Source organism: Pigmentiphaga sp. GD03639, from assembly GCF_029845405.1.
In the GTDB taxonomy this organism is placed as follows: domain Bacteria; phylum Pseudomonadota; class Gammaproteobacteria; order Burkholderiales; family Burkholderiaceae_B; genus Pigmentiphaga; species Pigmentiphaga daeguensis.
On the sequence record NZ_JAOCLR010000022.1, the window covers coordinates 1 to 55,525 of the forward strand.

Consider the following 55,525-nt stretch of genomic DNA (forward strand, 5'->3'; position numbering starts at 1 on the left):
CGTAGTCTCGTCGATAGGCGTCGTGATCGGCGTGGCGCTGGTGGCGCTGACCGGCTGGACCCGCCTGGATTCCATCATCGCCGGCCTGGTGGCGCTGCACATCCTGTGGTCGGGGTGGCAGCTGATGCGCGACTCGGTGGGCGGCCTGATGGACGAAGCCCTGTCGCGCGAGATCGTCGACGACGTGCGGCAGATCATCCGCGACCACGGCACCGGGGCGCTGCAGGCCCACACCCTGCGCTCGCGCCGCTCGGGCCCCCGCGTCTTCATCGAATTCAATCTCGTCGTGCCCGGCGCGATGTCGGTGGGCGCCGCCCACGCGATCTGCGACCGGCTGGAAACCGCCATCCATGGCTACATCGAAGGCAGCTCCATCGTCATCCACATCGAGCCCGAACAACAGGCGGTCGCCTCGCCCGAGGTCCGCATCAGCTGAGCGCCACGCATCATGTTCACGTCCCCGCCCGACTCCCTCTCCCATCCGGCCATCATCGACGCCACCCGCGCGTGGCTGGAGAAGGCCGTCATCGGCCTGAATCTCTGTCCCTTCGCCAAGGCCGTCCATACCAAGGGCCAGATCCAGTACGTGGTCAGCGATGCGCGCGACCCCGACGCGTTGCTCGAGGAACTGGGCGCCTGCCTGCGCACGCTGGCGCAGAGCGACCCGGAACAGGTCGACACCCTGCTGCTGATCCACCCCTGGACGCTGGCCGATTTCTACGACTACAACGAGTTCCTGGACGAGGCCGACGCCGCCGTGGAAGCGCTGGGCCTGGAAGGCGAGATCCAGGTCGCCAGTTTCCATCCCGACTACCAGTTCGCGGGCACCGGCGCCGACGACATCGAGAACTACAGCAACCGCTCGCCCTACCCCACCCTGCACCTGCTGCGCGAGGCCAGCGTGGACAAGGCGGTGGAGGCGTTCCCGGAAGCCGAGAGCATCTACGAACGCAACATCGAGACGCTGCGCGAACTGGGCCACGAAGGCTGGAAGAAGCTGGGGCTGTAGGACGCCCGCGCGGGCTTCAGTCCTCGTTCACCCGCCCGCGCATGCGCTTGATCTCGCCATGCCGGACCTTGCGCTGCAGGCGGCGCTGCTGCGACCCCTTGGTCGGCCGCGTGGGCTTGCGCGGCTTGGGCGGTTCCGCCACCGAGGCCAGCAGGGCCGCCAGGCGCTCGAGCGCGTCGGCGCGGTTCTTTTCCTGGCTGCGATAGGCCTGCGCCTTGATCACCACCACGCCGGCGCTGGAGATGCGCCGGTCCGCCTTCTGTATCAGCGCCTCCTTCCACGCCCCGGGCAGCGACGAGGCGCCGAGATCGAAGCGCAGGTGAACCGCGCTCGACACCTTGTTGACGTTCTGTCCGCCCGCCCCCTGCGCGCGGATCATCGTGAAGACGATCTCGTCTTCATCGATGGCGACCCCGGGAGCCAGATGCAGGAGCGGCATGCGGGCCTCAGTGCGCGGCCGTATCCACGCGCATGCCCAGCCGCCGCAGCAACTCGCGGTCGGCCTCGGCCTGCGGGTTCTCGGTGACCAGCAGCTTGTCGCCGTAGAACATGGAATTGGCGCCGGCCAGGAAGCACAGGACCTGCAAGGCGTCGTCCATCTGCTCGCGCCCCGCCGACAGCCGGACCACGGCCTCGGGCATGGTGATGCGCGCCACCGCGATGGTGCGCACGAATTCGAACGGATCCACCGAGGCGTTGTCCGCCAGCGGCGTACCCTGCACGCGCACCAGGTTGTTGATGGGCACCGACTCCGGATAGGGATCCATGTTGGCCAGCTGGACGATCAGGCCCGCCCGCTCGCGGCGCGATTCGCCCAGGCCCACGATGCCGCCGCAGCAGACCTTGATCCCGGCGTCGCGCACGCGCCCCAGCGTATCCAGCCGGTCCTGGTAGGTACGCGTCGTGATGACGCGGCCGTAGAACTCGGGCGAGGTATCCAGGTTGTGGTTGTAGTAGTCGAGCCCGGCCTCGCGCAGCTGTTCGGCCTGGCCGTCGCGCAGCATGCCGAGCGTCACGCAGGTTTCCAGGCCCAGGTCCTTGACCGCCTTGACCATGTCGGCCACCGCGTCCACCTGGTGCGGCTTGGGGCTGCGCCAGGCCGCACCCATGCAGAACCGCGTCGCGCCGTTGTCCTTGGCGGCCCGGGCCGCCGCCAGCACCTCGGCCAGCGGCATCAGCTTCTCGGTCTCGACGCCCGTGTCGTAGCGCGAGGACTGCGGACAGTACGAGCAATCCTCGGGGCACCCGCCGGTCTTGATCGACAGCAGGGTCGACAACTGGATGGCGTTGGGATCGAAGAAGCGCCGGTGCGCCTGCTGCGCCTGATAGAGCAGATCGGCGAACGGCAGCTCGAACAGCGCCAGCACGGCATCGACGTTCCAGGATGCGCAATTGCGGCGAGATGTAACAGCGGCGGCCGCGGGCGCGACGGCGGGATCAGCTTGCATGGGAACTCCTTCACGGGGAATGGCGCGGCCCGCGGGCCGGCGCCAGTGCACATGGTAAGCAAGCCGGACGGCGGCATCAAATATTCAAAATCCGTTTTTTGCCTTAAAAATCGGCGAACTTGCCGCGTACACCCTGATTTTGAACGAAGTCGCGGCCAACATGACGCCTACGGCTGTTGCAACTTCGCAGGATTTTTCAGGTAGGGTTCGCGGGCGCCGCCGCGCAGTGGCCGCTCTCGCCCGCCGCTGCGCCGGTCGCCGCCGTTGACCGCCGGACTTGCATTTCTGCTCCAAGATTGTTTGAATGCCGGCTCTGTGCATAGGCAGAGGGCCATCCGGCCCGTCTGCCGATATTTTTTCAAGGAGTACGCATGCGCACCAAGAAGGAACTGATCGACGCTCTCGCCGAGCGCACCCAACAACCCAAGAATGTCTCCGAAGCCTTCATCGATGCGCTGGGCGATGCCCTGCGCGACACGCTGGCCAAGGGCGACGAGGTCGTGCTGCCTGGCGTCGGGAAGTTCTCGGTGAAAGAAAAAGCCGCCAAGACGGGCCGCAACCCCCGTACCGGCGAAGCGATCCAGATCGCTGCCCGCAAGGCCCCCGCTTTCAGCGCCGCCAAGGTCCTGAAAGACGCCGTCGACGCCAAGTAAGCGTCGCCGCCACGCGCGCCCCCGCCTACCGCGGCGGTGCGCGCCGAATCAGTCTGCCTTACACTGCAAGAATCCTTCGCTCCCGGAGTCATTCTTGTCTACCGACCAACCCGCCGAGCCCTTCAGCGGTCCCAGCACCACCTACCTGGTCTCGCAGGTACACCATCCCCTCCGCAACTTCAGCGACGCCCTGCTCAAGCCCTATGGCGTAACGGGCATCCAGTTCACCGTGCTGTCCGTGGTCGCGCACCGTGAAAAGCTGTCCTCCGCGGATCTGTCCAGGCGCTTCTACGTCACTCCCCAGTCGATGGGCCAATTGCTCTCGACCCTGGAAGAGCGCGGCCTGCTCGAGCGCAAGGAAGACGCCAGCAATCGGCGCATCCTGCGCATCACGCTTACCCCGGCCGGACGCGAAGTGGTCGAGGCCGGCACGCGCGAGCTGAACCGCTTCGAGCAGGAGGCCTTCTCCAGCCTCAGCCCCAAGGAGCTCAAGACCTTTCGCGGATTGTTGCGCACCGTCATCGACGATTTGCGCAGCCGGCATATCGGCGCCACATAGCGTGCATCGCGCTGATCGAAATTCCTTGTGATTCCATAATTATTATGTGATTCAGCTCACTCATCGCTTCACTTTATAGTCCCCCAACACGGACAATGAGGGGACATCGATGAACAAGCGGATCCTGCGCGCAATGCCGATGCGGCGTGCGTGCCTCGCCACCTTGGCAACACTGGCCCTGGCCGGCACCGCATCGGCCGTGGCAGCCGAATTTCCCGCCGGGCCTGTCACCATCGTCGTGCCTTTCCCGCCCGGAGGTCCCACCGATACCACCGCACGACTGGTAGGCAAGACGCTGTCGAAACAACTCGGCCAACCCGTGGTGATCGAGAATCGCGCCGGCGCGGGCGGCACGGTCGGCTCCGCCTCGGTCGCGCGCGCCAAGCCCGATGGCCACACCCTGCTGTGGGCCAGCACCAGCAGCCTGGGCGTGGCGCCAGGGCTGTACCGCAACCTGGCCTACTCGCCGATGGAATCCTTCGCGCACATCGGCCTGGTGGCGCGCAGCCCCATCCTGCTCGTGGTGCGCCATGCCTTTCCCGCCAATACCTTGCAGGAACTGGTCGCCTATGCCGCCAAGAACAAGGTGTCCTACGGTTCCGCCGGCAACGGTTCCATCAACCACCTGACCGGCGAATGGTTCAAGGAGGTGTCCGGCGCGAACATCCTGCACGTTCCCTACAAAGGCGGAGCGCCGGCGCTGGCGGACATGATCGGCGGCCAGATCGACATGACGCTGGAGACCATCACCGTCGTGCGGCCCTACCTGGAAAGCGGCCGGGCCAAGGTACTTGCCACCGGCGGCGCCACGCGCTCGGCCGACATGCCGCAGGTGCCCACCGTGCGCGAAGTCTTCGGCGGCGATTTCGAATCGTATTCCTGGACCGGCCTGGTGGCGCCTGCCGGCACCCCGGCCGCCGTCGTTCAAAAGCTCAATGCCGCGCTGCGCGCGGCCCAGGACGATCCCGAGCTGATGAGCCAGATGAAGGCCGGCGGCCAGGACGTCATCAAAACCACGCCGGACGAATTCCGCAGCTTCCTGGCGAGCGACACCAAGCGCTGGGCCGAATTGATCAAACGCACCAACACCACACTGGACTGACTCATGCGCATCATCATCGCCGGCGGCGGCCTGGGCGGACTGACCGCCGGCCTCGCCCTGCTCCAACAAGGTTTCCAGGTCCGCATCCTGGAACAAGCCCCGCAATTGAAGGAAGTCGGCGCGGGCATACAACTCGGGCCCAACGCCGTGCACGTGCTGTACGCGCTGGGCCTGGAAGGCGACTTGAGAGAACAGGCCTGCGAGCCGGAAGGCAAGATCGTGCGGCTGTGGAACACCGGCCAGACCTGGAACCTGTTCAACCTGGGCGACGTATCGCGGGAACTCTACGGCTATCCGTACCTGACCGTGCATCGCGCCGACCTGCACCAGGCCATCGCCGCCGGCGTGCGGCGCGCCGATCCCGACGCCCTGGTGCTGGGCGCCAAGTTCGAGCGCTTCGAGCAGAACGGCGACGGCGTGACCGCCTACACGGCCGACGGCCGAAGCTTCCAGGGCGACGTGCTGGTCGGCGCGGACGGCGTGCATTCGCTGGTACGCGGCCAGTTGTTCGGCGCCGACCGGCCCGATTTCTCCGGCCTGGTCGCCTGGCGCGGCGTGATCGAGGCCGACAAGCTGCCCGAGCGCCTGAGCCGCCCGGTGGGCGTGAATTGGGTCGGCCCCGGCGCCCACGTCATCCACTATCCGCTGCACGGCTACAAGCTGGTGAACTTCGTCGCGGCCGTGGAACGCAGCGATTGGCAGGTCGAGTCCTGGACCGAGCGCGGCACCACCGAAGAATGCCTGAACGATTTGCGCGGTTGGAACGAGGACGTGCATACCCTGGTGCGCGCCATCGACGTTCCCTACAAATGGGCGCTGATGGTTCGGGACCCCATGCCCCGCTGGAGCGAAGGCCGGGCCACCCTGCTGGGCGACGCCTGCCATCCCATGCTGCCTTTCCTCGCGCAAGGCGCGGGCATGGCCCTGGAAGACGGCTACATCCTGGCGCGCGCATTGCGCCAGTACGCGGACCCGGCGCAGGCGCTGCAACGCTACGAGCAGGCACGCAAGGATCGCACCGCCAATGTCATCCTGGGCGCCAATGCCAACGCCAAGCGATTCCACAACCGGGAACTGGCCCACGCCGAGGGCGCGGCCGCCTACGTGAACCGCGAATGGCAGGAAGACCGGGTGAAGGAACGCTACGAGTGGCTCTTCACCTACGACGTCGAAACCGTGCCCATCTGATCGGCCGCGCCTTCCCCTACGTGCGGGTCGCCATCACGGCCTTGAAGACCTCGGTGAATTCAGTCAAGGTATCGGGCCGGGGCGCCCCCGCCCGCATCACGTAGCAGAAATCGAAAGTCACCGCCGGACTGATCACCCGGTGCTCCACGGCGTAGCGTGCGCACGCGCTTTGCGAAAACTCCGGAATGATGGCGATGCCGAAGCCCTGCTCTGCCAGCCCCAGCGCCGTATCCAGGTGCTGTACGGCGATGCGGCGGCCGATGTTGATCTGGTGCTTGAACAGGGCCTCTTCCGCCAATTGATGAATGGGGCTGTCTTCCGTCAGCGCCACATAGGGCTGATCGCGCAGGATCTCCCAGGTCGTGTCCTTGCGCCCCTTCGCCGACGGAACCGGCGCATAGCTTCCCGGCGCATAAACCGCCAGCAGCCCCGATGGCGCCAGCGCCTTGCGCACCAGCCCCGACACCTTGGAAAAAAACGCGCCGAACGCCGCATCGGCCTCGCCCGTCTCGACCAGTTGCTGGATTTCGAGGGGGCTGCCGGCGATGATCTCGACCTCGACCTGCGGGTGGTCCGCCAGGAACCGCCGCATGGTCTCCGGCACGACATTGGCCGCCATCAAGGGCGTGAATGCCAGACGCAAGGCGGCGCCTTCCTGGCGCCCCATGTCGCGCAGGCGGGCCGCCGCGGCGCTGAGTTCACGCTCGACCAACTCCGCCGCGGGCAGAAAGACACGGCCGGCCTCGGTCAACACCACCGCGCGGGTGGTACGTTCGAACAACCGGGTATTGAGCTGGGATTCGAGTTCGCGAATGGTCGCGCTCAGCCCCGCCTGGCTAAGATGCAGACGCTGGGCGGTACGGGTGAAATTACCCGATGCCGCCACCCCCAGAAAAGCCCGCAATTGGCGCAAAGAAATATTCATGCGCCAATTATTTCAGTTTTCCCCCCACCGTGCGTCCCCCCAAGACCCAGGATGCGGTGGATCCGGCTCCGCCGGTCCACCCGCATCGCCCTCTTAAGGGGGCGCCCGAAGGGCGTAGGGGGTGGGCTTCCCTTCCGGTCCACCCGCATCGCCCCCCGGGACCCGGCGCCGGGCCGCCCCAAGGCGGGTCCCGGCCCCCTTGGGGGGCTGCCGCGTAGCGGCTGGGGGCCCACCATTCTGGGCGCGCGTCAGCGCGTAGGGGGGGTCTTAATCCAGCTTCAACCCCGTCCGGCGCACGATATCGCCCCACTTCGAGATATCGGTAGCGATGATCTTGCGGAACTCTTCGGGCGAGGTCGGCGCGGGATCGGCGCCGGCCGCGCGCACGCGTTCGATCACGCCGGGGTCGCTCAGCGCCGCCCGGATCGCCGCGTTCAGGCGCTTGACGACGGGTTCGGGCGTGCCGGCGGGCACGGCGATCCCGAACCAGCCCATGGCCTCGTAGCCCTTCATGCCCGACTCGTCCAGCGTCGGCACGTCGGGCAGCGAGCTCGACCGTTCGCGCGTCGTCACGGCGAAGGCCTTCATGCGCCCTTCCTTGATATATGCCATGGCGCTGGGCGTATCGCTCATCGCCAGCGGAATCTGCCCGGCCAGCGCATCGGTGGTGGCCGGGCCCGTGCCCTTGTAGGGCACCAGGACGGTCTTCACGTCTCCAATCTGATTGAAAAGCTCGCTGGCCAGGTGCATGACCGTGCCCAGGCCGCCATGGCCGATCGACAGCTTGCCCGGCTCTGCCTTGGCCGCGGCAAGCAGGGCCTTGACGTCCTTGTACGGCGAGTTCGCCGGTCCCACCAAGACAAAGGGCGAGCTCGCAACCATGCTGACCGGGATGAGGTCCTTGACGGGATCGAAAGGCATCGTCCGATACAACACGCTGTTGATGCCCAGCGCGCCTGCCCCGCTGAATACCATCGTGTAGCCATCGGGCGCCGATCGAACCACCGATTCGACGCCGATGTTGCCGCCTGCCCCGCCCTTGTTCTCGACCACCACCTGCTGGCCCAGCTGCTTGGACATGACGGGTGCCATGACGCGGGCGATGAGGTCCGTGCTGCCGCCCGGCGGGAACGATACCACCAGCCTCAGCGGACGATTGGGAAAATCCCCTTGCGCCTGCGCCGCCGGCAAGGCCAGCACGGTCGCGGTCGCCAGGGCCGTCATGATCATCTTCTTCATTGCAGTCTCCTTTCTCATAGCCATATGGGTCCTGCCGCTCGGTGGCGGCCTTTCTTATTTTTGAACGCGATCAAATTTGATCATGTTTCATTTCCAGCGACCGCACCATCAGGGCATTCACCGTATCCGCGGCCTCGTAGGCCGCCCAGTGGCCCGCCCGGGGAATCATGTCGAAGACAGCCTGCGGCAACGCCTCGCGCAGGGCGCGGCCTTGCGCGGGCGCATCGCCGCCGCCGTAGACATCGCGTTCGCCGGCAATGCCGTGCACCGGACAACGCAGGCCCAGGAAAGCCTCCAGTTCGCGGCTGGCCAGCAGCGGCCGGGTGTCCAGCCGGCAACGCTCCAGGTTGTCGGCATGCAGCCGGACGGCCTGGTCATCGACCAGGGCGGCGTCGCCGAACATGGAAACTTCAAGGTTGTGCCGGTGGATACGGGCCGCCTCGGCCGGATCGGCTATGCCGCGCCAACGCAGCAATTCCGGCGGCCGCGGCACCGTGCGCGTGAAAGCTCCGCGCAACAACAGTATCTGGCGGACGCGCAGTGGCTGTTGCCGCGCCATGCTCTCCCCCAGGACCGAGCCCAGGGAAAATCCGACGAGCGCCACGTTTGCATCGGGACCCGCGATCTGATCGATGCCGCGCCACAACAGACTGGCGAAAGCGGCGCACGACACGTCGCCCGCCGGCAGGTCGGAATCGCCATGGCCGGGCAGATCGGGCACGAGCACCGTGAAGCGTTCGGCCAGAGCGGCGATGTTGCGCACCCAATGCGTCCACGAACCGCTGTTGCCGTGCAGGAGGACGACCAGCGGGCCGGCGCCCCATTGCCGCCAGACTACGGCCCGGCCATCGTCAACCGTGGTGTGGATCCGGGCGGATTGCCCCAGCGCGTCGACCATTTCGTACACCCTTGTCTCTCTCGCGTCCGGTGACATCCGGCGCTTATGATAATAACACCTTATATAAAGATTCTTTACTTATCAAGAGAATCTTGCATCATCGCGCGGGAGGCCTGCCGAGTTCTTCTAGAATAGGCGGCCCGGCCCCGCCGCCCCTCATTCCTTCGCGTCCTGCTCTTTCATGAAGAATCCATCCGCTTCGTCGTCCCCGAACCAGGAACTGGGCTTGCGCGAGCGCGCCAAACTCGACAAGCTGCGGCGCATCAAGCACGCAGCGCGCGACATCTTCCTGGAAAAAGGCTACGACGCGGCGACCACGCGCGAGATCGCGCAGCGCGCCGAAGTGGCCATCGGAACCATCTTCGTCTACGCCGAGGACAAGCTCGATCTGTTGATGATGATCGTCAACAACGACCTGGATGCCGTGAACGACAAAGGCGCCAGGGTGCTACAGCGGGACGGCCCGTTGATCGAATTGCTCATGGCTTTCTTTGAGCTGCGGTACCGCTACTGGGCCAGGCATCCGCAGATCTCGCGGCCGGCCGTGCAGGCCACCTCGGACTTCCTGGCTCGCAGCAGCGACCGTGGCGAGGAAACGCGCCGTTTCTACGCCCGCCGCGCCAACATTTACGCCATGCTGGCCGACGTGGTGCGGCGCAAACAGGAGCAGGGGCAAATAGGCAGCAACGCGGCCCCCGAGCTCATCGCCTCGTTGTTCGTCACCATCTATCTGGCCGAAGTGCGGCGCTGGCTCAGCCAGCCCACGCCGCGCCCCGGCGTCGGCCTGGCCTCGCTGCGCGCGCTGCTGCGCCTGGCTATCGAGGGGCTGGCGCCCATGGACGCCGAACGGCAGGCGCTGGCATCCACCGACTGAGCGGCGACGCCATGCGGCGCGGCCCGCCGTGCGGGCTACGCCCCTCCCAACAGGTCGCGCGAATCGAGCAAGGCGTAGACGATCCCGGGCGTGCGTTCGAAGCAGCGGCGGATCGCGGCGGGAATGGCCTCACGCGTCTTGCGGCACAAGCCCCGCTGTTCCGCCAGTTCGATGGCGATACCGCGCACCGTACGGACTTCGTTGGCGCTGGGCTCGATATGCAGCACGATACCCAGTTGCGCATGCATGCGCGCCTGCATCGCCATCAGGTCCTCCAGGGAGGCCAGGGCCTCGAGGCGAGCCACCAGCCGCTTCTCTTCTTCCTTGGTCAAAAGAAGAATGCGCCTATCGCCCTGCGGGTCGGCCAGCAAATGGTCGCGTTCGCAGATACAGGCGCCGGGCGGGCATTCCTTGCGGATGGGAAACGAGGCGTTCATGCCTCGGGATTTTAGCCCCTACCCAGCAAAGGCATGGACAGCGGAAACATCGTGCCTTCGTAAAAATTCACTTCGGGCGGCAGGCTGGCCATCAGCAGCACGACGCGGGCCACGTCCTCGGCCTTCATCAACTCGCCGGGTTCGAACTTGCGGCCGGACTTGGCGGCCAGCGCCGACTCGGTCACGCCGGGATGCAGCACGCTGACCGCGATGCCGTGCGCCCGTCCGTCCAGCGCCAGCGCATGGGTCATGCCGGACAAGCCGTGCTTGGTCGTCGTGTACGGCACCGAGTCCGGCCTCGGCACCTTGGCCGCCACGCTGCCAATGTTGATGATGCGTCCCTGGCGCCGCGGCTTCATGACCCGAAAGGCCTCGCGGCTGCAAAGGAAAGCACCGGTCAGGTTCACATCGAGGACGCTGCGCCAGGTGTCCAGGCTCATGTCCTCGATAGGCTGACTGGTGGTGACGCCGGCGTTGTTGACCAGCACGTCCACGCGGCCATGGGCGGCAAGCGCCGCGCCGAACAATCGCGCCACGTCTTCCTCACGGCCGACATCGGTGACGCAGGCGAGCGCCTCGCCGCCCGCCTCGCGTACCATCCGTGCCGTCTCGTCCAAGGCATCCCGGCTGCGGGCGGCCAGCACCACGCGCGCGCCGGCCTGGCCGAACGCCACCGCCACGGCCCGGCCTATGCCGGAACTGGCGCCGGTCACGATCGCGACGCGATCCTCAAGACTTCGCATGTTTGCCCCGTCCGTTGCCCGTCATTCGACGGTCATGCCCGCGGCGCGGATAATGCGCCCCCACTTCTCGGTATCGACCGCCACCACCCGCGCGAGATCGTCCGGCCCTCCACTCAGGGGTTCGGCGCCGATGCCACGCAGAAAGCGGGCCATCTCGGGGCTGCCGGTGACCTTGAGCAACGCGGCGCTCAGCGTCTTGCGCACGGACTCGGGCGGATTGGCGGGCAGAAAGATGCCGAACCATCCCCCCAGGTCGTAGCCTTGCACCCCGGCTTCGGCCATGGTGGGCACATCGGGCAACGACGTGGGCCGCTTGCTGCCCGTCACCGCCAGCGCCTTCACGCGGCCCCCCTTGAGCTGGGGAATGGCCAGCGTCGCGTCGGCAAACAGGAAACTCACCCGCCCCCCGATCAGGTCGGTCATGGCCGGCGGCACGCCCTTGTAAGGCACGTTGACGGCATCGACGCCGGCCAGTGTCTTGTAGAGTTCTCCCGCCACCTGTCCCGTGGCGTTGCCGCTGCCCCACGAATACTTGCCGGGCTGATCCTTGAGCATCTTGGTCAACTGCGCGACGTTGTCGACCTTGGTGTGTTCGGGCGCCACCAGCAGGACGAACCCCAGGCTGGCCACCGTGCCCACCGGCGCGAAATCCTTGATGGGATCGAAGGGCAGCTTCTTGAACAAGTGGACGTTGGCCGCATGGGTGGAGTTCGGCGTGAACAGGATGGTGTAGCCGTCGGCAGGCGCCTTGGCCACGAAGTCGGCGGCCAGGTTGCCGAGCGCGCCGGCCTTGTTTTCCACCACCACCGGCTGGCCGAGCTCCTTTTCCAATCCCGCAGCCACCTGGCGCGCCACATTGTCGATGCCGCTGCCGGCGGGATATCCCAGCAACATGCGTACGGGCCGCACGGGGTAGTCGGCGGCCAGGGCCGGCGCGCCGGCCATCAGGGTGATCGCGGCAAACGCGGCAAGGCACTTCTTCATCGATGTCGTCTCCTCTCGAAAGCGTGTCGTCACGCCGGGCGCTCGAACTTGGCCGATAGCGCGGTGCCGGACAGGTGCCCGGCGAGGCTGCTGGAGGTGCCTACCGGCAGTCCCGGCGCCAGCTCCATGAATTGCTTGACCGCGCGCACCGTGACCGGGCTGCACTCCAGGATCGTGGCCGCGATGCGGTCGGCCCGCGACCGCAGCTCGGCGCGCGGGACGACCTCGCTGGCCAAACCGGCCTGCCAGGCCTCGCGGGCGCCCACCAGGTCCCGCGTCAGCACCATGCGCGCGATCGTCTTCATCGGCACCCGGCCGATCAGCGCCGACATCACCAGGGCAGGAGGAATGTCGCGCTCCATCTCGGGAATCTGGAAGCTCGCGTCTTCCGCGGCCAGCGTGATGTCGCACACGCCCGCCAGGGCGCAGCCGACGCCATAGGCCTTGCCATGCACGACGGACAGCACCGGCACCGGCGCCGTCTTGAGCGCGTCGTACAGCGCGAGCGCCGGCATCGCCACATTGCGCCGCAGAGCCTCGCCGGTCGGCGTCGAGCCCGGCCTGGGCATGGGCGAGACCCGCCCGGCGCAGAAATCCTCGCCCTCGCCCGACAGGCGGATCAAACGGACCTGCTCGTCCAGGTTGGAGACGGCATCGATGATCAGCCGGCCCATCTCTGCGCTCATGAGATTGCCGTTCTCGGGGGTGTTCAACACGATATCCAGCAGGCCCGAATGGCTGCGTACCGATACCGGCTCGCTCATGGCTGTACTCCTTGTGCGCGTTGTATGGCCGACCAGATCGCGGCGGGCGTGGCCGGCATGGGCAGTTCCTCGCGCGTGATGCCGCGCAGCGCATCGGCCAGCGCGTTGAAAATGGCGGCCGTGGCAGGCGTGATGCCGCTCTCTCCGCCGCCTTTCACCCCCAGCGCGTTGCCGTGGGTGCGGTCTTCGGTCAGCTCCACGTCGAAGCGCCGCGGAATCGCCCCCGCGCGCGCCACGCCGTAGTCCATGTACGAACCGCTGAAGATCTGTCCGCTTTCCGGATCGACATGGTAGTCCTCGAAAAAGGCCTGCCCTATGCCTTGCGCCAGGCCGCCATGCACCTGGCCTTCGACGATGAGCGGATTGATCGGGCGTCCGACGTCGTCGATGGACGTATAGCGCACGATCTCCACGTCGCCGGTCTCGGGATCGATCTCCAGTTCGCACACCGCCGTGCCCGTGGAATGGGCGGCGATGCGGCCGTTGAACTCGGCCTCGGCGAAAAAACGGCGCTCTTCCGGATTGCCGGGCATGCCTTCGCGCCCGATATGGGCCGCGATCTCGCCCAGGCCAGCCACATGCTGCCCGGCCTGGTCGCGCACCCGGCCGTCCTCGTAGCACAGGTCCTGCACCTGGAGGCCCCACATCGATGCCGCGGCCGACAGCGCCGTGGACCGCAGGCGCTCGCCGGCCTGCACCAGCAGGTGGCCCACCAGGCGCATGGAACGGTCCGAATGCGAACCGCCGCCCACCTTGACGAAGCGTGAATCGCCGGTGCGCATGGTCACGGCCTCGAACGGCACGCCCAGCTCGTCGGCCAGCACCTGGACGAAGCTGGTCTCGTGTCCTTGCCCCGTGCTTTGCGTGCCGACCACGAAGTCGACACTGCCGTCGGTGCCTATGGTGATCTCGATGCGCTCGCGCGGCGCGCCCACCGGCGACTCCACATAATTGGCCAGCCCCGTGCCCAGCAATTTGCCGCGCGCGCGCGCATCGCGCTTGCGCTGCTCCGCCTCGCTCCACTGCGATACCACCAGGGCCCGCTCCATGTTGGCGGCGAAGCTGCCGCTGTCGTAGGTCAGCCCCATGGGACTGCGATACGGCATCTGCGCCGGCTGGATGAGATTGCGCCGGCGCAGTTCGATGCGGTCCATGCCCATCTCGTCGGCGGCGATATCCAGCATGCGTTCCATCACATGCGTGGCTTCCGGACGGCCCGCGCCCCGATAAGGACCGGTTGGCGGCGTGTTCGTGAGCACCGCGGACAGCAGCGCCGTGGCCGCGGGCACGTGGTAGACCGTGGTCATGATGCGCGAGCCGTTGGCCAGCGGCACATACGACACGGTATGGGCGCCGATATTGCCGATGATCTCGTTGTCTATGCCCAGGATGCGTCCTTGCGCATCGAATGCGATGGCCGCCCGTATGATCTGGTCGCGCCCCTGGTAGTCGGACAGGAAGGCCTCGTTGCGGTCACTGGTCCATTTCACCGGCTGCCCGACGCGGCGCGCGGCCCACAGCACCGCAAGCTGATCGGGATTCACGCAACTGCGCGGACCGAAGCCGCCGCCCACGTCAGGCGACACCACCCGCAATTTCGCCGGGGATATCCCCAATGCATCGGCGATGCACATCTGCTGGCGCGTCACGCCCTGGCTACCCGAGATCAGCAGGTATTCGCCGGAACTGGCGTCGAAGCTGCCCAGCGCCGAGCGCGGCTCCATCTGGCAATTGACGACGCGGCTGTTGCGAAATTCCCGGCGCACGACGCAATGGGCGCGGGCAAAGGCTTCGCGCACCGCGGCTTCATCGCCCACCCGGGCCTGGAAGCACAGATTGCGCGGAGCGCCGTCCCACAATTGCGGCGCCCCGTCTTCCATTGCCTGCACCGCGTCCACCACGGCGGGCAAGGGCTCATAGTCGATCTGCACCATTTCGCAGGCATCGCGCGCCTCGCGCATGCTGCGGGCCACCACCAGCACCACCGGCTCGCCGACGTGGCGCACGCGATCCACCACCAAGGGCAGATGCCGCTGATTGAAAATGCTGCCGGTCAGCGAATGCTGGAAGGCGCGCTCCTTGAAGGCAATGGCATCGGCGGGATTGGGAATGTGGTCCATGCCGCGCAGGCCGTCATCCAGGTAATCCTGGCCGCGCAGCACGGCGATCACCCCGGGCGCCTGCGCCGCCGCCTCGATGTCGATGCCGCGGATGATGGCATGGGCATGCGTGGACCGCACGAATGCGCCGTAGGCCTGGCCGGGCAGATTCACGTCGTCGGTATAGCGGCCCTGGCCCCGCACCAGCCGCTGGTCTTCGGCGCGCGGGCGCGGCTGGCCGACCAATCGGCTATCCATGCTGCCTCCCGACCGGCTTGCCCGCTTCGGCACGGGCACGAGCCGCGTGCTTGACCGCCTCGATGATGTTGACGTAGCCGGTGCAGCGGCAGATGTTTCCTTCCAGGGCGCGATGGATGCGCTCGTCGTCCAGCGAGCCGTCGGTATCCAGGTAGTAGTCGATCGCCATCATCATGCCCGGCGTACAGAAACCGCATTGCAGGCCATGGCAGGCGACGAAGGCCGCCGGCACCTCGCCCAGCTGCTGCGGCGTCGACAATCCCTCCACGGTCAGCACCTCGCCGCCGCTGGCCTGCGCGGCCAGCACCGTGCACGACTTGACCGCGGCGCCGTCGAGCTTGACCGTGCATGCGCCGCACTGGCTGGTGTCGCAGCCGACGTGGGTGCCGGTCAGGCCCAGCTCGCCGCGCAGCAGTTCCACCAGCAGGGTCCGGTCATCCACCTCGCGGCTCGTCGCCACGCCATTGACGCGCAGTTCCACACGACTCATGGCGCGACCTTCTCTTCCACCTTGGCGCTGAAGCGTTCGAAGAACTCGGCCGCCATCTTGTTGGCGACCGAGCCCACCAGCCGCGCGCCTATCTGCGCGAGCTTGCCGCCGACCTGGGCCTGCGCCACGTAGGTCAGCACCGTGCCCTCCCCGTCTTCGGCCAGCTCGACATCGGCCACCATTTTCCCGAAGCCGGCGATGCCGCCGTCGCCCTGGCCGACGATGCGATAGCCCTGCTGCGGGCGCTTGTCCGCGATGCTCAGGGTCCCCTTGAAGCGCGCCTTCACCGGGCCGATGGCGGCCACCACCACGGCGGCGTACTCGTCCTGCGCCGCTCCGGCGGTGAACGATTCGCAGCCGGGCACGCATGCCTGCAGGATTTCCGGGGTGTTCAGGTATTCCCATACCCGTTCGCGGGGCGCCCGCAACGTATGCGATCCTTTCAGTTCCATGACTTCTCCACCTTGCTCGGCCTCGCTCCGGGCCGTCCGCGATTCAAGATAATTGCGCCCAGGCGCGCCGCGCCATCACCCGCACCAGGTTGGCGCGATAGGCGGCGCTGCCCGCGCGGTCGTCGTTCAGTTCATCGGCATCCAGGGAAACCGTGGCCAGCGCCCCGGCGTCGCCGCCGGTCAGCGCCGCCTCCGCCTCGTGCCAGCGGAAAACACAGGGCCCGGCCCCGGTCACCGCCACCCGCACGCCCTGCGCGGTATCGGCGATGAACACGCCCGTTACCGCGTAGCCCGTGGCCCTGTGGCGATACTTGGCATAGGCGCTGCGGCGAGGAATGGGAAACTCGAAGCCCACGATGATCTCGCCCGGGACCAGCGCGGTCTCGAACATGCCGGTAAAGAAATCGTCGGCGGCGATGCGCCGGCCGCTGCTGACCACGGTCGCCCCCAGCCCCAGCACGGCGGCCGGATAGTCGGCGGAGGGATCGTTGTTGGCCACCGATCCGCCCATGGTGCCGCGGTTGCGCACCTGCGGATCGGCGATCAGGCCGGCCAGGGCCGCCAGGCCCGGAATGGTCTCGCCCACCAGGGCCGATTCGGCCACGTGTACATGGCGCGTGGCGGCACCGATTTTCAGCATGTCGCCGTCGCGCGAGATGCCTTGCAGCTCCGGCAGGCGCGTCAGGTCAACCAGGTGCGAAGGCGCCGCCAGCCGCTGCTTGAGCGTGGGCACCAGGGTCATGCCGCCCGACAGGGGGCGGGCTTCGGGCTCGCGGGCCAGGCAGTCCAGCGCTTCCTGCAAGGTGGCCGGACGCACATAGCTCAGGGGGTACACATCGTCTCCGTCATTATCGTGGGCGGCCGCGACATGCCGCGCCGCCTGATCCCCGCTAACTGTAGAAGAAACACCGCAAAGGCTGAAACACGGGTTTGCGATGGCCTCACAAACATTTTCGATAAGTGTCGAAAATGGCGCTCAATCCTGGTAGCGCTTGAGCATCGTACGGGCGATGACCAGTTGCAGGACCTGGGAGGTGCCTTCGTAGATGCGCAGCGCCCGGGCATCGCGGTACAGGCGTTCGACGTGGTGATCGGCCACGTAGCCCGAGCCACCGTGGATCTGCAGGGCCCGGTCGGCGATGCGCGACAGCGCCTCCGAGCAGAAATACTTGGCGGCCGCCGCCTGGTTGCGCACGTCTTCTCCGCGCGCCAGGGCCTGGCCCGCCTGCATCACCAGCGCGTGTCCGGCCAGGTATTCGGTTTCGGAATCGGCCAGCATGGCTTGCACCAGCTGGAATTCGGAGATGGGCTGGCCGAACTGCTTGCGCTGCAGGGCGTAGCGCGCCGCCTCGTCGATCAGCCGGCGCGCCATGCCCAGCCCCGAGGCCGCCACGCTGATGCGGCCGTGATCCAGCACCTGCATGGCGGTCCTGAACCCCTGGCCCAGCGCGGGCTCCCCGCCTATCACGTTGGATACCGGCACCCGCACGTTCTCGAAGATCACGTCGCTGATGGGCGAGCCGCGCTGGCCCAGCTTCTTCTCGGACTTGCCTATGTGCAGCCCCGGCGTATCCCGATCGACCAGGATGGCGCTGATGCCGGCCGCGCCCGGACGGGACGGGTCGGTGCGCGCCATGACGGTGAAGACGTGGGCACGCGTGGCGTTGGTGATGAAACGCTTGGTGCCGTTGATGACCAGCATGTCGCCGTCGCGCTCGGCACGCGTCCTCAGGCTGGCCGCGTCCGAACCGGCGTCGGGTTCGGTCAGGCAGAATGCCGCGCGCAGCTCGCCGCTGGCCAGGCCCGGCAGATACTTCTGCTTCTGCTCCTCGGTACCGGCCAGCACCAGGCCCTTGCTGCCTATGCCCACGTTGGGCCAGAACACCAGCCGGAAGGCCGGCGAGGTATAGCTGAAGGCCATCTGCACCTGCAATTCCTGCATCAGGTCCAGTTCGCAGCCGCCGTAGGCCTCGGGAATCCCCAGGCCGAACAGGCCCATTTGCTTCATTTCCTCGATGACCTCGGGCGGCACTTCCTCCTTTTCCTCCACCTGCCGCTCCAGCGGCATCAGGCGTTGGCGGATGAAGCGCTCGACCGAGTCCATCAACTGAGGAAAGGTCTCGCTATCGAATGACGACATAAGATTGCTCTCCGTACAAGCGCGGCGCCCTCAGGACGCCGGCGCCGCGTCCATGACGAACAGCGCGTCCAGGGCCACGACGCCCTTGCCCGCGGGCAAGGCAATCAGCGGATTGATGTCGATCTCCGCGATCCCGGGATTGGCCAGCATCAGCGCGGACAGGCGCCGCACCACGGCCGCGACCGCCGCCACGTCCACCGGCGGCGCGCCGCGCAGGCCGGACAGTAGTTTGGCGCCCTTCAGGCGCTGCAGTTCACGCATGATCTGCGCCTCGGTCAGGTCGGGCGGCAAAAGGCGTACGTCGTGCAAGGCCTCGATCCATATCCCGCCCAGCCCCACCAGCGTCACCACGCCCCAATTGGGATCGCGGCGCCCGCCCACCACCAGTTCCAGGCCGGGGCTGGACATGGCCTCGACCAGCATGCCGTCCAGCGCGATATCGGGGCAGTGCCTGGCCACCGAGGATTGGATGCGCTGCCACGCATCGCCCAGCGCCGCGGCATCGCGCAGGTTGACCGCCACGCCGCCCACGTCGCTCTTGTGCATGAGCGTGTCGGCCTGGGCCTTGAGCACCACCGGATAGCCGATTTCGCGCGCCAGCGCCTCGGCTTCGGCCGGCGTGCGGGCCAGCCCGCCCCGTGGCGTGGAGATGCCCAGTTCGCGCAGCCATTGCTTGCCCTTGAACTCGGCCAGCGGCCCCGGCTGAAGATCGTCGCGGCGCAGGCCGGATTCCGCCCCGCTGCGTTCGGCCGCCTCGGCGTGCAGGCGTCCGTAGCGGTGCACGTGGGCCATGGCACGCATGGCGCGGTCGGGCGACCGCAGGAACGGCATGCCGCTCGCATGGACCCGCTCCAGGAATTCGCTGCCCAGCGGGCCGCTGTCGCCCATGATGACGAAGCACACCGGCTTGCGCGATGCCTGCATCACCGGCAACAGCGAATCCGCCTTGGCCACCTGCTGCGCGGGCGAGCCGCCCATCAGCGGCATGATCAGGCTCCCCACGCCGGGATCGTCCAGGATGGCCCGCGCCGACAGCCCGAAGATCTCAGGTTTCTGCATGCCGATCGCCGTCAGGTCCAGCGGATTGTCGGGCGCCATGAAGTCCGGCAGGATCTGCGACAAGGCCTGCATCGTGGCGGGCTGGAAATCGGCCAGTTGCAGGCCGATGTCTTCGCAGAAATCCAGCGCCAGTCCGCGCAGGGCGCCCGAGTTCGAGGCCACGGCGGCCCGGCCTTCGGTCACGGGCTGCGGGTAGCGCGCCAGGATGGCCGTCACATCGAACATTTCGTCCATGCTGTCGACCACCACCACGCCTTCGCGCTCGACCAGCGTGCGCATGACCTGGTGGTCGCCCGCCAATGCGCCCGTGTGCGACTTGGCCGCCTCGCGGGCGCGCTGGCTGCGGCCCGGGTGCATCAGCACGATGGGCTTGCCCAGCTCGCGCGCGCGGCTCGCCACGCGCAGGAATTCGGCGGGCTTGCGCAGCATTTCGACGAACACCGCAAAAGCGTCGACGTCGGGCGCATCGACCAGCGCGGACAGGAAATCCTCGGCGCCCAGCACCGCTTCGTTGCCGGTCGAGATCGAGAACGAAACCCCCAGCCCGCGCCCCAGGAAGGCCTGGCGCAGGTTGCCGCTCATCGCGCCGCTCTGGGCCACGATGCCTATGCGCGGACCGCTGCGGACCGGCGCCGGCTGCACCGGCTCGAAGGTCAGCGGGACGGCATCCGCGAAATTGATGAACCCCAGGCAGTTGGGCCCCAGCACCGCCACGCCATGGCGGTGCGCGATGGCGGCCATGGCCTCCTGCGCGGCCCGGCCTTCGTCGCCCATTTCGGCAAAACCCGAGGCGAACACCACCGCCGCGCCCACGCCCCGGCGCCCGCAGGCCGCGACGGAATCGGCCACCGCCACCTGCGGCACCACCAGCACGGCCACGTCCACGCCTTCCGGCAGTTCGTCGATGGACTTGAAACAGCGGATGCCGTTGACTTCGTCCCGGCTGCGGCTGACCAGATGCAGTTGCCCGGCATAGCCGAAGCGCTGCAGGTTGGCCAACAGCAGGCCGCTGACCGAACCCGGCTCGGGCGAAGCGCCGACCACGGCGATCGACTTGGGCCGCAGCAGGCGGTCCAGAGCGAATGAAGACATGCGATACCCCTTCGTGCCGTCTTAGCGCTGATACGCGCCGAGGCCGGGCTTGAACGACTTCTCGTCCAGGAATTGCTTCATGGCATTGTCGCGGCCGCGCTCGGGATCGTGGAAGGTGGACTGGTCGACCTTGGCCATCAGGTAATCGGTCGCCTGCTCCCAGCTCATTTCGGCCGCCATGCGATGGGCGATCTTGGCCGTGCGCAGCACGGTGGGGTTCTTTTCCATCAGGACCTTGGCCAGTTGACGGGTCCGCTCGCGCAGGCGCTCGCGCGGCACGGCCTCGTTGACCAGGCCTATGTCGGCGGCGCGGCGGCCGTCGAAGGTTTCGCCCGTCATCACGTAGTACATGGCTTCGCGTTCGCGCACCAGCGAGGCCACCGCGCGGCTGACCACGCCGGCGGGGATGATGCCCCAGTTGATTTCGGAGAGTCCGAACTGGGCTTCCTCGGCGGCGATCGCCAGGTCGCAGGACACCAGCGGCGTGAAGGCGCCGCCGAAGCACCAACCGTTGACCATGGCGATGGTGGGCTTGGCGTAGAAGCGCAGCTGGCGCCATTGCCACTGGGCGTTGGCGCGGTACAGCTTGATGCGTTCCTTGGGATCGTTGTCCGTGCCGCGGAAGTATTCGCGCAGATCCATGCCGGCCGAGAACGCGTCGCCCGCGCCGGTCAGCACCAGGACCTTGCAGCGGTCGTCCGCCTCGAGTTCCTCCAGCACCCGGACCATGTTGTAGACGATGCCCGGGTTGATGGCGTTGCGTTTCGTGGGCCGGTTCAAGGTGACCCATGCGATGCCGTCTTCGAAATCGACGAGTACGGGCGATTGGTCGTTGGACTGGACGGCGGTCTGGTTGGCGCTCATGGCTTGTCTCCTCGTGGATGCCGGATGAATTGCGTACGAGGCATTATATAAGATTACTTTATATAAGGAAACATTCTTTTATTTCATGAGGGCTCGGGGTTTTCCTTGATCGTCGATATTGTTTTTATCCATATAATTTTATCGACAAAAATTTTCATTGAGAGTTTTATCGATTTTTTTCCAGACCGCCTGAACGACAACGACAAGAGGCGCGTCCCGATCCCGTCGGGAATACCGCCATGGAGGAGGAACACATCATGAAGAACCCGGTTTTTCTGGCTGGGCTTTCCACAGCCTGCCTCGCAGCCCTGACCATCGCCGCGCCCGCCGCCGGCGGCGACACGTTTCCCGACCGTCCCATCAAGCTGATCCTGCCCTTTTCGCCCGGCGGCAACCCCGACACCGTGTCGCGCATCCTCGCCCAGGAAATGGGCAAGCGGCTCAAGCAGGCGGTCATCGTGGAGAACCGCGCGGGAGCCAACTCCATCATCGCGTCGGAGCTCGTGGCCAAGGCGCCGGCCGACGGCTATACCCTGCTCTACACGACCGGCTCGCACGTCATCAATCCCCTGCTGTACAAGTCCCTGCCCTACGACACCGCCAAGGATTTCGTCCCCGTCGTGCTGGTGGGATCGACGCGCGGCCAGGTACTCGTGGTCACGCCCTCCCTGCCGGTCAAGACCGTGCAGGACCTGGTCAAGCTCGCCAAGCCGGCCAACTCCAACATCCCCTACGGCTCGGCCGGCATCGGCAACACCATGCACCTGGTCGCCGAGTACTTCAACTACAAGGCGGGCACCCACCTGGTACACGTCCCCTACAAGGGCGCCGCCCCCGCCATGAATGCGGTCATGTCCGGCGAAGTGAAGTTGGCCTTCCTCAACCCGGTCTCGGCGATCGAACAGGTCAAGAGCGGAACGCTGCGCGCGATCGCCGTGACCGGCTCGACGCGTTTCCCGCAATTGCCCGACGTGCCGACGATGGAGGAAGCCGGCGTCGCCGGCTATGAAGTCCAGGGTGGCTGGCAGGGGGCGCTGGCCCCGGCGGGCACGCCGCCCGAGATCGTCGCCAAGCTGAACCGCGCCTTCAACGACGCGCTGGCCTCGCCCGCGATCAAGGAGCGCCTTGCCTCCATGGGGCTGGACGTGGCGGGCGGGTCGCCCCAGGACATGGCGAACTACCTCGCCAAGGAAACCGCGACCTACACCGACATCATGCAGGCCGCCAGGATCGAAAAACAATAGCCACGCAAGCGGAGACCCGATCGTGACCGAACCGAACACCCCAGCCCGGCATCGAGCCGCCCCCCATGCCCTCGTCTTCGAAAAAGACGTCGAGATCCCGATGGACGACGGCATCGTCCTGAAGGCGAACGTTTTCCGCCCCGCCGAACCGGGGCGCTACCCTGTCGTCATGGCCCAGGGGGTATACGGCAAGGACGTCCACTTCGCCGACGGCTTCAAGCCGCAATGGGAGAAACTGCAGCGCCTGCATCCCGGCCTGTGCCAGGACGGCTCCACTGGCCGCTACCTGCGCTGGGAAACCGTGGACCCCGAGCGGTGGGTGCCCGACGGCTACGTCGTCATCCACGTCGACGCGCGCGGCAGCGGCAAGTCGCCGGGCTACCTCGACCCCATGTCGCCGCGCGAAATCCAGGACTACCGCGACGCCATCGAGTGGGCCGGCACGCAATCCTGGAGCAACGGCAAGGTCGGCCTGATCGGCATCTCGTACTATGCCGCCACCCAATGGCGTGTCGCCGCGCTGCGTCCCAGGCACCTGGCCGCCATCGTGCCCTGGGAGGGCCGGTCCGACCACTACCGCGACTACGGCTACCATGGCGGCATCCGCAGCAACGGCTTCCTGAACTCATGGTGGCCCAAGCAGGTGCTGTCCAACCAGCATGGCAACGGCGATACCCCCTATCGCGACCGCGACGACGGCCAGCCCACGACCGGCCCCGCGCTGAGCGCAGCCCTGCTGGCCGCCAACCGCAGCGACTATCCCGCGGAAATGGCGCGGCACGGCTTGTGCGACGCCTGGCACAAGGAACGCACGCCCGACCTTTCCCGCATCACCGTCCCCGTCCTGTCCGCCGGCAACTGGGGAGGCCCCGGCAACCACCTGCGCGGCAACATCGAAGGCTACCTGCGTGCCGGCTCCACGCAGAAATGGCTGTCGATGCACATCGGCACCCACTACGAAAGCTTCTACCTGCCCCGCTACATCGCGCTGCAAAAACAATTCTTCGATCACTTCCTGAAAGGCCTGCCCAACGGCTGGGACCAGACCCCGCCCGTCCTGCTGTCCATCCGGACCGTAGAGGGCGAAATCCGCCGCGCCGAACACGAGTTTCCGCTCGCGCGCACCCGGTGGACCAGGTTCTACCTGCATCCGGGCAACGCGACCCTCGATACCGCCGCTCCCGCCCAAGCCGCCAGCGCCGGCTTTCAGGCCCAGCACGAGCACCTGGACTTCACCACCCCGCCCTTCGAAGCCACGACCGAGATCACCGGCTTCATCCCGCTGCGCATCTGGGTGTCCTCCTCCACCCGGGATGCCGACCTCTTCGCCGTCCTCCGGCTTTTCGATCCCGACGGCAAGGAAATCGTCTTCGACGGCGCCCACGAACCGACGCCGCTGACCCGGGGATGGCTGCGCGCCTCGCACCGCAAGGTCGACGAACAGATGTCCATGCCTTACCGGATCTTCCATGCGCACGACGAGGTCCAGAAGATCGAACCCGGTACCGCCTATCCCCTCGACCTCGAAATCTGGCCCACCTCCATCGTCATCCCGCGCGGCTACCGCCTGCGCCTGACGATACAAGGCAGGGATTTCGAATTCGAAGGCATCAAGGGCCGGCTCACCCATACCGACCCCGCGGATCGCGGCGGCGAGGATTTCCAGGGCCGTACCACCGTGTACAGCGGACCGGAACAGGCGTCCTATCTGACGCTGCCCATCATCCCCGCCAGCGACTGACAGGCTATCGTGCCGCTTCGGGGGCGAACACGCGCAACCGATGCCCGTCCGGATCCCGCGCGACGAAGGAGCGGCCGAACTCCAGGGTCGTGGGAGGCATGAGCAGCGAAATGCCGCGCGCCGTCCAGTCCGCGCAGCGCGCGTCGACCGCCTCGTAGCTGTCCATGCGCAAGACGAGTTCGCTGCCGCCGGCCGGCGCGCCGGCCGGCGGCTCGACGGTGTGCCGCGACCACAGGCCGAGCATCAGGCCGGTATCCAGCGCGAACAGCACGAAGGTGGGCGAGGATTCGATCGGGCGGGCGCCCAGCAGGTCCGCATAGAACCGGCCGCTGGCCTCGGGTTGGTCGACGTAGAGAATGACGAAGTTGGGATGGTCCATGAAGTCGCTCCTGGTTGGTAGACGTGTCCAGGATAGCGACCCATGCTGCCAATTTCTGGCAGCATCAAACTTCCTGTGGAGGAATGCCCTCTTTCTCGCGCCATGCCTTCAGCAAGGCCTGGCGCCGGCGCGGGTAGCGCTGGTCCGTGGCGGTCATGGCCTGGATGCGGTCGGTCCGGAAATGGCGGAAATCCTGGCGCAGTTCGCACCAGCCCAGCACCACGCGCGACTGCTCGAAGAACCCCAGGCCGAACGGCCAGATGAGGCGATGCGAGGCGGCGCCATCGCCGTCGCGGTAGACGATGTCGAGCTTGTGTTCGGCACGGATCGCACGGCGGATCTCGGACAGGTCCACCCGCTCCTGGGCGGACGCCGGCCCCACCAGCAGCGCGGACGTATCCAGGCCGTGGCGCAGCTCGTCGGGCAGGACGGCGGCGATCTTGGCCAGGGCATTGCGGGCCGCCCAGGCCAGCGGTCCGTCGGTGCGGCGGGCCACCCATCGCGACCCCAGCACCAGGGCCTCGATCTCTTCTTCCGAGAACATCATGGGAGGCAGCAGGAAACCCGGTTTCAGCACGTAGCCCAGGCCGGGCTCGCCCTCGATCTGGGCACCCTGGGCCTGCAGGCTGGCGATGTCGCGATAGAGCGTACGCAGGCTGACGCCCAGCTCCTCGGCCAGCAGCCGCCCGCTGACCGGCCGCCTGCGGCGCCGCAGGGCCTGGAGCAAGGCGAACAGGCGCTCGGACCGGGACACGGCGGCAGGCTCGCGGCCGCTATCCGGCCAGGGCCCGCAACGAAGCCGGCACGGGAAAATCCGCGGCCATGTCGCGGAAGGCCCGGTCGGCCCAGGCGGCCCCGACCTCGGTCCCATGGGTGGCCTTCCAGGCGGGACGGCGGTCCTTGTCGATCAGCAAGGCCCGGATGCCTTCCTGGAAGTCGCCGCGGGTACAGCACCACAGGGCGACCTGGTACTCCAGCTGGAAGACCTGGGCCAGCGACATATGGCGCGTGCGATGCTGCAGTTCCCAGGCCAGCCGCGCGGTGCTCGGCGCGCCCTTGGCCAGGGCATCGCGCGCCCCCTCCAGCCACGGGTCCCCGCCGTCGTATTGCAGGATGGCGCCGATGACGTCGTCCAGCGCCGGTGCCCGGCACAGCGCCGCCACGGCATCCAGATTGCGCCGCAACGGGCCTTCCGCCGGATCCGGGGCGGCGTGGCAGGCATCGAGCACGTCGTGCAGCAGGAGGTCGTCGGTGCGGCGATCGCCGGCCCAGGCCTGCCTGGCCAGCGCATCCAGCACCTGCTGCTTGCGGGCATGGGCGATGTGGTAGTCGGCCCAGCCGGCGAACAGCGCGTCGGCGGCTTGCAGCGTCGCGCCGGTCAGCCCCAGGAACAGGCCCGACTTGCCCGGCATGCGGTTCAGGGCCCAGGACATGCCCACGTCGGGAAACAGGCCGATGACGATCTCGGGCATGGCCAGGCGCGACGTTTCCGTGACGACGCGGTGGCTCGCGCCCATCAGCAGGCCCATGCCCCCGCCCATGACGATGCCGTTGCCCCAGCACAGCAGCGGCTTGGGATAGACATGGATCGCGTGGTTCAGGCCGTATTCGCGCTCGAAGAAACGGGCGATGCGGCGCGGCGGACCGTCGCCCCGGTGTTCGAGCATCTCGCGGTACACGCTTCGCAGGTCGCCGCCGGCGCATAGCGCGCGCCCTTCCCCTTCCAGCACCACGACCGCGATGGCCGGATCTGCGGCCCAGGCATCGAGCTGCGCCGCCAGGCTTTCGGCCATTTCCAGCGACAGGGCATTGAGCGTGGCCTGCGCATCGAGCGTGGCCACGCCCAGGCGCCGCCCTCCGCCGGCGGAGATTTCACGGAAGTGGACCGGAGGCGTGGCGCGGGCCTGCATGACGGACTCCTATTGGGCGCCGCCCGCGAACAGCGATCGCGGACGCCGGCGCAGCATCAGGGCGGCAATGCCTGCCACGGCCAGCACCGCGAACAGCAGCACGCTCCATATCTCGTATCGTACGCCCAGCAGGTCCACCGCCGCGTCGGCGCAGGTCGCATAGATGCCGAACACCGCGGGCAGCGCCCCATCCAGGCCCGAGCCCGTCATGAAGCGGTCGGCGAAGGTCTGGTCGCAGCTCATCAGCTGGGACGCCACGTTGTGCTGGTAGATGGCGGTGGCGACGCCGGCCAGCGCCAGCACCGCCACGATGCCGGCGCAGGCCTTCTGCGCCGCCGCCAGCCGGCGAAGAACCAGCCCCAGCACTGCGAATACCGCAATCGCGAGATAGATCAGGCGTTGCAGCACGCACCAGGCGCAGGGCTGCATGTCGAAGACGTGCTGCGACACCAGCGCGACCGCCACGGCTCCCAGGCTGGCGATGGCGGCGAATGCGAGCAGGCGATCAACGAGTACGGTTTTCATGGATAAAGGCCGCGAGGGCTCTCAGGTAGGTGGGTGCAGCGGGACCTGGCGCAGTACGCTCAGGAGCAGTTCGGAGGCCCCATCCCATACGATCTGGACCCCGAGGCAAAGCAGAATGAATGCTGACAAGCGCAGGAACACGACAGTTCCCGTATCGCCCAGCAGACGCAGCAACTGCTGGGCATAACGGAAACACAGCAGCACCGATGCCGCCACCAGCGACAGCCCCAGCACCGCGCCGGCGATGCGGGTGCCGCTGATGAACAGCGAGGCGTGATCGTGCAGGCTCGCCCCCACGGTGATGGCCGCGGCGATGGAGCCCGGACCGCAGGCGATGGGGAACGTCAGGGGATAGAAGGCCCGGCGGTTGGCCATTTCAACGGTGAAACCCTCGGCCAGGCGGGCCGAGCGCTCCGCGCCGCCATCGCTGGAGTTGAGCAGGCGCCAGGCGCTCGCGACCACCAGCAGCCCCCCGCCCACGCGGACGATGGCCAGCGAGATGCCGAAGAAATCGAGCACGATGGACCCGATCAGCATCGCCGCGAACAGCAGCAGGAGAACGTTGCGGGCGATGCGGGCCGCGAGCACCTCCCGCACGCCGGGGGAAGCGCCCTCGGTCAGGGACAGGAATATCGGTGCCGTCGCCGTGGGATTCAGGATGGGGAGCAGTGTCGCCAGGGAAAACAGGAAACTCTTGCCCAGCGCGAGTCCGTAGTCTTCGATCAACATGACCGAAGTGTAAGAGAAATGAAGTCAGGCCGCAGCCGTCCGCCTCGTTTCCGCTTCCAGGCGGCCCGCGGCCTGCTCGAGCAGTTCGGCGTAGATCTCGCCCACCATGATGAGCGCCGGACCCGTGCCCAGCTGCTGCGCGGCCTCGGGCAGGCGCCCCAGCGTGGTCGGCAGCACGCGCTGGGCCGGCAGGCTGGCATTCTCGACCAGCACCGCCGGACGTCCCGGCGGCATGCCGGTGGCCATCAGCCCCTGGGCGATCGCCTCGGCTTGGCGGCTGGCCATGTACAGCACCACGGTATCGGCGCCCCGGGCGGCGTCCGCCCAGGCGTGGGGACGCTCGCCGCTGCCCACGGCGGGCGTCAGGAACACGACGCTGCGGCTCAGGCCGCGGCGCGTCAGCGACAGGCCCAGCGCCGAACTGGCGCCGAAGGCCGCGCTGATGCCGGGCACCACCTCGACCTCGATGCCCGCCTTGGCCAGGGCGGCGATCTCCTCTTGCGCGCGCCCGAACAGCATGGGGTCGCCCCCCTTGAGCCGCACCACGCAGGCATGCCGGCGGGCGGCATCGACCAGTTGGCGGTTGATGAACTGCTGCACCGTGGACAACTGCCCGCAGCGCTTGCCCACGGCCACGAGTTGGGCCCGGGGGGCCAGCGCCAGCACCTCGCCGTCCACCAGCGCGTCATGGAAGACCACGTCGGCCTGCTGCAGCAACCGGGCCGCGCGCACGGTCAGCAAGTCCGCCGCGCCAGGGCCCGCGCCCACCAGATAGACTTTGCCCATGGATCAACCCTGCCGCGCGGCGGGAACCGGATAGCTTTGCTGGTAGGCGGCCGTGAAGGTGCCGAAAGCCCGCAGGGCCTGCTCGGGATCGTGGCCGGGCTTGATCGCGAAGCTGTCGAAACCTGAGCGGGCCTGGTAGTGGACGGTGTCTATCATCACGTCGCCCACGGCTCGCAGCTCCCCCTGCCAGCCCAGCCGCGTACGCAGCAGGTAGGCGATGGAATAGCCCCGGCCATCGGTGTAGATGGGAAAATCGACCGCGATCAGCGCCAGTCCGGTCGGGTCTATCCTGCCCTCCTCGGCCAGCTCGGCGGGATCGTCGGCGGGCCCCAGCAGCACCCCCACGGGCCGGCGGCGTCCGCGCAGCTCGGCGCGCGCCGACCGCCACACGGACAGCGGCACGAGCCAGTCCTCGTCATCGGCCGGCAGCGGCCGGGTCTCGGTGGGCTCGAAACGCTTCCAGGTGTCGACCTCCAGGTTGCGGTGCCGGATCAGCGTGGCGGCTTGCTGCGACTCAGACATGAGCGGCCTCCACCTGGGCCGCCTTGGCCTGCTGGCGCTCGGCGTAGACGCGGGTCTTGAAGGGATCGATGCCCACGCGCTCGACCACGTCGATGAAGCGCTCGGCGTCGCTGTCGCGCAGGTCGATGTAGGTCTCCACCAGCGTGGCGACCACGTCGGCCACTTCCTCGCGCGCGAACGACGGGCCGATGACGCGGCCGATCGCCGCGCCGGCGCCCCGCATGGATTCGATGTCCGGCAGCGGCTTGGCGGCCCCGCTCTGGCGGCCGCCCAGCGTGACCTGGTACCACTCCTCGCCGGCCTTGTCCACGCCCAGGATGCCGATGTGGCCCACGTGGTGATGCCCGCAGGAATTGATGCAGCCGGAGATGTTCAGGTCCAGTTCGCCGATCTCGTGCAGGTAGTCGAGGTCGTCGAAGCGGCGCTGGATCGCCTCGGCCACCGGTATCGACACCGCGTTGGCCAGCGCACAGAAGTCGCCGCCCGGGCAGGCGATGATGTTGGTCAGGAAACCGATGTTGGGCGTGGCCAGGCCCAGCTGGTCGAGCTCCTTCCACAGTTCGTAGAGCTGGCTTCGCGCCACGTCGGTGAACACCAGGTTCTGCTCGTGCGAGACGCGCATCTCGCCGAAGCTGTAGCGGTCGGCCAGGTCGGCCACCGCGTCCATCTGGTCGGCGGTGATGTCGCCCGGCGGCACGCCCGTGCGCTTGAGCGACAGCGTCACGGCGGCATAGCCGTGGACCTTGTGGTGATGGGTATTGCGCCGCAGCCAGCGCGCGAAGCGCGGGTCATTGCCGGCGTGCTGGGCCGACGTGTCCGGGCCCGGGTCGGCGGCATAAGGCGTCGCCGTGAAGCGCTCGGCGATGGCCTGGATCCGCTCGGCGGTGACCGTCTCCGGGCCGTCCTTCAGATGCTGCCATTCGCGTTCGACCTCTTCGGCGAACACCTGCGGCGTCAATTCCTTGACCAGGATCTTGATGCGCGCCTTGAACTTGTTGTCGCGCCGGCCATGCAGGTTGTAGACCCGCAGGATGGCCTGCAGATAGGTCAGAAGGTGCTGCCAGGGCACGTACGGGTTGATCAGTTGCCCCACCAGCGGCGTGCGCCCCAGGCCGCCGCCCGCCCAGACGCGAAAACCGATCTCGCCGTCCTGCTCGACCGCCTGCAGGCCGATGTCGTGCACGCCCACCGCGGCCCGGTCGGTGACCGCGCCGCTGACCGCGATCTTGAACTTGCGGGGCAGGAACGCGAACTCGGGATGGAAGGTGGACCACTGCCGAATCAGTTCGCACCAGACCAGGGGATTGACGATCTCGTCCGGCGCGACGCCGGCGAACTGGTCCGTGGTCGTGTTGCGGATGTCGTTGCCGCTGGTCTGGATCGAGTGCATCTGCACCTTGGCCAGTTCGGCCAGGATGTCGGGCACGTCTTCCAGCTTGGGCCAGTTGAACTGCATGTTCTGCCGGGTGCTGAAATGCCCGTAGCCGCGGTCCCACTTGCGCGCGATGTATGCCAGCGTGCGGAGCTGGCGCGAGGCCAGCATGCCGTAGGGCACGGCGATCCGCAGCATGGGCGCGTGGCGCTGGATATACAGGCCGTTCTGCAGGCGCAGCGTGCGAAAGTCGTCTTCGCTGAGTTGCCCGTTCAGGAAACGCCGCGTCTGGTCACGGAACTGGGCGACGCGTTGATCGACCAGCAACTGATCGACGGGTTGATACTGGTACATGCAGCAAGCCTCTAGATGTGGCCGATTGGCGATGGGCGGAGCGCGCCGACGCTTCGGGCCGGAGCGGGCATGCGTATCCCGCGCGGGCGCGCACCCAGGCTTGCAGCTTACAAAGACCGGCTTATGAATAAAACGACCGGTTCGTAATGTGCATATACAGAAAAAGATCTAAAAAAAAGCGGAGGCAAAAACCTCCGCTCATATCGGCCCAGGGCGCCGCGGATCCGGCTTTGCCGGTCCGCCAGCGCCGCCCCCTTCAGGGGGCGGGCGTAGGGGTGGGGTCACATTTCGTTCGCGGCGGAGCCCATGTTGACGCGCAGGCCGCCGGCCCCGCTTTCCTCGCCACGGCTCTTGCGCATGCGCTCGATGTGGTCCAGGTACTCCGGCGTCACGTCGCCCGTCACGTAATGCCCGTCGAAGCACGACGACTCGAACCGGGTCAGCGCCGGATTCATGTCGCTGACTGCCTGGCGCATGGCGGCCAGGTCCTGGTAGATCAGCGCGTCGGCGCCGATCACCCGGGCGATCTCCTCGTCGGAGCGGCCATGGGCGATCAGTTCGCTGCGGGTGGGCATGTCGATGCCGTACACGTTCGGGAAGCGCACCGGAGGCGCCGCCGACGCGAAGAACACCTTGTTGGCCCCCGCCGCGCGGGCCATCTCGACGATCTCGCCGCTGGTGGTGCCGCGGACGATGGAGTCGTCCACGATCAGCACGTTCTTGCCCTTGAACTCCTCGCTCATGGCGTTGAGCTTCTGGCGCACGGACTTCTTGCGCACCGCCTGGCCGGGCATGATGAAGGTACGGCCGACATAGCGGTTCTTGATGAACCCCTCGCGGTAGTCCAGGTTCAGCCGCGCGGCCAGCTGCATCGCCGCCGGCCGGGCCGAGTCGGGAATCGGCATCACCACGTCGACGTCGCCCAGGCGCAGGTTGCGGGCAACCTTGTCCGCCAGGTATTCGCCCATGCGCAGGCGCGCGCTGTACACCGACACGCCGTCCATCAGCGAATCGGGCCGCGCGAAATAGACGTATTCGAAGATGCAGGGGCTCAGTTGCGGGTTGTCCGCGCACTGGCGCGAGGTAAAGCGGCCGTTCAGGTCGATGAACACGGCTTCGCCGGGCGCCACGTCGCGCTCGAACTTGAAGCCCATGCCTTCGAGCGTGACCGACTCCGAGGCCACCATCCACTCGACGCCGCCCTCGGTCTCGACCTTGCCCAGGCACAGGGGCCGGATGCCGTAGGGGTCGCGGAAGGCCAGCATGCCGTAGCCGGCGATCTCGGCCACCACCGCATAGGCGCCGCGCACGCGCTTGTGCACCGCCGACACGGCCCGGAAGATGGCGTCCTCGTCCAGCGACACGCCGTTCGAGGCGCGCTGCAGCTCGTGCGCCAGCACATTGAGCAGCACTTCCGAATCGGAATTGGTGTTCATGTGGCGGCGGTCGACGCGGAACAGCTCCTCGCGCAGCGACTCCCAGTTGGTCAGGTTGCCGTTGTGGGCGAAGGTGATGCCGAACGGCGCGTTGACGTAGAACGGCTGGGCTTCTTCCGCGCTGGAGCTGGAACCGGCGGTCGGGTAGCGGACCTGGCCGATGCCCGAGTTTCCGGGCAGCGAACGCATGTTGCGCGTACGGAAGACGTCGCGGACCAGGCCATGCGCCTTGTACATATTGAAGGTATTGCCCTGGGACGTGGCGATGCCCGCCGCATCCTGACCGCGATGCTGCAGCAGCAGCAGACTGTCGTAGAGCAACTGATTAACCGGCGCGTGCGAGACGACACCGACGATTCCACACATGAGAGCCTCTTATCAGCAGCACAAACTTCTTAATAGCGGATCCAGTCCGCGAACTGTTCCGGCACATACGGCTTGACCGCCCGCACGCCCTCTTCCGCATAGGGAGACAGGACGGCTCCGGTCCACCACGGCTCCTTGGGCAAGGGCGTGAATCCCGCCGCCACCACCAGGACCATCACGATGACCACGCCGCGCACCAGGCCGAACACGGCACCCAGGCCGCGATCGGCCAGCGACAAGCCGGTGGCCTTGAGCAGCAGCCCCAGCGCCACGTTGACCAGGCCTACCGCCAGCAGCACGGCAATGAACACGCCCGCGTAGGCCACGATCGCGCGCAGGCCCGAATTCTCGATATACGCCGCCAGCCACTCGTAGGCCAGCGGTCCGTAGCGCACCGCCACCACGAATGCGGCGACATAGGCGATCAACGACAGGACTTCCTTCACCAGGCCGCGGAACAGGCCGATCACCACCGACGCGCCCAGGATCAGCAGGACGCCGTAGTCGAAACTGGTCACAGCGGCACGATGGAACTACTGAAACCGGCCGAGCTGACACGCGCCCGGGCGGCATCGGCCGCCTCGCGCGAGGCGAAGGGACCGACCCGGACGCGGAACACGTCGCCCTTGCCGGTCTTCACGCGCTCGGTGAAACTCTTGATGCCTGCGGCGCTGAGCCGGTCGCGCATGTCGTTGGCGCGCTCCTCGGTGGAAAACGCCGCGATCTGCACCGCGAAACTGCCCTTGCTGTCGGGCTTGGGCGCCGCCGGGGCGGACGTGCCGCCTTCCAGCAAGGCGCGGGCCCGGGCAGCCTCGGCGCGCGCGGCATCGGCGCGGGCCGTGTCGCTGGGCGCCGGCTTGGGCGGCGCGGGCTTGGGAGGTTCGGGCTGGGCCAGCGGCTTCGCCGGCTCGGGCTTGGGCGCCTCGGGCTTCGGAGGCTCCGGCTTGGGCGCGGGGGGCGCCGCGGGCTCCGGCTTGGGCTCCGGCTTGGGCTCCGGCTTGGGCTGCGGCGCGGGCGTCTCGGCCGGAGGCGGCGCGGCGGGCGCCTCGGGTGCCGGCGCCTTGGCCACCGGTTCGGGCGTGGCCAGGTTGCGGTCGGGAATCTGGATGGGGATGTCGTCCGGCAGCATGGGCGGCTCGGAATCGAGCACCATGGGCAGCACGACGACCGCCGCCAGGACCAGGGCGATGGCGCCTACCAGGCGGCGCCTGGCGCGGCGGCGCGCTTCCTGGGCGGGATCCTGCGAATCGGCCCCGGCTGCATAGCCGGCGCGGCTGGATTTGGCCGTGGTCGTGGCCGCCTTCTTCTTGCGCTCGAGCAATCCCATTGATACGTCCGGCTGAAACGGGCGGCAGGGTCTTGCGCCGCCCCCTGAGGGGGCTCCGGCTCAGACCGCGCGGGCGGGCCTGGCCGCACGCATCGACGCCAACACGCCTGCCACGGTAAGGAAAGATCCGAAGACCAGGATTCTATCACCCTCGCCCATCCTTTCCCGCGCCGCCGCATAGGCCGCGGCGGGGTCGGCGTAGGCCTGGATCGACGAGTCCTTGTCTTCCTTGACGCCTCGGGCCCGCAGGCGCGCGGCCAGTTCCTCGCCGCCCAGCCCGCGCGGCCCGGGCAGGCCGGCGCAATACCAATGGTCGACGCGGTCGCCCAGCTTGGCGATGACACCGTCGATGTCCTTGTCGCCCAGCATCCCGAACACCGCATAGGTGTACGGATAAAACCCCATGTTGTCGAGGTTGTCGGCCAGCACGGCGGCGGCGTGGGGGTTGTGCGCCACGTCCAGGATCACCGTGGGCTGCCCGGGCAGGATCTGGAAGCGGCCGGGCAATTGCACCTGCAACAGGCCCAGCCGCACCGCCTGCTGGGGCACCGGCAGCCGGTCGTGCAGGGCCTCGAGCGCGGCCAGCGCCGCCGAAGCGTTCAGCAACTGGTTGGCGCCGCGCAGCGCCGGATAGGCCAGCGCGTTGCGGCGCTGGTGGCGGCCGCCATAGTTCCATTGCTGCTTGTCGCCCGCGTAGTTGTAGTCGCGCCCGAAGCGCCAGAGGTCGGCGCCTATGCTCCCGGCGTAGTCCACCAGCGATTGCGGCGGCATGGGATCGGCGCAGATGGCGGGCTTGCCGGGGCGGTAGATGTGGGCTTTCTCCCAGCCGATCTTCTCGCGGTCGTCGCCCAGCCACTCGACATGGTCCAGGTCGACGCTCGTCACGATGGCGCAGTCCGCGTCGACGATGTTGACCGCGTCCAGGCGGCCGCCCAGCCCGACTTCCAGGATGACCGCGTCCAGCCCCGACTGCGCGAACAGACGCAGGATGGCGAGCGTGGTCAGTTCGAAATAAGTCAGCGACGTATCGCCACGGGCCGCGTCCACGGCGGCGAACTGCTCGGTCAGCGCGGCGTCGCTGGCGGGTTCGCCGTTCACGCGCGCCCGTTCGTTGAAATCCAGCAGGTGCGGCGAGGTGTAGAGCCCGACCTTGTACCCGGCGCTCAGCAGCATGGCCTCGAGCATGGCGCAGGTCGAGCCCTTGCCGTTGGTGCCCCCCACCACGATGGTGACCGCATCCAGGGCCAGCCCCAGGCGCCCGGCCACCTCGCGCACGCGGTCCAGGCCCATGTCTATCGGCCGGCTGTGGATGGATTCGAGATAGGCCAGCCACTGCGCCAGGGGGCTGTGGGCGTCGGGGCGTGAAGCGGAAGCGGAAGACGGCATGGATACGACCGGCAGGACAAGAGGATGACTGGGAAACACGCGCCGCGCCGATACGGACGCGGCGGCGGGAACGGCATGGCCCGGCGCTGCGGGCCACGGACAGAACGGAAATCTCAGCGGCGGTTCGGCCAGGCGGTCAGGATATCGTAGCCGTCGTCCGTCACGGCCACCATGTGCTCCCACTGCGCGGACCACGAACCGTCCACGGTCACCACGGTCCAGTCGTCGTCCAGCACCTGTACCTCGTGGCGCCCGGCGTTGAGCATGGGCTCGATGGTGAACACCATCCCCTTCTTCAGGCGCAGGCCGCTGTTCGGCCGGCCGTAGTGCAGTACCTGGGGCGCCTCGTGGTACTTGCGGCCGATGCCGTGCCCGCAGAAATCGCGCACCACCGAGAACCCGGCATCTTCGGCATAGGTCTGGATGGCCGCGCCCACGTCGCCCAGCGTCGCGCCCGGCCGCACCGCGGCGATGCCGCGCAGCATGCTTTCCAGCGTGACGTTGACCAGGCGCTCGGCCTCCGGCGACGGCGTGCCGGCGTAGAACATGCGGCTCGTGTCGCCGTGCCAGCCGTCCCGGATCACGGTGACGTCGATGTTGATGATGTCGCCGTCGCGCAGCACGTCCTCGGGCTTGGGTATGCCGTGGCAGACCACGCCGTTGATGGACGTGCACAGCGTCTTGGGAAAGCCGTGGTAGCCGACGTTGGCGGGAATGGCCTTCTGGACCTGGGTGATGTATTCGTAGCAGCGGCGGTCGAGTTCTTCGGTCGAGACGCCCGGCTGGACATACTCGCCTATCATCTCCAGGACCTCGGCCGCCATGCCGCCCGCCACGCGCATCGCTTCGATTTCCTGCGGGGACTTGAGGGTGATTGCCATGCGGGGAACTCCGTGTTTGCCCGATTTTACCGCCGGCCTTCGCCGGCCTCTTCCGCATCCCCGCCGCGCGCGGTGCGCGGGGCGCGAACCGGCGAGGCCTTGGCGGCCCAGCGGTCCAGCGTGCGCATCACCGCGCGCGGCCGGGCCAGCGGGTCGTGGAGGCCGCCATAGCGGGCCTGCATGTCCACCCGCGCGGCAGAGGCCGCGCTTCGCGCCTGCGCCGCATGCGCGGCCGCCCAGCGGCGATCCACGCCCAGGGCCAGCGCATGCGGCAGGTAACGTTCGTAGCGGGCGAGCGCGCTTTCCGCATCGGCCGGCGCAAGGACCGGCGGACGGGCGAGGAACCTGCGGAAGCCGTCTATCCGGGCCCGCAGGGCCCGCCCTTGCGCGGTATAGCCGCGCAGGCCGAGAAAGCCCGCGCACACCAGCACCAGCGAGGCCAGCGGCGCCAGCCCGATCAGCAGCAGCCTGGCCGACTCCACGTGCGTAGCCAGCACCGCGAGCCCGCCCGCCAGGCACAGCAGTCCCAGCACGCTCAGCACCGTGCGGCTCGCCAGGCTGGTCGCCCCGGCCCGCCACTGCGCATAGACCGCGAACCAGGCCGGCACCGCGGGCAGCGGCAGCAGGATGCCCCAGGCGGCCCACGACAGCGGATTGCCCTCGCGGACGATGGCGAGTCCGACCAGGGCCACCGTCATGGCGATCCAGAGATAGGCCCCCTTGCGCGCGCGATCGCCGTAGACCACGAACAGCGAGCGGGCATAGGCCTCGTCCAGCCATTCACGCTGGCCGCCTTGCGCTTCGTCGTAGCAGCGCCGGTACAGTCCGTCCAGGCGCAGCAGGGTGCGGCCGCCCGCGAAAAAACGGCCCAGCATGGCGTTGAGCAGCGGATCGTGGCGCGCATCGCTGCCGGTCTGGTTGGGAAGGCGCTCGAGATAGCGTCCGTCCGCCCGCTCCAGCACCTGCACCGAACGGCGGGCCAGCAATTCCATCATGCCGGACAGGAAGGCCCAGCGGTCATAGCCCTTGCGGTATACGTAGCGCAGCGCGGGCGCGGACAGGCCTTCCGGCGGATCGGCCTGCGGCGTCCTGTCATGCCGCCCCAGCCGCCACGCCTGCGTGGCGGCGGCCAGGTAATAAAGCAGCAGCAGCGCGAGCCCGACGCCGGCGACCCAGAACTCGGCGTGGTCCTGCACACCGTACCACCAGGCCTTGAGCGGCCCGGGCCGCCGCACCTCGCCCGCCGGCCAACCGAGTTCGACCGTCATGTTCTGGCCTGGCTCCAGCACGCGCGTGGAGACGAACACCACGCGTCCGGCCTCCTTTTCCTGCACCCGCCCCGGCGCGCCGGCGCCGCCGGCCACCGCGGCCTGCCGGACCGGTTCGTCCGACGGCAGCACGACCCGCACACGCACCCGGTCGATGGGCAGGGACCAATCCGTGCCCGTCACGTCCCAGGCCAGCCTGTCCTCGGCGCCGGCCGCCTGCAACTGCCGCGTGACGCGATACACCAGGGTGTACTGGTATTCGCCGGGACGGAACACCACGTCCGGACGGCCGGTGGAGATCCGCACGCCGTCCCGCAGGCGCGACGAAACGAACGGTTCGGCCCGGCCGTCGCGCCGCACCGAGACGACGTCCAGACCGGCGGCCGCGCGGCTGCCATCGGCGCGCCGGTACAAGCGCGCGAAATCCCGCTGCAATCCGTACTTGATCTGCTTGCCTTCGGAGCGTACGCGCAGGTTCTCGGTCACCAGGAGGTCACCGCTGCGCTCGACCTTGATGTCGCTGAAGAATTCGAGGATGCGTTCGTCCGCGCGCGCCGGCCCGGCCAGGACGAACAGCCAGCACAGGGCCAGCAGACAGGATCTCATGCCCGGCCTCGTCACCGGGCGGATCGAGGAAGCGGCCCTCGCGGCGCGGATCCGCGAGCCGGCCCGGCGGCGGCCATTACGGGGAAAGTGACGACGTGGGCCGCCTTGGCCCGGGGATGCGATCCGCTCTCAGACATGACACCAGCCTTGTTTTGGCAGGACTGTACCATCGACCGCGCGCCCGGGCGCTCGCGCCCGTCTCAAGTTGTTTCCTCGTCACAGCGGCGCCTGCGTGCGTGCCCTTTCCTGGCCAGGCGCAGGTGTTTTTCCCATTGACATCCGGTTGCCGCGTCTCTAGAATTTTTTGAACTTATCGTTCATTTTTGTACAACCCAGCACGGCACAGGAGAAGTTCCATGGCATCGCCCCTCATCGGTATCAGCGGCGCAGGCATAGGCGGGCTGGCAGCGGCGATCGCCCTGCGCAAGCTCGGCCTGGAATCGGTGGTTTTCGAGCAGGCCCCCAGGTTCGCGCGCGTCGGCGCCGACATCAACCTCACCCCGAACGCCGTGCTGGCGCTGGATGGCCTGGGCGTGGGCGACGAACTGCGCAAGACCGCGGCCCGCCCCACGCACCGCATCAGCCGCACCTGGGATACGGGCGAGGAAACCTCCCGCCTGGAAATGTCGCAGGCCGCCGAAACGTGCTATGGCGCGCCCCAGCTGACCATGCACCGGGCCGACCTGCTGGCCGCGCTGGAGCAGGCCGTGCCCGCCGCCACGATCCACCTCGGCAAGCGCACCGTGGGCATAGACGAAGGCGCGGACGGCATCACTGTGCGCTTCGAGGACGGCACGTCCCAGCGCGTGGACGTGCTGGTCGGCGCGGACGGCATCCACTCCACGGTCCGCAAGCACCTCCTGGGCGACGAGTATCCCGACTTCACCGGCGTGGTGGCCTATCGCGCCGTGGTGCCGGCCTCGCGCCTGGAAGGCGTGCCCAACCTGGGCGCCTTCACCAAGTGGTGGGGCCCCAATCCCGAGACCCAGATCGTCACCTTCCCGCTCAACCTGGGCCGCGATATCTTCATCTTCGCCACCACGCCCCAGGACAGCTGGCGCCATGAGTCGTGGACCATGCCGGGCAGCGTCGACGAACTGCGCGCCTCCTACGCCGATTTCCATCCCGAGGCGCGGGCGCTGCTCGCGGCCTGCGACGAAGTGCTGAAGTCCGCGCTGTACGTGCGCGACCCGCTGCCTTCCTGGTCGCGCGGAAACATCACCCTGCTGGGCGACGCCTGCCATCCCATGATGCCCTTCATGGCCCAGGGCGCCGGCATGGCGATCGAGGATGCCGTGGTGCTGGCCCGCTACCTGGCGGACACCCCCGATGCGCCCGCGCAAGCCCTCAAGCGCTACGAGGCCGCCCGCCACGACCGCACCGCGCGGGTCCAGATCGGCTCGCGCGGCAACAACTGGCTCAAGGAAGGCGGCAATGCCGACTGGGTGTACGAATACAATGCCTGGACCGTGCCCCTGGCCTGATCTTCCATGTCATTTTCCGCAGAACCCCTGGACAGCGACGAATCCGCCGGCAAGCCCGGCGCCCTGGTCTCGCCGGTGGTCAGGGCGTTCCGGCTGTTGCGCTACGTGGTCGACGGCGGCAGTACGTCCAACCTGAGCGAGGTCGGCCGCAGCATCGACGTCAACCGCGTCACGGTCATGCGGCTGATCGCCACGCTGGAACACGAAGGCGTGCTGGAAGCCCTGCCCCAGGGGGGGCACCGCATCGGCCTCCCGTTCCTGAAACTGGCCACCGCCGCCACCGCGGCCAACGACATGCTGGACCTGGGCCGCCGGGTGCTGGCCGACGTGCGGCGCCAGTTGAACGTCTCCGCCTACCTGGCCGCGCTCGATGGCGGCCACGTCGTCTACCTGCTGCGCGACATGCCCGAGGCCGGCCTAATCAGCAGCGTGCGCGTCGGCAGCCGCGTCGCGGCGCACCTGACCACGCCGGGCCGCATGCTGCTGGCCTGGCAACCGCCGGCCATCCTGGATGCGCTGCTGGCCGCGGATCCCGCGGCGGCGGCCCAGGCCGGCAAGCTGCGCGCCCAACTGGCGGCCGACCGCGAACGCGGCTGTGCCTGGAGCTTCTCGGGATTCGAGCAAGGCATCAACTCCTGCGCCGCGCCCGTGTTCGGCGCGCTGGGCGAGGCCGCCGCGGCCATCAGCGTGGCGGGCCCCGAGGCGGCATTCGGCGCCGATGCCGATTCCCGCACCCGCACCGAACAGGTCGTCCTGCAGGCCGCGCGCGACCTGTCGTCGCTGCTGGGCAGCCGGGGCTACCCGCCCGCCAACTGAGCGGTCAACGGCCGGCCGCGCCGGACTCCCCGTCCGGCAGCACGCTCAATAGATTCGTCCCCGTACGCGACAGGTGCTGCCGCAGGATGTCGCACGCCAGTTCGGCATTGCGGCCCAGGGCGGCCTGGTAGATGGCCTCGTGCTCCGCCGGCACGTTCCGGTCGGGCGAATTGCTGGCCAGGAACAGGCGGCGGTAGCGGTCGCTCAGGTCATGCAGCGTATTGCAAAAACGCAGCAGCAGCGGCATGCCGCAGGCCGAAAACAAGGTGATGTGGAAGGTGCGGTGCGCCTTCTCCCAGGCCGGCAGCTTGTCGCCGCTGCGGTCCGCGGCCTCGAGCCGGCTCAACCGGTGGTACGCGGCCACCAGCGCATCTTCCCAGTTTTCGTCGCCGCGCCGGATCGACTCGCCCAGGGCCATGACCTCCAGGTTCATCCGCAGGGCCGTGACCTCGCGGAAATCGTCGGCCGAGACCGGCGCCACCCGGTAGCCCTTCTTGTCGTTGGTCACGACCAGCCCGTCGGACACCAGGCGCGTCAGCGCTTCGCGCAGCGGGCTCAGGCTGACGTCGTACTGCTCGCGCAACTCGTCCAGCCTGAGCTTGCTGCCGGGCAGCAGCGTGCCGCCAAGAATCGAACCCCGCAGGGCCTCGACCAGGGTGGTGGACAGCGTGGGGGCGCTTGCGGAAGACGTATCGGTCAGTGTGGTCATGCTGGAACTCGGAATGAAAGCGCGTGGCGCAACGTGCATTCTAGCGGCTTCGATACGTCCTCGTAAGAATTATCGATGAAAACAAAAAATTGAAGAAACAAAAAATAATCGATTACTATATTTAAATCGATCAAGGAGATTTCATGCAGCGCTCGCGTCCCGATCCGGATTTCGTCCAGCAAACCTTCGGCTCCTATGCCGACCCCCTCGCCACCAAGGAAGAGCGCGCCGCCAGCTACCGCCAGATGGCCGGTTTCCTGCCCCCGCGGGTCGAGGCCCGGCTGGACGTGACCGGCGCGCTGGATCCGCTCATGGTGGAGTTGCAGGAGAAGGTCCGGGCGCACGCGCTGGAGACCGCCCATTTCGACGACAAGCAGGTGCAGTTGCTGATCTTCGCCATGCTGGTGGCCGAGCTGAGCGACGCCGCGGTCATCCATGGCGTGGCCGCCCGCCGCGCCGGCGCGAGCTGGCACGAGATGCAGGCCGTGGTGAACCTGGCCTTCGTATTCCGGGGTGTCTCGGCCGCCAACCGCGGTGCCGAGATGCTGATCCGCATCGCCGAACGCGAGCGCGAACTGGCCGCCCAGGCCTGAACAAGGAACCCGCCATGCAAGCCTGCCCCGGCCCGGACCGCGATACCCGCGCGCCCGCCTTCGCCGTGCCCCCCGGCTCCTGCGACTGCCACGCCCATATCTTCGGTCCCCGGGACCGCTTCCCGTTCTCGCCCGACCGCAGCTATACGCCGGAAGACTGCTCGGCCGACCAGTACCGCGACATGCTGGCCACGCTGGGATTCGACCGCGGCGTGCTGGTCCAGGGCGGCGCCCACGGCACGGACAACGCCGCGATGCTGGACGCCATGGAACGGCTCGGCCCCCGCATCAAGGGCATCGCTGTGCTGCCGCCCGGCACGCCGCTGCGCGAGCGCGAGGCGCTGCATGCGCGGGGCGTACGCGGCTTCCGGATGTCGACCGTGGTCTCCGGCGGCGTAGGCTTCGACCAGTTGGAAGCCCTGGCCGCCGAGGCCGACGAAATGGGCTGGCACCTGCTGCTGCACTTTCACCGTTCCGAGGAACTGGTGGCCGTCGCCGACCGGCTGCGCGGGCTGCGTTGCCACTACGTGCTGGATCACCTGGCGCGCATCCGCGCGGACGAGGGGCTGGATTCGGCGTCCTTCGCGACGGTGATGTCGCTGCTGGACACCGACCGCTGCTGGATCAAGCTGGCCAGCCTGTATCGATTGTCCAGCCAGCCCTACCCGCACGCCGACATGCTGCCGATGATCCACCGCGTGGTGGCCGCGCGCCCCGATCGCATGATCTGGGGCAGCAACTGGCCCCATCCCATCCATACCGGCCCGATGCCCAACGACGGCGACCTGGTCGACCTCATCCCGCTCTGGGTACCCGACGCGGCCGACCGCCACCGGATGCTCGTCGACAACCCGCAGGCGCTGTACGGCTTCGAGCCTGTGCCGCGGCAGGCGTGATCCGCGCCCCTTCCCCACCATAAATATCCAGGAGACCCCCCATGCCCTTGAACCCGCGCTTCCTGCTGGCCGCGGCCATGCTTGCCGCCGGCGCGTCCGCCCACGCCGCCTATCCCGAAAAACCCATCACCTTCGTCGTTCCCTTCCCGCCGGGCGGCACGACGGACATCATCGCCCGGTCGCTGGCGGCGCGCCTGGGAACGGAACTCAAGCAGACGGTGGTCGTCGAGAACCGTCCCGGCGCCGGCGGCAACATCGGCGCGCAGGCCGTCGCACGCGCCCAGCCCGACGGCTACACGCTGCTGCTGTCCACCGCCGGCCCGCTCAGCATCAACCAGCACCTGTACAAGAACCCCGGCTACGACCCGGCCACCAGCTTCGCGCCGGTCGCCCTGGTGGCCGCGGTGCCCATCATGCTGGTGGCCAATCCGTCCGCGCCGTTCAAGACGGTGGCCGAACTGGTGGACTACGCGCGCAAGCACCCGGGCAAGCTGTCGTACGGCTCGCAGGGCAACGGCACCACCAGCCATCTCACGATGGAACTCCTGAAGACCCAGGCGGGCATCGGCATCCAGCACATTCCCTATCGCGGCAGCGCGCCGGCGGCGACCGACCTCATGGGGGGCGTGGTGCAGGTGATGTTCGACAATTCCCCCAGCACGCTGCCCTTCGTCAAGGGCGGCAAGATGCGGGCGCTGGGTGTCGCTTCGCCCAGGCGCGTGAAGGGCATGGAGGACATCCCCACCGTGGCCGAGACGCTGCCGGGCTTTGCCTCCGAAGCGTGGTTCGGCCTGGTCGCCCCGGCCTCGACGCCGGCCGCCACGGTGGACACGCTGAACAAGGCCGTCAACAAGATCCTGTCCAGCGCCGACTACAAGCAGGAACTGGCGGCCTCGGGCACCGAGCCGCTAGGCGGCACGCCGGCGGACTTCGCCAAGTACCGCAGTGCCGAAGCGGCCAAGTGGGGAGAAATCGTGCGGGCCGCGGACATCCGCCTGGATTGATCCGGCGGATGCGGCGGGCGCGAGCCTAGCGCTCGTCGCCCAGGAACAGCGCGCGCACCTGGTCCGCGGTCGCCATCCTGCGCCCCAGCGCACCGGCGACCTCGGCCACCTGCCGCACCAGCGCGGCGTTGTCGCCGGCGACGGATCCATCGCGCAAGTACAGGTTGTTCTCGAACCCCACGCGCGCATGCCCGCCCAGCGCGGCCGCCGCCGCCGCGCAGGCGTGCTCGTGGCGGCCGAACGCGCACATGGCCCATGGATGGGCATGGTCGTAGGCGGCCAGGAAAGGCAGCAGGTCGGACGGCGACGAGGTCTGGCCGGCGCTGTAGCGCCCCAGCACGAACAGCACGAACCACGGCGCGTCGGGCACCACGCCCTGGCGGCGGTAGTCCATCCAGCGTTCGACGTCGCCAGTGTCGTACAGGATGACCTGGGTCATGACCCTTTCCCGGGCCAGCCAGGAAAACAGCGAGGCGACGCGGGCATCGGCCTGCGGGCCCAGCGCGATCTCGCGCAGCCCCACGGACACGGCCTCGGGCTTGACGGCCATCACCGAGGCGACCTGTTCGTCGGGAGCGTACACGCCCGCGGCTTCCGTGGTGATCTGCACCACCAGTTCGTTGCCCACGGCCTGGCGCACGGCGCGCGTGGCGGCCAGGTAGGCCTCGGGCTCCAGGCTGTGCGACTGGTCGGCCTTGCGCACGTGCATGTGCAGCATGGCCGCGCCGGCGTCCAGGCAGCGCTTGGCGGTCTCGGCCAGTTGGCCGGGGGTGACCGGCACCGCGGCGTGGTCGGCGGTCTTCTTGTAGGCCCCGTTGGGCGCCACGGTGACGATCAGCGGGGCATCCAGGCTGGACGGGGCGGAAGCGGGCATGTTCATTTTTCCTTCTCTCAGGCGCCGACCGGCTCGCGCATGGTGACGAACTCCTCGGCCGCCGTCGGGTGCAGGCCTATGGTCTGGTCGAACTGCCGCTTGGTCGCGCCGCATTTCATCGCGATGGCCAGGCCCTGGATGATTTCGGGGCCATCGGGGCCGACCATATGGCAGCCCACCACCCGGTCGCTGGCGTCGTCCACGACCAGCTTCATCATGGTCTGTTCGTCGCGGCCCGACAGCGTGTTCTTCATCGGCCGGAAGCGCGAACGATAGACGCGGACCTTGCCGTAGCGCTTGCGGGCATCTTCTTCGGACAGGCCGACCGTGGCCACCGGCGGCTGGCTGAATACGGCCGCGGGCACGTTCTCGGCATCGGCCTGCATGGGATTGTCGTTGTACAGCGTCTCGGCCAGGGCCCGCCCTTCGGCGATGGCCCAGGGCGTCAGGTTCAGGCGGTCGGTAACGTCGCCGACGGCGTAGATGCTGGGCACGCTGGTGCGCGACTGGCCGTCCACCTTGATCTCGCCGCGCTCGCCCAGCGCCACGCCGCAGGCCTCCAGCCCCAGGCCGCGGGTATTGGGCGCGCGGCCCGTGGCCATCATCGCCTGGTCGACCATCAAGATCTCGCCATCGTCGATCTGCACGGCGATGCGGCCGTCGCGCCGCGCCATTCCCACCACGCGGGTGTGCGGCCGGATGACGACGCCGCGCCGCTGCAGCCCTTCGGCCACGGTCTGGCGGATGTCCTGGTCGAATCCGCCCAGCACCTGGTCGCGCCGGATGGCCAGGGTCACGCGCGCGCCGGCGCCGCGGAAGATGCCCGCGAATTCCAGCGCGATATAGCCGCCGCCCACGATCAGCACGTCATCCGGAAGCTTGTCCAGCGACAGCGCCTCGTTCGAGGTGATCGCCAGTTCGATGCCGGGGATGTCGGGCAGCACGGGATGGCCGCCGGTGGCGATCATGATGCGCTCGGCCGTATGGCGCTTGCCGGCGACCTCGACCGTATGCGGGTCCACCACTACGGCCCGGCCTTCGATCAGCGTCACGCCGGCCTGGTCCAGCATCCGGCGGTAGATGCCTTCCAGGCGATCGATCTCGCGGTTCTTGGCGGCCACCAGGGCGCCCCAGTCCAGGCTCGCGTCCGGGACGCTCCAGCCGTAGCCGGCCGCGTCCTGGAAGGCATCGGCGAACTGCGAGCCGTACATCAGCAGTTTCTTGGGCACGCAGCCGCGGATGACGCAGGTCCCGCCCACCCGGCCGTCCTCGCAGATCGCCACGCGGGCGCCGTACGACGCGGCCCGGCGCGAACCGGCCACGCCGCCCGAACCGGCGCCAATGGTGATAAGGTCGTAGTCGAACGCAGGCATCAGGCAGGTCTCCGCGACAAGATCGTATACGTAGGCCCTGGATCATAACCCGCACGGCCCACGCCGCCGAACCCCATGACCGACCCCCACCGAGACATTTCCGCCCCCACGCTGGACTACTACGAACGGAACGCCGCCGCCTTCTGGGAGGGCACGCGCGACCACGACGTCGGGCAGAACATCGACGCGCTGCTGCGGCACCTCGCCGCGCCCCCGCCCCTGGCCATCCTGGACTTCGGGTGCGGGCCGGGCCGCGACCTGAAAACCTTCCGCGAGCGCGGCCACGAGGCCGTGGGCCTGGACGGCTCGCCGTCCTTCGCCGCCATGGCGCGCTCGCACAGCGGCTGCGAGGTATGGTGCCAGGACTTCCTGGCGCTGGACCTGCCCGCCGGCCGCTTCGACGGCATCTTCGCCAACGCCTCGATGTTCCACATCCCCAGCCAGGACCTGCCGCGCGTGCTGGCGGCGCTGCGCGGCACGCTCAAGCCCGGCGGCGTGCTGTTCTGCTCCAACCCGCGCGGCAACAACGAGGAAGGCTGGAACCGGGGCCGCTACGGCGTCTACCACGACCTGGAGCAATGGCGCCGCTACCTGGACGCCGCCGGCTTCGACGAACTCGAACATTATTACCGGCCCGCCGGCCTGCCCCGCGCCCAGCAACCCTGGCTCGCCACGGTCTGGCGGCGCCGGGCCGCGCCGATGGAGTAGACTCGGCCCCCTTCGCCCTTGCCTTTTCCCGCCGTGACGACTGCCGACGACATCCTGCACTGGAACGATCCCGAACCCCGCGAGGCGGCATGGCTGTCGGCCGGGGGGCATCCTCCTCCCCGGCGCGTCGCGGCCGCCGACGACCGCATGCCGGCCGACCAGGCATACCGCCTGGCCTGCGAAGGCACGGCGCTGTTGTGGCGCGGCGACTTCCAGAACGCCCGCCTGTTGCTGCAGGCCATGGCACGGCGAGCGGACCGCCGGCCGTTCAAGCCGGGCGCGACCATCACCCAGACCTTCCATCTGTACCGGCAGGCCCAGTTGCAACGGGCACGTGCGCTGGGCATGCTGCTGGTACCCCTGGACGCGGATTTCGGCATTCCGCTGCGGCGGGCGCCCGACGTGCGGCAGGCCTGCCGGGAAGCCTACGGCGAGATCGGCCGCGACGCCGTGGTCTCGCTGCGTGAATTGCAGGGCGTGGTCGGCGCCCACGAATGGCGCAAGAAAGGCGTGCCCGTGGCGGCGCTCGGCGCCCGCATCCATCCGCATCACGGAGTCTTCTCGCCGATACGCGGCGAATACGTGGATCTGGTGGCCCAGGCGCCGCTGCCCGGCCAGGACACCGCCTTCGACATCGGCACCGGCACCGGCGTCCTGGCCGCCGTGCTGGCCCGGCGCGGCGTGCGCCGCATCGTGGCGACCGACACCGATCCCCGCGCGCTGGCCTGCGCGCACGAGAACATCGACCGGCTCGGCGTGGCGGACCGTGTCCGCGTCGAAGCGGCCGATCTCTTTCCCCCGGGCCGCGCGCAACTCATCGTCTGCAACCCTCCCTGGGTGCCCGGCCCCGCGCACGCAGGCCTGGACCGCGCGGTCTTCGACCCCGACAGCCGCATGCTGCGCGGCTTCCTGGCCGGGCTGGCCGCACATCTGGCACCGCAAGGCGAAGGCTGGCTGATCCTGTCGGACCTGGCCGAACACCTGGGCCTGCGCTCCCGGGACGAACTGCTGTCCCTGGTGGAGAACGCCGGCCTGCGGGTGATCGACCGGATCGAGACCCGCCCCCGCCATCCCAAGGTCCGGGACGGGAACGACCCGCTGCACGCGGCCCGGGCCGCCGAAACCACGGCGCTGTGGCGGCTCGCGGCGCGCTAGACGAACCACTTCCACGCACGCACCAAGGAGCTTCCATGATCAAGCACATCGCCATGTGGCGCTTGAAACTCGAGGAAGGCGAGACCCGCGAATCGGTCTTCGCCATCATCCGCGAAACCATCGCGGCACAGCGCGGACGCATCCCGGGCCTGCTGGAATCCGAGGCGGGCCTGAACTTCAGCACGTCCAGCAAGGCGCTGGACGTCGTGGTCTACACGGTATTCACCGACCGCGACGCGCTGCAGGCCTATCACGCCCATCCGGTCCACATGGAAACGCGCGCCAGGATGGATCGCTATCTCAGCTCCGGCTGCATGGTCGACTACGAAATCGCCTGATTCCCTCGCCGCGCCCACGCCCGAGGCGCGGCTCCCCTCCCCCTTTCGGCCTAGTTCCGGCCCGCCGTTTGCCATATTCAGCGGCCTGCGGTTCCTCCCTACCATCCCCTGCACGAACCCCTGATCCGATTCGGACCGCGGTTCAACACCAGTCCGCGTCGCACGGCCCACCCTCTTTCACCAGGATGGTCCGCGCGCCGCGCATTCATGGCATGCGCCCCCAGGGGGGGGGACGTCAGGGAGCACGATGATGAAACTGTTTTCCAGGAATGGATTGATGGCGCTGCTGGTCGCGGGATTCCTCGCGGGCTGCGGCGGGGACGGGGCGGTCACCTCGAGCGGCGGAGGCGACCCGGGCACCCCGCCGCCGCCCGACCCCTACGCCGACAGCACCGCCAAGCCGCCCGCGCCGATCACCGATCCCACCATCACGGCGGCCGGGTCCGTCGCCGCTAGGACCGATGGCAGCGGCCTGTTCGACATCAACATCGCGGGTTTCGCCGCGCCGACCGCCACGACCTTGTCGGCCCGGCAGTTGTCCATGCGCTCCGGTCCCAACAAGTTTGCGGCCACCCGCGCGAACCTGACGCGCGCGGGCGTTCCCGACCTGGAAGCGGATGACTTCGTCGTGGTGGAGAACGGCATCGTCAAGGGCCACACCGTGCGCCGCATCGGCGAGGATTCGACGCGAGCCAAGGCGGACGTGGTGTTCGTGTTCGACACGACGGGCAGCATGAGCGGCGCCCTCAAGAGCGTGCAGACGTCCATCATCGAGTTCGCCGACTTTCTCGGCAAGAGCGGCCTGGACGTCCAGCTGGGCGCGGTCACCTTCGGCGATGCGTTCGACACCAAGACCACCGGCTCCCCGCGCCTCGGCACGGGCAGCACCCAGCCGCCGGCCTTCGACCCGAGCGAACGCCAGGTCTTCGCGCCCACCACCGATTTCGCCAAGTTCAAGCAGTTCATCACCGAGGAAACCGCGACGGGGGGCGGCGACGGCCCCGAGAACGGAGTCGGCGCACTGCAGTTCGCCTACGACAAGACGCCCTGGCGTACCGGCGCACAACGCGTGCTGATCGTGGTCACCGATGTGGTATCGCACAACGGATCGACCTATTCCGAGGCCAGCATCAGCGGTCGCTGGATCCCTCCTCTGGCGGCCGATCTCATCACCAAGCTCAAGGGCAAGGCTGTCGTGCACGTGGTATCGCCGGCGATCGACAATCCGCGGCAGCACACCGACATGAAGGTTTTCGCGGGCGCCGCGGGCACCGGCGGAGCCTACTTCGAATGGGACGAAAAGGAATTCAGCCTGATCGACCTGCCCATCGCCGAAGTCGCGGCCGGCGGCTACATCGTCACCTATCGCGGCAAGGCGGACGGCAAGCCCAAGACCGTACGCGTGGTCATCAACAACGGCACGGACATCCGCGGGGAGATCACGCTTACGGCGGAGTATTGAGCCTCGGGGGGTCTTGAAGAGCGGAAATATTCGCAGATTCAGATTGATCACGAACCCGCGATATTGGGGATGGTACGGAGTTCGCGCCATCCTTCGCCAGGGTCATACTGGTGTTGGGTGCAGTCATTTGCCGCTCTGTCGAGCGGCTTTTTCTTATGAGGACCTGGCGGCGCCCGGGTAACCCAGGCGATGGGACAGGGTTGCGGCGGCCTGGCGGACCGCGGTGGCTATGGGGCCGGCGGGGTCGGAATCGAAGCGGGCGCTGTTGCCCAGGGCGGTGATGGCCAGCACCATGCGCGAGTCGTAGTCGAAGACGGGGGAGCTGACCGAGTCCACGCCGGGCAGGACGTCGCCGGTGACTCGGCCCAGGTGCAGCGCGCGCACGCCGTCCAGCAGTTCCGCGACTTCCCGGTCGTCCGAGGGGTATGCGCCCTCGGCCGCCCGCTCCTTCAGCTCTTCCTCGACCAGCGACGCTGTCAGCGGCGGCTCCATGAAGGCGGCGAACACCCGCCCGGTGGCCGACGACAGCAACGGCAGGACCGACCCGGGGCGCACGTTCACCATGACCGGCCGGGGCGAGTCGCGCCACTGCACCACGGTGGGCCCGCGGTTGCCCCAGACCGCCGCCAGCACGGTCTCGCCCAGCGCGTTGCTGAGCTCGTCCAGCAGCGGCGTGACCAGCCGGACGGCGTCCAGGGAGGCCAGGCTGGCCAGGCCGATGCGCAGCGCGCCGCGCCCCAGGCTGTAGCGCCCCTGCGGATCCTGCTCCACGTAGCCGCGCTTGACGAAGCTGGCCAGGTAGCGATGCACCTTGGCCGGATGCATGCCGGCCGCCAGGGCGACTTCCTTGAGCATCATGGGGCGAACGACGTCGGCGAAGGCGTCGAGCACCGTCAGGCCGGTTTCCAGCGCCTGCACTCCGCTGCCCGCGCGCGCGGGCGCCTCGTCCTCGCCCGCGTCCGTTCTTTCCTTGGTGGCCACGCCGCCCTCGCACGATTACGTTTAACGTAATCCTAGCACGCATGACGTAATTACTTGACGCCGCAGCCAACAAAAATTACGCTTAACGTAAACGTATTACTTTCAACGTAAATCCCGCTCCCCTACCGAAGACGACCATGACCACGCCTGCCCACCCCGCCGAAACCGCCGCCAGCACCGGCTACATGTCGGGCTTCGGCAATGAGTTCGCCACCGAAGCCCTGCCAGGCGCCCTGCCCGTGGGACGCAACTCCCCGCAACGCGCCCCTTACGGACTGTATGCCGAGCAATTGTCCGGCACGGCCTTCACCGCGCCGCGCAGCCACAATCGCCGGTCGTGGCTGTACCGGATACGTCCCGCCGCGGTGCACCTGCCCTTCGAACCCATGGAAAGCCCGCGCCTGGTGAGCGATTTCAGCCAGGTACCGCCGACTTCGCCCAACCAGTTGCGTTGGGATCCTCTGCCCATGCCGCAGGCGCCGACCGATTTCGTCGACGGCTGGATCACCATGGCGGGCAACGGTTCGGCCGACGCCATGCAGGGCTGCGCCATCCACCTTTACGCCGCCAACCGCTCCATGCGGGACCGCTATTTCTACAGCGCCGACGGCGAACTGCTGATCGTGCCGCAGCAAGGCCGCCTGCGCATCGCCACCGAGCTGGGCGTGATCGACCTCGAACCGCAGGAGATCGCGGTCGTGCCGCGCGGCTGCCGCTTCCAGGTGTCGCTGCCCGACGGCGAGGCACGCGGCTACATCTGCGAAAACTTCGGCGCACTGCTGCGCCTGCCGGACCTGGGGGTGATCGGCTCCAACGGCCTCGCCAACCCGCGCGACTTCCTGACGCCCCGCGCCGGCTATGAAGACCGCGAAGGCCGCTTCGAGCTGGTGGCCAAGTTCGGCGGCCGCCTCTGGCGCGCCGACATCGGCCATTCGCCGCTGGACGTCGTGGCCTGGCACGGCAACTACGCCCCCTACAAGTACGACCTGCGGCGCTTCAACACCATAGGCTCGATCAGCTACGACCATCCCGATCCGTCCATCTTCCTGGTGCTGCACGCCCCCAGCGACACCCCGGGCGTGGACTCGCTGGATTTCGTCATCTTCCCGCCGCGCTGGCTGGCGGCCGAGGACACCTTCCGCCCGCCCTGGTTCCACCGCAACGTGGCCAGCGAATTCATGGGCCTGGTGCACGGCGCCTACGATGCCAAGGCCGAGGGCTTCGTGCCGGGCGGCGCCAGCCTGCACAACTGCATGACGGGCCACGGCCCCGACGGCGACACCTTCGAGAAAGCCTCGCGCGCGGACACCTCCCGGCCGCACAAGGTCGGCGATACGATGGCGTTCATGTTCGAGACCCGCCACGTCATCAAGCCCACCCGCTACGCGCTGGACACGGCCCAATTGCAAAGCCAGTACTTCCAGTGCTGGCAGAACCTGACCAAGCATTTTTCCCCGGAGACCCGATGAACCCCGCCGATCCCACGATCGCCCCCGGCCTGAAAAGCTGGGTCGAGTCGGCCAATGCCGCCGACAGCCACTTCCCCATCCAGAACCTGCCCTACGGCGTATTCAAGCCGTCCGCGGACGCCGACGCCCGGGTGGGCGTGGCCATCGGCGACCAGATCCTGGACCTGGCCCGCCTCGAACAGACCGGCCTGCTGCGCACGCCCCGCCCCCTGTTCGCCGCGGGCAGCCTGAACGCCTTCATGGCCGCCGGCCGGGACACCTGGCGCAGCGTGCGCGGCCAGGTCAGCACGCTGCTGGCCGCCGATACCGCCACCCTGCGCGACGACGCCGCGGCGCGCGCCCGGGCGCTGGTGCCGCAGGCAGGCGCCACGTTGCTGCTGCCGGTCGAGATCCCCGGCTATACCGACTTCTATTCCTCGAAGGAACACGCGACCAACGTCGGCGCCCTGTTCCGCGATCCCAAGAACGCGCTGCTGCCGAACTGGCTGGAGATCCCCATCGGCTACAACGGCCGCGCCTCGTCGGTGGTCGTCAGCGGCACGCCCGTGCGGCGTCCCAACGGGCAGATCAAGCTTCCCGACCAGGAAAGGCCGGTGTTTTCGCCCTGCCTGAAGCTGGACTTCGAACTGGAGACCGGCTTCTTCGTCGGCGTGCCCAACGGCATGGCCGAACCGGTGTCCAGCGACGAGGCCGAATCGCGCATCTTCGGCATGGTCCTGCTGAACGACTGGAGCGCCCGCGACATCCAGGCCTGGGAATACGTGCCGCTGGGCCCCTTCAACGCCAAGGGCTTCGCCACCACCATCTCGCCCTGGGTAGTCACGATGGACGCCCTGGCCCCCTTCCGCACCCGGCAGCCCCGCCAGGAACCCGAACCCCTGCCCTACCTGCGCCACGACGGCCAGCACGCCTTCGACATCCACCTGGAAGTCTCGCTGCGCCCGCAAGGCCGGGAACAGGCCGCCACCCTCGCCGCCACCAACTTCAAGTACATGTACTGGACGATGGCTCAGCAACTGGCGCACCATACGGTGTCCGGCTGCAACACCCGGGTGGGGGACCTGATGGGATCCGGCACGATCAGCGGGCCCGACGCCGGCTCGTACGGGTCGCTGCTGGAACTTACCGTCAACGGCAAGCATCCGGTGGACATCGGCGGGGCGACCCGCGCCTTCATCGAGGACGGCGATGAAGTCATCCTGACCGGCTGGTGCCAGGGCGACGGCTACCGCGTAGGCTTCGGCTCGTGCGCCGGCACCATCCTGCCCGCTTTGCCCTAAGCATGACAATTCCAAGGAGACAAGCATGAAAAATACGTGGACGACGGCACTGGCGGCTTCGACGCTGGTCCTCTGGACCGGCGCGGCCGCGGCGGCCGACGCCTATCCCTCCAAGCCCGTCCGTTGGATCGTTCCCTACGCGGTGGGCGGCGGCTCCGACTTCCTGGCCCGCACCATCGGCGCCCAGTTGTCCGAGATCATCAAGCAGCCCGTCGTGGTCGACAACAAGCCCGGCGGCAACACGGCCATCGGCGCGGTCGAGACGGCGCGCGCCGCGCCCGACGGCTACACGGTGCTGTCGGCCGACAACGGCACGCTGGTGTTCAACCCCGCCCTGTACAAGAACCTGAGCTACAACCCCACGCGCGACCTGGCGCCCGTCACGCTCATGGGCAAGTTCCCCATGATCCTGATCGTGGGGCCGAGCACCGAGTTCAAGGACGCCAAGGATTTCATCGCCAAGGTCAAGAGCCAGCCTGGCAAGTACAGCTACGCCTCGGCCGGCGCGGGCAGCCCGCACCACCTGGCCATGGAGCTCTTGAAGGAACGCACCGGCATGCGCATGCTGCACATCGCCTATCGCGGCGCCGCGCCCGCGCTGGTCGACGTGGCGGGCGGCCAGTTGCCGGCCATGATGACCGACCTCGCCGCCGGCAACGCCTTCATCAAGGGCCACAAGGTCCGTCCGCTGGCCGTGGCCAACCCCACGCGCCTGCCGCAGTTGCCCGACGTGCCCACCTTCGCGGAACTGGGCATCCAGGGCGTGGAAGCCTCGGCCCAGGTCGGCATGGTCGCCCCCGCGAACACACCGCCCGAGGTCATCGCCACGCTGCAGAAACAAGTCACCGCCGCCATCAAGACCCCGGCCGTGAACAAGAAGCTGGTCGAGTTCGGCATCGAGCCCGTCGGCAGCACGCCCCAGGAATACGCCGCCCTGGTCAAGAGCGAAAGCGACCTCTGGCAAAAACTGATCCGCGACCTCAAGATTACCCTGGACTGATTCGCTACCACCCAGGATGCGGCGGATCTGGCTTTGCCAGTCCGCTCGCATCGCCCCCTGGGGGGCGCGCGTCAGCGCGTAGGGGGGGTCATGCCAATGCGTCGGGATAGGGACTGGTGTCGATGTGATGGAGCATGTCGCGCGCCAGGGCCTGCATCATGTCGGCCTTGACCCCCGCATACCCGGCATCGTCCCACAGGTTTCTGGCCTCGATGGGATCCCGTTCCAGGTCGTACAGCTCGCCCCACTCGGCGCCGTCGTAGATCGTCAGGCGATAGCGGTCCGAACGCAGGGTACGGCAGCGGATGCGAGCGTCGAAGCCCAGGATGACGCGCTGGCCCTCTTCCTCGATCATCAGGTGTTCGCGCACGCGCTCGGCCTTGCCGGCCATGACGTCCAGCAGGCTCTTGCCCTGGATGCCATTGAAGCCGGCCACGCCCGCGCGCGCCAGGATCGTGGGCGCGACGTCGATGGTGCTGGCCAGTGCGCTGCCGGCGCCCCGCACCGGCTGCCGCGGGTCATGCCAGATGAACGGCACCCGCACCAGGCCGCGATAGTGGATGGGGCCCTTCAGCATCAACTGGTGGTCGCCCAGATAGTCGCCGTGGTCGCTGGTGAAGATCACCACCGTGTCGTTCTCCAGCCCCAGCCGCTTCAGCGCCGCCAGTACCCGGCCGATCTGGTGGTCGATGTTGGTGATCGACCCGTAGTTCAGCGCCAGCGCCTCCTTGGCCTCGCGTTCGGTGCAGGCGAAGATGGCGGGCGTGTGCTTGACCGCCTTGCCGCTGTCGCGCTGCCGGTACAGCCATTCGACATGGGGCAGCGGCGCCTCGCCGGTGTGGAAGGACGGCGGCAGCTCCATTTCGTCGGGGTCGTACATGTCCCAGTACTTGCCCGGCGGCGTGAAGGGATGGTGGGGATCGGGGAACGAGCACTGGATGAAGAACGGCTGGCCGCCGGCGCGCTCCAGGCGCTCGATGGTGCGGTCGGCGATGTAGGCGCTGGGATAGAGCTCCTCGGGCACCGCCGTGCGCCAGGCCTGGCCGAACGAGGTCAGCACGTAGTCCGGCGCGGGCGTGGCGGCCTTCGGCCCGATCAGGGCCTCCACCTCGGGATGGTGCCGGCGCAGCCATTGGCGGTAGTGGCCGTGGACGGAGTCGCTGTGATCGTCCACCAGGTCCACGTCCTCGAAGCCGTAGAACGGATAGTCGAGGTCGTAGCCCTCCTGGGTCAGCCACTTGTTGCGGTTCTCCTGGTCGTAGCGCCCGGGCCCG

56 protein-coding genes (1 of these 56 cut by a window edge) are annotated in these 55,525 nt (G+C 68.1%); 21 read left to right on the plus strand and 35 right to left on the minus strand.

Annotated features, from left to right (window positions below; all coding sequences use genetic code 11):
- The coding region (locus tag N5K27_RS20240; protein WP_279818373.1) for a cation transporter dimerization domain-containing protein at window positions 1-436 on the plus strand (436 nt) is incomplete at its 5' end.
- Window positions 437-448: 12 nt separating this feature from the next.
- Entirely contained in the window at window positions 449-1,009 is a 561-nt protein-coding gene (locus N5K27_RS20245; protein ID WP_279818375.1) for a DUF1415 domain-containing protein, read from the plus strand.
- 16 nt (window positions 1,010-1,025) lie between these two features.
- Here N5K27_RS20245 and arfB read toward each other — a convergent pair whose 3' ends face one another.
- Both arfB and bioB read right to left on the minus strand, forming a co-directional pair.
- Window positions 1,026-1,448, minus strand: coding sequence for an alternative ribosome rescue aminoacyl-tRNA hydrolase ArfB (gene arfB / locus N5K27_RS20250; RefSeq protein WP_279818377.1), 423 nt, complete (start codon window positions 1,446-1,448; stop codon window positions 1,026-1,028).
- Window positions 1,449-1,455: 7 nt separating this feature from the next.
- A complete protein-coding gene (gene bioB / locus N5K27_RS20255) occupies window positions 1,456-2,457 on the minus strand; it encodes a biotin synthase BioB (protein WP_279818379.1) in 1,002 nt (333 codons plus the stop codon).
- A gap of 371 nt (window positions 2,458-2,828) precedes the next feature.
- Between bioB and N5K27_RS20260 the strand changes: the two genes are divergently transcribed.
- The 4 genes from N5K27_RS20260 to N5K27_RS20275 all read left to right on the plus strand — a co-directional run bounded on the left by N5K27_RS20260 (window position 2,829) and on the right by N5K27_RS20275 (window position 5,959).
- A complete protein-coding gene (locus tag N5K27_RS20260) occupies window positions 2,829-3,110 on the plus strand; it encodes an HU family DNA-binding protein (RefSeq protein ID WP_087841266.1) in 282 nt (93 codons plus the stop codon).
- A 94-nt stretch (window positions 3,111-3,204) separates the two neighbouring features.
- Window positions 3,205-3,669, plus strand: a complete 465-nt coding sequence (locus N5K27_RS20265; protein ID WP_279818380.1) for a MarR family transcriptional regulator — start codon at window positions 3,205-3,207, stop codon at window positions 3,667-3,669.
- A gap of 109 nt (window positions 3,670-3,778) precedes the next feature.
- Window positions 3,779-4,771, plus strand: coding sequence for a tripartite tricarboxylate transporter substrate binding protein (locus tag N5K27_RS20270; protein ID WP_279818382.1), 993 nt, complete (start codon window positions 3,779-3,781; stop codon window positions 4,769-4,771).
- Window positions 4,772-4,774: 3 nt separating this feature from the next.
- Window positions 4,775-5,959, plus strand: coding sequence for an FAD-dependent monooxygenase (locus N5K27_RS20275; protein ID WP_087841263.1), 1,185 nt, complete (start codon window positions 4,775-4,777; stop codon window positions 5,957-5,959).
- 16 nt (window positions 5,960-5,975) lie between these two features.
- Here N5K27_RS20275 and N5K27_RS20280 read toward each other — a convergent pair whose 3' ends face one another.
- The 3 genes from N5K27_RS20280 to N5K27_RS20290 form a co-directional block, all read right to left on the minus strand.
- The gene (locus N5K27_RS20280; RefSeq protein WP_279818384.1) at window positions 5,976-6,884 is read right to left on the minus strand and encodes a LysR family transcriptional regulator; all 909 of its coding nucleotides are present in this window, start codon (window positions 6,882-6,884) and stop codon (window positions 5,976-5,978) included.
- A 267-nt stretch (window positions 6,885-7,151) separates the two neighbouring features.
- Window positions 7,152-8,123: a tripartite tricarboxylate transporter substrate binding protein gene (locus tag N5K27_RS20285; protein WP_279818386.1), complete on the minus strand. Its 972-nt coding sequence runs from the start codon at window positions 8,121-8,123 to the stop codon at window positions 7,152-7,154.
- 70 nt (window positions 8,124-8,193) lie between these two features.
- Window positions 8,194-9,021 carry an alpha/beta hydrolase gene (locus N5K27_RS20290; protein WP_165963264.1) on the minus strand — a complete coding sequence of 276 codons (828 nt, stop codon included), beginning with the start codon at window positions 9,019-9,021 and terminating at the stop codon, window positions 8,194-8,196.
- Window positions 9,022-9,202: 181 nt separating this feature from the next.
- On the opposite strand from N5K27_RS20290, the gene N5K27_RS20295 reads away from it, so the two are divergent.
- Window positions 9,203-9,895, plus strand: a complete 693-nt coding sequence (locus tag N5K27_RS20295; protein ID WP_087841259.1) for a TetR/AcrR family transcriptional regulator — start codon at window positions 9,203-9,205, stop codon at window positions 9,893-9,895.
- Window positions 9,896-9,930: 35 nt separating this feature from the next.
- On the opposite strand, the gene N5K27_RS20300 is transcribed toward N5K27_RS20295, so the two are convergent.
- The 11 genes from N5K27_RS20300 to N5K27_RS20350 all read right to left on the minus strand — a co-directional run bounded on the left by N5K27_RS20300 (window position 9,931) and on the right by N5K27_RS20350 (window position 21,277).
- On the minus strand, window positions 9,931-10,332 hold the full coding sequence (locus N5K27_RS20300) for a hypothetical protein (protein ID WP_087841258.1): 402 nt from the start codon (window positions 10,330-10,332) through the stop codon (window positions 9,931-9,933).
- A gap of 11 nt (window positions 10,333-10,343) precedes the next feature.
- Window positions 10,344-11,075 (minus strand): SDR family oxidoreductase, encoded by a 732-nt coding sequence (locus N5K27_RS20305; RefSeq protein WP_087841257.1) that lies wholly within the window; start codon window positions 11,073-11,075, stop codon window positions 10,344-10,346.
- Between the two features lie 21 nt (window positions 11,076-11,096).
- Complete coding sequence (locus N5K27_RS20310; RefSeq protein ID WP_087841256.1) at window positions 11,097-12,059, minus strand: tripartite tricarboxylate transporter substrate binding protein; 963 nt, start codon at window positions 12,057-12,059, stop codon at window positions 11,097-11,099.
- Window positions 12,060-12,088: 29 nt separating this feature from the next.
- Window positions 12,089-12,823 (minus strand): enoyl-CoA hydratase/isomerase family protein, encoded by a 735-nt coding sequence (locus N5K27_RS20315; protein WP_087841255.1) that lies wholly within the window; start codon window positions 12,821-12,823, stop codon window positions 12,089-12,091.
- Window positions 12,820-15,180 (minus strand): xanthine dehydrogenase family protein molybdopterin-binding subunit, encoded by a 2,361-nt coding sequence (locus tag N5K27_RS20320; RefSeq protein ID WP_279818392.1) that lies wholly within the window; start codon window positions 15,178-15,180, stop codon window positions 12,820-12,822. Before N5K27_RS20320 ends, N5K27_RS20315 begins: the two co-directional genes overlap by 4 nt.
- Window positions 15,173-15,670 (minus strand): (2Fe-2S)-binding protein, encoded by a 498-nt coding sequence (locus N5K27_RS20325; RefSeq protein ID WP_279818394.1) that lies wholly within the window; start codon window positions 15,668-15,670, stop codon window positions 15,173-15,175. The genes N5K27_RS20320 and N5K27_RS20325 overlap by 8 nt, the downstream gene beginning before the upstream one ends.
- Window positions 15,667-16,122, minus strand: a complete 456-nt coding sequence (locus tag N5K27_RS20330) for a carbon monoxide dehydrogenase subunit G (protein WP_279818396.1) — start codon at window positions 16,120-16,122, stop codon at window positions 15,667-15,669. Before N5K27_RS20330 ends, N5K27_RS20325 begins: the two co-directional genes overlap by 4 nt.
- Before the next feature lie 43 nt (window positions 16,123-16,165).
- Window positions 16,166-16,957 (minus strand): xanthine dehydrogenase family protein subunit M, encoded by a 792-nt coding sequence (locus N5K27_RS20335; protein WP_279818398.1) that lies wholly within the window; start codon window positions 16,955-16,957, stop codon window positions 16,166-16,168.
- A 141-nt stretch (window positions 16,958-17,098) separates the two neighbouring features.
- The gene (locus N5K27_RS20340) at window positions 17,099-18,262 is read right to left on the minus strand and encodes an acyl-CoA dehydrogenase family protein (RefSeq protein WP_087841250.1); all 1,164 of its coding nucleotides are present in this window, start codon (window positions 18,260-18,262) and stop codon (window positions 17,099-17,101) included.
- A gap of 30 nt (window positions 18,263-18,292) precedes the next feature.
- Window positions 18,293-20,413, minus strand: a complete 2,121-nt coding sequence (locus N5K27_RS20345) for an acetate--CoA ligase family protein (protein WP_087841249.1) — start codon at window positions 20,411-20,413, stop codon at window positions 18,293-18,295.
- A 21-nt stretch (window positions 20,414-20,434) separates the two neighbouring features.
- The gene (locus N5K27_RS20350) at window positions 20,435-21,277 is read right to left on the minus strand and encodes a p-hydroxycinnamoyl CoA hydratase/lyase (RefSeq protein WP_279818401.1); all 843 of its coding nucleotides are present in this window, start codon (window positions 21,275-21,277) and stop codon (window positions 20,435-20,437) included.
- 257 nt (window positions 21,278-21,534) lie between these two features.
- Here N5K27_RS20350 and N5K27_RS20355 point away from each other — a divergent pair, with 257 nt between their 5' ends.
- The gene (locus tag N5K27_RS20355) at window positions 21,535-22,521 is read left to right on the plus strand and encodes a tripartite tricarboxylate transporter substrate binding protein (RefSeq protein WP_165963265.1); all 987 of its coding nucleotides are present in this window, start codon (window positions 21,535-21,537) and stop codon (window positions 22,519-22,521) included.
- Between the two features lie 22 nt (window positions 22,522-22,543).
- A complete protein-coding gene (locus tag N5K27_RS20360) occupies window positions 22,544-24,262 on the plus strand; it encodes a CocE/NonD family hydrolase (protein ID WP_338618761.1) in 1,719 nt (572 codons plus the stop codon).
- Between the two features lie 4 nt (window positions 24,263-24,266).
- Here N5K27_RS20360 and N5K27_RS20365 read toward each other — a convergent pair whose 3' ends face one another.
- The 14 genes from N5K27_RS20365 to N5K27_RS20430 form a co-directional block, all read right to left on the minus strand.
- The gene (locus N5K27_RS20365) at window positions 24,267-24,641 is read right to left on the minus strand and encodes a VOC family protein (RefSeq protein WP_279818403.1); all 375 of its coding nucleotides are present in this window, start codon (window positions 24,639-24,641) and stop codon (window positions 24,267-24,269) included.
- Between the two features lie 64 nt (window positions 24,642-24,705).
- The gene (locus N5K27_RS20370; RefSeq protein ID WP_279818405.1) at window positions 24,706-25,395 is read right to left on the minus strand and encodes a YafY family protein; all 690 of its coding nucleotides are present in this window, start codon (window positions 25,393-25,395) and stop codon (window positions 24,706-24,708) included.
- Between the two features lie 19 nt (window positions 25,396-25,414).
- Window positions 25,415-26,551, minus strand: a complete 1,137-nt coding sequence (locus N5K27_RS20375; RefSeq protein ID WP_087841243.1) for an enoyl-CoA hydratase/isomerase family protein — start codon at window positions 26,549-26,551, stop codon at window positions 25,415-25,417.
- A gap of 9 nt (window positions 26,552-26,560) precedes the next feature.
- Window positions 26,561-27,076 (minus strand): disulfide bond formation protein B, encoded by a 516-nt coding sequence (locus tag N5K27_RS20380; RefSeq protein WP_087841242.1) that lies wholly within the window; start codon window positions 27,074-27,076, stop codon window positions 26,561-26,563.
- A 21-nt stretch (window positions 27,077-27,097) separates the two neighbouring features.
- The gene (locus N5K27_RS20385; RefSeq protein ID WP_087841241.1) at window positions 27,098-27,805 is read right to left on the minus strand and encodes a MarC family protein; all 708 of its coding nucleotides are present in this window, start codon (window positions 27,803-27,805) and stop codon (window positions 27,098-27,100) included.
- 24 nt (window positions 27,806-27,829) lie between these two features.
- Window positions 27,830-28,591, minus strand: a complete 762-nt coding sequence (gene cobA / locus N5K27_RS20390) for a uroporphyrinogen-III C-methyltransferase (protein ID WP_087841240.1) — start codon at window positions 28,589-28,591, stop codon at window positions 27,830-27,832.
- A gap of 3 nt (window positions 28,592-28,594) precedes the next feature.
- Window positions 28,595-29,113: a DUF934 domain-containing protein gene (locus N5K27_RS20395; RefSeq protein ID WP_087841239.1), complete on the minus strand. Its 519-nt coding sequence runs from the start codon at window positions 29,111-29,113 to the stop codon at window positions 28,595-28,597.
- Window positions 29,106-30,839, minus strand: coding sequence for a nitrite/sulfite reductase (locus N5K27_RS20400; RefSeq protein ID WP_087841238.1), 1,734 nt, complete (start codon window positions 30,837-30,839; stop codon window positions 29,106-29,108). Before N5K27_RS20400 ends, N5K27_RS20395 begins: the two co-directional genes overlap by 8 nt.
- A gap of 281 nt (window positions 30,840-31,120) precedes the next feature.
- Window positions 31,121-32,641: an amidophosphoribosyltransferase gene (gene purF, locus N5K27_RS20405; RefSeq protein WP_279818408.1), complete on the minus strand. Its 1,521-nt coding sequence runs from the start codon at window positions 32,639-32,641 to the stop codon at window positions 31,121-31,123.
- A 29-nt stretch (window positions 32,642-32,670) separates the two neighbouring features.
- The gene (locus N5K27_RS20410) at window positions 32,671-33,159 is read right to left on the minus strand and encodes a CvpA family protein (protein WP_087841236.1); all 489 of its coding nucleotides are present in this window, start codon (window positions 33,157-33,159) and stop codon (window positions 32,671-32,673) included.
- Window positions 33,156-33,968 carry an SPOR domain-containing protein gene (locus N5K27_RS20415; RefSeq protein ID WP_279818410.1) on the minus strand — a complete coding sequence of 271 codons (813 nt, stop codon included), beginning with the start codon at window positions 33,966-33,968 and terminating at the stop codon, window positions 33,156-33,158. Before N5K27_RS20415 ends, N5K27_RS20410 begins: the two co-directional genes overlap by 4 nt.
- Before the next feature lie 60 nt (window positions 33,969-34,028).
- Window positions 34,029-35,354: a bifunctional tetrahydrofolate synthase/dihydrofolate synthase gene (gene folC, locus N5K27_RS20420; RefSeq protein WP_087841234.1), complete on the minus strand. Its 1,326-nt coding sequence runs from the start codon at window positions 35,352-35,354 to the stop codon at window positions 34,029-34,031.
- 113 nt (window positions 35,355-35,467) lie between these two features.
- Complete coding sequence (gene map / locus N5K27_RS20425) at window positions 35,468-36,235, minus strand: type I methionyl aminopeptidase (RefSeq protein WP_087841233.1); 768 nt, start codon at window positions 36,233-36,235, stop codon at window positions 35,468-35,470.
- A 26-nt stretch (window positions 36,236-36,261) separates the two neighbouring features.
- Window positions 36,262-38,109 carry a DUF2207 domain-containing protein gene (locus N5K27_RS20430; RefSeq protein ID WP_087841232.1) on the minus strand — a complete coding sequence of 616 codons (1,848 nt, stop codon included), beginning with the start codon at window positions 38,107-38,109 and terminating at the stop codon, window positions 36,262-36,264.
- A gap of 356 nt (window positions 38,110-38,465) precedes the next feature.
- On the opposite strand from N5K27_RS20430, the gene N5K27_RS20435 reads away from it, so the two are divergent.
- Both N5K27_RS20435 and N5K27_RS20440 read left to right on the plus strand, forming a co-directional pair.
- Window positions 38,466-39,593: an FAD-dependent monooxygenase gene (locus tag N5K27_RS20435; RefSeq protein WP_279818411.1), complete on the plus strand. Its 1,128-nt coding sequence runs from the start codon at window positions 38,466-38,468 to the stop codon at window positions 39,591-39,593.
- Window positions 39,594-39,599: 6 nt separating this feature from the next.
- Complete coding sequence (locus tag N5K27_RS20440; RefSeq protein ID WP_279818413.1) at window positions 39,600-40,409, plus strand: IclR family transcriptional regulator; 810 nt, start codon at window positions 39,600-39,602, stop codon at window positions 40,407-40,409.
- 4 nt (window positions 40,410-40,413) lie between these two features.
- Here N5K27_RS20440 and N5K27_RS20445 read toward each other — a convergent pair whose 3' ends face one another.
- Window positions 40,414-41,118, minus strand: coding sequence for a GntR family transcriptional regulator (locus N5K27_RS20445; RefSeq protein WP_087841229.1), 705 nt, complete (start codon window positions 41,116-41,118; stop codon window positions 40,414-40,416).
- Between the two features lie 143 nt (window positions 41,119-41,261).
- On the opposite strand from N5K27_RS20445, the gene N5K27_RS20450 reads away from it, so the two are divergent.
- The 3 genes from N5K27_RS20450 to N5K27_RS20460 are packed head-to-tail and all read left to right on the plus strand — an operon-like array spanning window position 41,262 to window position 43,611.
- Window positions 41,262-41,711 (plus strand): carboxymuconolactone decarboxylase, encoded by a 450-nt coding sequence (locus tag N5K27_RS20450; RefSeq protein ID WP_087841228.1) that lies wholly within the window; start codon window positions 41,262-41,264, stop codon window positions 41,709-41,711.
- Window positions 41,712-41,725: 14 nt separating this feature from the next.
- Window positions 41,726-42,607: an amidohydrolase family protein gene (locus tag N5K27_RS20455; RefSeq protein WP_087841227.1), complete on the plus strand. Its 882-nt coding sequence runs from the start codon at window positions 41,726-41,728 to the stop codon at window positions 42,605-42,607.
- A 41-nt stretch (window positions 42,608-42,648) separates the two neighbouring features.
- Window positions 42,649-43,611: a tripartite tricarboxylate transporter substrate binding protein gene (locus N5K27_RS20460; protein WP_087841226.1), complete on the plus strand. Its 963-nt coding sequence runs from the start codon at window positions 42,649-42,651 to the stop codon at window positions 43,609-43,611.
- 25 nt (window positions 43,612-43,636) lie between these two features.
- Here N5K27_RS20460 and N5K27_RS20465 read toward each other — a convergent pair whose 3' ends face one another.
- Together N5K27_RS20465 and gor are read right to left on the minus strand one after the other, a co-directional pair.
- Window positions 43,637-44,491, minus strand: a complete 855-nt coding sequence (locus tag N5K27_RS20465; RefSeq protein WP_087841225.1) for a 3-keto-5-aminohexanoate cleavage protein — start codon at window positions 44,489-44,491, stop codon at window positions 43,637-43,639.
- Window positions 44,492-44,502: 11 nt separating this feature from the next.
- A complete protein-coding gene (gene gor / locus N5K27_RS20470) occupies window positions 44,503-45,858 on the minus strand; it encodes a glutathione-disulfide reductase (protein ID WP_279818416.1) in 1,356 nt (451 codons plus the stop codon).
- Between the two features lie 75 nt (window positions 45,859-45,933).
- Here gor and N5K27_RS20475 point away from each other — a divergent pair, with 75 nt between their 5' ends.
- From N5K27_RS20475 to N5K27_RS20490, 4 genes are all read left to right on the plus strand, one after another.
- Window positions 45,934-46,566 carry a class I SAM-dependent methyltransferase gene (locus N5K27_RS20475; RefSeq protein ID WP_087841223.1) on the plus strand — a complete coding sequence of 211 codons (633 nt, stop codon included), beginning with the start codon at window positions 45,934-45,936 and terminating at the stop codon, window positions 46,564-46,566.
- 54 nt (window positions 46,567-46,620) lie between these two features.
- Window positions 46,621-47,721: a class I SAM-dependent methyltransferase gene (locus tag N5K27_RS20480; RefSeq protein ID WP_279818462.1), complete on the plus strand. Its 1,101-nt coding sequence runs from the start codon at window positions 46,621-46,623 to the stop codon at window positions 47,719-47,721.
- 35 nt (window positions 47,722-47,756) lie between these two features.
- A complete protein-coding gene (locus tag N5K27_RS20485; protein WP_087841222.1) occupies window positions 47,757-48,059 on the plus strand; it encodes a Dabb family protein in 303 nt (100 codons plus the stop codon).
- A 247-nt stretch (window positions 48,060-48,306) separates the two neighbouring features.
- On the plus strand, window positions 48,307-49,521 hold the full coding sequence (locus tag N5K27_RS20490) for a VWA domain-containing protein (protein ID WP_279818419.1): 1,215 nt from the start codon (window positions 48,307-48,309) through the stop codon (window positions 49,519-49,521).
- Between the two features lie 153 nt (window positions 49,522-49,674).
- On the opposite strand, the gene N5K27_RS20495 is transcribed toward N5K27_RS20490, so the two are convergent.
- Window positions 49,675-50,502, minus strand: coding sequence for an IclR family transcriptional regulator (locus N5K27_RS20495; RefSeq protein ID WP_087841220.1), 828 nt, complete (start codon window positions 50,500-50,502; stop codon window positions 49,675-49,677).
- Between the two features lie 137 nt (window positions 50,503-50,639).
- Here N5K27_RS20495 and hmgA point away from each other — a divergent pair, with 137 nt between their 5' ends.
- The 3 genes from hmgA to N5K27_RS20510 are packed head-to-tail and all read left to right on the plus strand — an operon-like array spanning window position 50,640 to window position 54,251.
- Window positions 50,640-51,971, plus strand: coding sequence for a homogentisate 1,2-dioxygenase (gene hmgA, locus N5K27_RS20500; RefSeq protein ID WP_087841219.1), 1,332 nt, complete (start codon window positions 50,640-50,642; stop codon window positions 51,969-51,971).
- Complete coding sequence (fahA, locus tag N5K27_RS20505) at window positions 51,968-53,251, plus strand: fumarylacetoacetase (RefSeq protein WP_279818422.1); 1,284 nt, start codon at window positions 51,968-51,970, stop codon at window positions 53,249-53,251. The genes hmgA and fahA overlap by 4 nt, the downstream gene beginning before the upstream one ends.
- Before the next feature lie 25 nt (window positions 53,252-53,276).
- Window positions 53,277-54,251: a tripartite tricarboxylate transporter substrate binding protein gene (locus N5K27_RS20510; protein WP_279818423.1), complete on the plus strand. Its 975-nt coding sequence runs from the start codon at window positions 53,277-53,279 to the stop codon at window positions 54,249-54,251.
- Window positions 54,252-54,339: 88 nt separating this feature from the next.
- On the opposite strand, the gene N5K27_RS20515 is transcribed toward N5K27_RS20510, so the two are convergent.
- Window positions 54,340-55,525, minus strand: the 3' portion of a protein-coding gene (locus N5K27_RS20515) for a sulfatase-like hydrolase/transferase (protein WP_279818424.1). 395 nt of this gene lie beyond the right edge of the window; only the last 1,186 of its 1,581 coding nucleotides appear in the window; its start codon lies off the right edge, out of view; it ends in the stop codon at window positions 54,340-54,342.

Excerpts from the sequence above, each read along its gene's own strand:
- gor (WP_279818416.1), bottom strand. The coding sequence starts at position 45,858 with ATGCCTGCGTTCGACTACGACCTTATCACCATTGGCGCCGGTTCGGGC.
- N5K27_RS20270 (WP_279818382.1), top strand. The coding sequence starts at position 3,779 with ATGAACAAGCGGATCCTGCGCGCAATGCCGATGCGGCGTGCGTGCCTC.
- N5K27_RS20365 (WP_279818403.1), bottom strand. The coding sequence starts at position 24,641 with ATGGACCATCCCAACTTCGTCATTCTCTACGTCGACCAACCCGAGGCC.
- N5K27_RS20290 (WP_165963264.1), bottom strand. The coding sequence starts at position 9,021 with ATGGTCGACGCGCTGGGGCAATCCGCCCGGATCCACACCACGGTTGAC.
- N5K27_RS20400 (WP_087841238.1), bottom strand. The coding sequence starts at position 30,839 with ATGTACCAGTATCAACCCGTCGATCAGTTGCTGGTCGATCAACGCGTC.
- N5K27_RS20485 (WP_087841222.1), top strand. The coding sequence starts at position 47,757 with ATGATCAAGCACATCGCCATGTGGCGCTTGAAACTCGAGGAAGGCGAG.
- N5K27_RS20340 (WP_087841250.1), bottom strand. The coding sequence starts at position 18,262 with ATGTCGTCATTCGATAGCGAGACCTTTCCTCAGTTGATGGACTCGGTC.
- N5K27_RS20510 (WP_279818423.1), top strand. The coding sequence starts at position 53,277 with ATGAAAAATACGTGGACGACGGCACTGGCGGCTTCGACGCTGGTCCTC.
- N5K27_RS20415 (WP_279818410.1), bottom strand. The coding sequence starts at position 33,968 with ATGGGATTGCTCGAGCGCAAGAAGAAGGCGGCCACGACCACGGCCAAA.
- N5K27_RS20285 (WP_279818386.1), bottom strand. The coding sequence starts at position 8,123 with ATGAAGAAGATGATCATGACGGCCCTGGCGACCGCGACCGTGCTGGCC.
- N5K27_RS20430 (WP_087841232.1), bottom strand. The coding sequence starts at position 38,109 with ATGAGATCCTGTCTGCTGGCCCTGTGCTGGCTGTTCGTCCTGGCCGGG.
- bioB (WP_279818379.1), bottom strand. The coding sequence starts at position 2,457 with ATGCAAGCTGATCCCGCCGTCGCGCCCGCGGCCGCCGCTGTTACATCT.
- N5K27_RS20460 (WP_087841226.1), top strand. The coding sequence starts at position 42,649 with ATGCCCTTGAACCCGCGCTTCCTGCTGGCCGCGGCCATGCTTGCCGCC.
- N5K27_RS20310 (WP_087841256.1), bottom strand. The coding sequence starts at position 12,059 with ATGAAGAAGTGCCTTGCCGCGTTTGCCGCGATCACCCTGATGGCCGGC.
- N5K27_RS20350 (WP_279818401.1), bottom strand. The coding sequence starts at position 21,277 with ATGAGCGCCAACCAGACCGCCGTCCAGTCCAACGACCAATCGCCCGTA.
- N5K27_RS20320 (WP_279818392.1), bottom strand. The coding sequence starts at position 15,180 with ATGGATAGCCGATTGGTCGGCCAGCCGCGCCCGCGCGCCGAAGACCAG.
- N5K27_RS20260 (WP_087841266.1), top strand. The coding sequence starts at position 2,829 with ATGCGCACCAAGAAGGAACTGATCGACGCTCTCGCCGAGCGCACCCAA.
- N5K27_RS20345 (WP_087841249.1), bottom strand. The coding sequence starts at position 20,413 with ATGTCTTCATTCGCTCTGGACCGCCTGCTGCGGCCCAAGTCGATCGCC.
- N5K27_RS20380 (WP_087841242.1), bottom strand. The coding sequence starts at position 27,076 with ATGAAAACCGTACTCGTTGATCGCCTGCTCGCATTCGCCGCCATCGCC.
- N5K27_RS20385 (WP_087841241.1), bottom strand. The coding sequence starts at position 27,805 with ATGTTGATCGAAGACTACGGACTCGCGCTGGGCAAGAGTTTCCTGTTT.
- N5K27_RS20295 (WP_087841259.1), top strand. The coding sequence starts at position 9,203 with ATGAAGAATCCATCCGCTTCGTCGTCCCCGAACCAGGAACTGGGCTTG.
- N5K27_RS20455 (WP_087841227.1), top strand. The coding sequence starts at position 41,726 with ATGCAAGCCTGCCCCGGCCCGGACCGCGATACCCGCGCGCCCGCCTTC.
- N5K27_RS20465 (WP_087841225.1), bottom strand. The coding sequence starts at position 44,491 with ATGAACATGCCCGCTTCCGCCCCGTCCAGCCTGGATGCCCCGCTGATC.
- N5K27_RS20280 (WP_279818384.1), bottom strand. The coding sequence starts at position 6,884 with ATGAATATTTCTTTGCGCCAATTGCGGGCTTTTCTGGGGGTGGCGGCA.
- map (WP_087841233.1), bottom strand. The coding sequence starts at position 36,235 with ATGGCAATCACCCTCAAGTCCCCGCAGGAAATCGAAGCGATGCGCGTG.
- cobA (WP_087841240.1), bottom strand. The coding sequence starts at position 28,591 with ATGGGCAAAGTCTATCTGGTGGGCGCGGGCCCTGGCGCGGCGGACTTG.
- N5K27_RS20475 (WP_087841223.1), top strand. The coding sequence starts at position 45,934 with ATGACCGACCCCCACCGAGACATTTCCGCCCCCACGCTGGACTACTAC.
- N5K27_RS20450 (WP_087841228.1), top strand. The coding sequence starts at position 41,262 with ATGCAGCGCTCGCGTCCCGATCCGGATTTCGTCCAGCAAACCTTCGGC.
- N5K27_RS20245 (WP_279818375.1), top strand. The coding sequence starts at position 449 with ATGTTCACGTCCCCGCCCGACTCCCTCTCCCATCCGGCCATCATCGAC.
- N5K27_RS20305 (WP_087841257.1), bottom strand. The coding sequence starts at position 11,075 with ATGCGAAGTCTTGAGGATCGCGTCGCGATCGTGACCGGCGCCAGTTCC.
- hmgA (WP_087841219.1), top strand. The coding sequence starts at position 50,640 with ATGACCACGCCTGCCCACCCCGCCGAAACCGCCGCCAGCACCGGCTAC.
- N5K27_RS20325 (WP_279818394.1), bottom strand. The coding sequence starts at position 15,670 with ATGAGTCGTGTGGAACTGCGCGTCAATGGCGTGGCGACGAGCCGCGAG.
- N5K27_RS20275 (WP_087841263.1), top strand. The coding sequence starts at position 4,775 with ATGCGCATCATCATCGCCGGCGGCGGCCTGGGCGGACTGACCGCCGGC.
- arfB (WP_279818377.1), bottom strand. The coding sequence starts at position 1,448 with ATGCCGCTCCTGCATCTGGCTCCCGGGGTCGCCATCGATGAAGACGAG.
- purF (WP_279818408.1), bottom strand. The coding sequence starts at position 32,641 with ATGTGTGGAATCGTCGGTGTCGTCTCGCACGCGCCGGTTAATCAGTTG.
- N5K27_RS20440 (WP_279818413.1), top strand. The coding sequence starts at position 39,600 with ATGTCATTTTCCGCAGAACCCCTGGACAGCGACGAATCCGCCGGCAAG.
- N5K27_RS20395 (WP_087841239.1), bottom strand. The coding sequence starts at position 29,113 with ATGTCTGAGTCGCAGCAAGCCGCCACGCTGATCCGGCACCGCAACCTG.
- N5K27_RS20490 (WP_279818419.1), top strand. The coding sequence starts at position 48,307 with ATGATGAAACTGTTTTCCAGGAATGGATTGATGGCGCTGCTGGTCGCG.
- folC (WP_087841234.1), bottom strand. The coding sequence starts at position 35,354 with ATGCCGTCTTCCGCTTCCGCTTCACGCCCCGACGCCCACAGCCCCCTG.
- N5K27_RS20330 (WP_279818396.1), bottom strand. The coding sequence starts at position 16,122 with ATGGAACTGAAAGGATCGCATACGTTGCGGGCGCCCCGCGAACGGGTA.
- fahA (WP_279818422.1), top strand. The coding sequence starts at position 51,968 with ATGAACCCCGCCGATCCCACGATCGCCCCCGGCCTGAAAAGCTGGGTC.
- N5K27_RS20435 (WP_279818411.1), top strand. The coding sequence starts at position 38,466 with ATGGCATCGCCCCTCATCGGTATCAGCGGCGCAGGCATAGGCGGGCTG.
- N5K27_RS20445 (WP_087841229.1), bottom strand. The coding sequence starts at position 41,118 with ATGACCACACTGACCGATACGTCTTCCGCAAGCGCCCCCACGCTGTCC.
- N5K27_RS20315 (WP_087841255.1), bottom strand. The coding sequence starts at position 12,823 with ATGAGCGAGCCGGTATCGGTACGCAGCCATTCGGGCCTGCTGGATATC.
- N5K27_RS20300 (WP_087841258.1), bottom strand. The coding sequence starts at position 10,332 with ATGAACGCCTCGTTTCCCATCCGCAAGGAATGCCCGCCCGGCGCCTGT.
- N5K27_RS20355 (WP_165963265.1), top strand. The coding sequence starts at position 21,535 with ATGAAGAACCCGGTTTTTCTGGCTGGGCTTTCCACAGCCTGCCTCGCA.
- N5K27_RS20375 (WP_087841243.1), bottom strand. The coding sequence starts at position 26,551 with ATGCAGGCCCGCGCCACGCCTCCGGTCCACTTCCGTGAAATCTCCGCC.